This is a genomic window from Aromatoleum sp. (assembly GCF_036675785.1).
In the GTDB taxonomy this organism is placed as follows: domain Bacteria; phylum Pseudomonadota; class Gammaproteobacteria; order Burkholderiales; family Rhodocyclaceae; genus Aromatoleum.
Genome location: NZ_JAKFEF010000038.1, coordinates 1 through 55,640, shown reverse-complemented (window position 1 = coordinate 55,640; position 55,640 = coordinate 1). Strand labels below are relative to the sequence as shown.

At 68.4% G+C, this 55,640-nt stretch carries 55 protein-coding genes and 1 tRNA gene (1 of these 56 running past the window's edge); 22 read left to right on the top strand and 34 right to left on the bottom strand.

Going from position 1 to position 55,640, the window contains the following annotated elements:
- From panC to V6M37_RS09545, 9 genes are all read right to left on the bottom strand, one after another.
- Positions 1-431, bottom strand: partial view of a pantoate--beta-alanine ligase gene (gene panC / locus V6M37_RS09585; RefSeq protein WP_332672670.1) — the 5' portion only. 397 nt of this gene lie to the left of the window's left edge; only the first 431 of its 828 coding nucleotides appear in the window; its start codon is at positions 429-431; its stop codon lies off the left edge, out of view.
- Positions 432-460: 29 nt separating this feature from the next.
- Positions 461-1,276, bottom strand: a complete 816-nt coding sequence (gene panB / locus V6M37_RS09580; RefSeq protein WP_332672668.1) for a 3-methyl-2-oxobutanoate hydroxymethyltransferase — start codon at positions 1,274-1,276, stop codon at positions 461-463.
- A gap of 87 nt (positions 1,277-1,363) precedes the next feature.
- Positions 1,364-2,005 carry a deoxynucleoside kinase gene (locus V6M37_RS09575; RefSeq protein WP_332672666.1) on the bottom strand — a complete coding sequence of 214 codons (642 nt, stop codon included), beginning with the start codon at positions 2,003-2,005 and terminating at the stop codon, positions 1,364-1,366.
- An 11-nt stretch (positions 2,006-2,016) separates the two neighbouring features.
- Positions 2,017-2,334 carry a DMT family protein gene (locus V6M37_RS09570; RefSeq protein WP_332672770.1) on the bottom strand — a complete coding sequence of 106 codons (318 nt, stop codon included), beginning with the start codon at positions 2,332-2,334 and terminating at the stop codon, positions 2,017-2,019.
- 81 nt (positions 2,335-2,415) lie between these two features.
- A complete protein-coding gene (gene folK / locus V6M37_RS09565) occupies positions 2,416-2,943 on the bottom strand; it encodes a 2-amino-4-hydroxy-6-hydroxymethyldihydropteridine diphosphokinase (RefSeq protein WP_332672664.1) in 528 nt (175 codons plus the stop codon).
- On the bottom strand, positions 2,940-4,298 hold the full coding sequence (gene pcnB, locus V6M37_RS09560) for a polynucleotide adenylyltransferase PcnB (RefSeq protein WP_332672662.1): 1,359 nt from the start codon (positions 4,296-4,298) through the stop codon (positions 2,940-2,942). The genes folK and pcnB overlap by 4 nt, the downstream gene beginning before the upstream one ends.
- Before the next feature lie 230 nt (positions 4,299-4,528).
- Positions 4,529-5,194 carry an HAD family hydrolase gene (locus V6M37_RS09555; RefSeq protein WP_332672660.1) on the bottom strand — a complete coding sequence of 222 codons (666 nt, stop codon included), beginning with the start codon at positions 5,192-5,194 and terminating at the stop codon, positions 4,529-4,531.
- Positions 5,195-5,311: 117 nt separating this feature from the next.
- Positions 5,312-5,983 carry a DnaA regulatory inactivator Hda gene (gene hda, locus V6M37_RS09550; protein WP_332672658.1) on the bottom strand — a complete coding sequence of 224 codons (672 nt, stop codon included), beginning with the start codon at positions 5,981-5,983 and terminating at the stop codon, positions 5,312-5,314.
- On the bottom strand, positions 5,980-7,083 hold the full coding sequence (locus tag V6M37_RS09545) for an AI-2E family transporter (RefSeq protein WP_332672656.1): 1,104 nt from the start codon (positions 7,081-7,083) through the stop codon (positions 5,980-5,982). Before V6M37_RS09545 ends, hda begins: the two co-directional genes overlap by 4 nt.
- A 151-nt stretch (positions 7,084-7,234) precedes the next feature.
- Here V6M37_RS09545 and purM point away from each other — a divergent pair, with 151 nt between their 5' ends.
- The 4 genes from purM (at position 7,235) to V6M37_RS09525 (ending at position 14,091) form a co-directional block, all read left to right on the top strand.
- Positions 7,235-8,281, top strand: a complete 1,047-nt coding sequence (gene purM, locus V6M37_RS09540; protein ID WP_442881005.1) for a phosphoribosylformylglycinamidine cyclo-ligase — start codon at positions 7,235-7,237, stop codon at positions 8,279-8,281.
- A gap of 153 nt (positions 8,282-8,434) precedes the next feature.
- Positions 8,435-9,577: an efflux RND transporter periplasmic adaptor subunit gene (locus V6M37_RS09535; RefSeq protein WP_332672655.1), complete on the top strand. Its 1,143-nt coding sequence runs from the start codon at positions 8,435-8,437 to the stop codon at positions 9,575-9,577.
- 12 nt (positions 9,578-9,589) lie between these two features.
- Positions 9,590-12,664: an efflux RND transporter permease subunit gene (locus V6M37_RS09530; protein WP_332672654.1), complete on the top strand. Its 3,075-nt coding sequence runs from the start codon at positions 9,590-9,592 to the stop codon at positions 12,662-12,664.
- Positions 12,665-12,819: 155 nt separating this feature from the next.
- Positions 12,820-14,091 (top strand): hypothetical protein, encoded by a 1,272-nt coding sequence (locus V6M37_RS09525; RefSeq protein ID WP_332672652.1) that lies wholly within the window; start codon positions 12,820-12,822, stop codon positions 14,089-14,091.
- Here the strand turns inward: V6M37_RS09525 and miaA are convergent.
- A complete protein-coding gene (miaA, locus tag V6M37_RS09520; protein WP_332672650.1) occupies positions 14,086-15,033 on the bottom strand; it encodes a tRNA (adenosine(37)-N6)-dimethylallyltransferase MiaA in 948 nt (315 codons plus the stop codon). The two genes, V6M37_RS09525 and miaA, sit on opposite strands and share 6 nt — an antisense overlap.
- Before the next feature lie 107 nt (positions 15,034-15,140).
- Between miaA and V6M37_RS09515 the strand changes: the two genes are divergently transcribed.
- From V6M37_RS09515 to V6M37_RS09495, 5 genes are all read left to right on the top strand, one after another.
- Positions 15,141-16,022, top strand: a complete 882-nt coding sequence (locus tag V6M37_RS09515) for a DUF6279 family lipoprotein (protein ID WP_332672648.1) — start codon at positions 15,141-15,143, stop codon at positions 16,020-16,022.
- Positions 16,023-16,167: 145 nt separating this feature from the next.
- Positions 16,168-17,016, top strand: a complete 849-nt coding sequence (locus V6M37_RS09510) for a DNA ligase (RefSeq protein WP_442881008.1) — start codon at positions 16,168-16,170, stop codon at positions 17,014-17,016.
- A gap of 219 nt (positions 17,017-17,235) precedes the next feature.
- On the top strand, positions 17,236-18,153 hold the full coding sequence (locus V6M37_RS09505) for a MipA/OmpV family protein (RefSeq protein ID WP_332672646.1): 918 nt from the start codon (positions 17,236-17,238) through the stop codon (positions 18,151-18,153).
- Positions 18,143-18,955, top strand: coding sequence for a lysophospholipid acyltransferase family protein (locus V6M37_RS09500; RefSeq protein WP_332672644.1), 813 nt, complete (start codon positions 18,143-18,145; stop codon positions 18,953-18,955). Before V6M37_RS09505 ends, V6M37_RS09500 begins: the two co-directional genes overlap by 11 nt.
- Positions 18,956-18,971: 16 nt before the next feature.
- Positions 18,972-19,748, top strand: coding sequence for a glycosyltransferase family 2 protein (locus V6M37_RS09495; RefSeq protein ID WP_332672642.1), 777 nt, complete (start codon positions 18,972-18,974; stop codon positions 19,746-19,748).
- Here V6M37_RS09495 and fabG read toward each other — a convergent pair.
- From fabG to V6M37_RS09415, 16 genes are all read right to left on the bottom strand, one after another.
- Complete coding sequence (fabG, locus tag V6M37_RS09490; protein ID WP_332672640.1) at positions 19,729-20,448, bottom strand: 3-oxoacyl-ACP reductase FabG; 720 nt, start codon at positions 20,446-20,448, stop codon at positions 19,729-19,731. The two genes, V6M37_RS09495 and fabG, sit on opposite strands and share 20 nt — an antisense overlap.
- Positions 20,445-20,924 carry a hotdog family protein gene (locus V6M37_RS09485; protein WP_332672639.1) on the bottom strand — a complete coding sequence of 160 codons (480 nt, stop codon included), beginning with the start codon at positions 20,922-20,924 and terminating at the stop codon, positions 20,445-20,447. The genes fabG and V6M37_RS09485 overlap by 4 nt, the downstream gene beginning before the upstream one ends.
- Positions 20,921-21,730, bottom strand: a complete 810-nt coding sequence (locus V6M37_RS09480) for a beta-ketoacyl synthase chain length factor (protein ID WP_332672637.1) — start codon at positions 21,728-21,730, stop codon at positions 20,921-20,923. The genes V6M37_RS09485 and V6M37_RS09480 overlap by 4 nt, the downstream gene beginning before the upstream one ends.
- Positions 21,727-22,923 carry a beta-ketoacyl-[acyl-carrier-protein] synthase family protein gene (locus V6M37_RS09475; RefSeq protein ID WP_332672635.1) on the bottom strand — a complete coding sequence of 399 codons (1,197 nt, stop codon included), beginning with the start codon at positions 22,921-22,923 and terminating at the stop codon, positions 21,727-21,729. Before V6M37_RS09475 ends, V6M37_RS09480 begins: the two co-directional genes overlap by 4 nt.
- A gap of 175 nt (positions 22,924-23,098) precedes the next feature.
- On the bottom strand, positions 23,099-23,821 hold the full coding sequence (locus tag V6M37_RS09470; protein ID WP_332672633.1) for a class I SAM-dependent methyltransferase: 723 nt from the start codon (positions 23,819-23,821) through the stop codon (positions 23,099-23,101).
- Positions 23,818-24,618 (bottom strand): polysaccharide deacetylase family protein, encoded by an 801-nt coding sequence (locus tag V6M37_RS09465; protein WP_332672632.1) that lies wholly within the window; start codon positions 24,616-24,618, stop codon positions 23,818-23,820. The genes V6M37_RS09470 and V6M37_RS09465 overlap by 4 nt, the downstream gene beginning before the upstream one ends.
- A 5-nt stretch (positions 24,619-24,623) precedes the next feature.
- Positions 24,624-27,044 (bottom strand): MMPL family transporter, encoded by a 2,421-nt coding sequence (locus V6M37_RS09460; protein ID WP_332672630.1) that lies wholly within the window; start codon positions 27,042-27,044, stop codon positions 24,624-24,626.
- Positions 27,041-27,640, bottom strand: a complete 600-nt coding sequence (locus V6M37_RS09455) for a LolA-related protein (protein WP_332672628.1) — start codon at positions 27,638-27,640, stop codon at positions 27,041-27,043. The genes V6M37_RS09460 and V6M37_RS09455 overlap by 4 nt, the downstream gene beginning before the upstream one ends.
- A gap of 21 nt (positions 27,641-27,661) precedes the next feature.
- Positions 27,662-28,621 (bottom strand): LpxL/LpxP family acyltransferase, encoded by a 960-nt coding sequence (locus V6M37_RS09450; protein ID WP_332672626.1) that lies wholly within the window; start codon positions 28,619-28,621, stop codon positions 27,662-27,664.
- Entirely contained in the window at positions 28,618-28,920 is a 303-nt protein-coding gene (locus V6M37_RS09445; protein WP_332672624.1) for a 3-hydroxylacyl-ACP dehydratase, read from the bottom strand. The genes V6M37_RS09450 and V6M37_RS09445 overlap by 4 nt, the downstream gene beginning before the upstream one ends.
- The gene (locus tag V6M37_RS09440) at positions 28,917-30,260 is read right to left on the bottom strand and encodes an AMP-binding protein (protein ID WP_332672622.1); all 1,344 of its coding nucleotides are present in this window, start codon (positions 30,258-30,260) and stop codon (positions 28,917-28,919) included. The genes V6M37_RS09445 and V6M37_RS09440 overlap by 4 nt, the downstream gene beginning before the upstream one ends.
- Positions 30,257-30,955, bottom strand: a complete 699-nt coding sequence (locus V6M37_RS09435) for a hypothetical protein (RefSeq protein WP_332672620.1) — start codon at positions 30,953-30,955, stop codon at positions 30,257-30,259. The genes V6M37_RS09440 and V6M37_RS09435 overlap by 4 nt, the downstream gene beginning before the upstream one ends.
- Positions 30,952-31,245 carry a phosphopantetheine-binding protein gene (locus V6M37_RS09430; RefSeq protein WP_332672618.1) on the bottom strand — a complete coding sequence of 98 codons (294 nt, stop codon included), beginning with the start codon at positions 31,243-31,245 and terminating at the stop codon, positions 30,952-30,954. Before V6M37_RS09430 ends, V6M37_RS09435 begins: the two co-directional genes overlap by 4 nt.
- A 224-nt stretch (positions 31,246-31,469) precedes the next feature.
- The gene (locus V6M37_RS09425) at positions 31,470-32,330 is read right to left on the bottom strand and encodes an HDOD domain-containing protein (protein ID WP_332672616.1); all 861 of its coding nucleotides are present in this window, start codon (positions 32,328-32,330) and stop codon (positions 31,470-31,472) included.
- A 79-nt stretch (positions 32,331-32,409) separates the two neighbouring features.
- Positions 32,410-33,018 (bottom strand): xanthine phosphoribosyltransferase, encoded by a 609-nt coding sequence (locus tag V6M37_RS09420; RefSeq protein WP_332672614.1) that lies wholly within the window; start codon positions 33,016-33,018, stop codon positions 32,410-32,412.
- Between the two features lie 134 nt (positions 33,019-33,152).
- On the bottom strand, positions 33,153-34,433 hold the full coding sequence (locus tag V6M37_RS09415) for an HD-GYP domain-containing protein (RefSeq protein ID WP_332672611.1): 1,281 nt from the start codon (positions 34,431-34,433) through the stop codon (positions 33,153-33,155).
- 376 nt (positions 34,434-34,809) lie between these two features.
- Here V6M37_RS09415 and ppa point away from each other — a divergent pair, with 376 nt between their 5' ends.
- Complete coding sequence (gene ppa, locus V6M37_RS09410; protein ID WP_332672609.1) at positions 34,810-35,337, top strand: inorganic diphosphatase; 528 nt, start codon at positions 34,810-34,812, stop codon at positions 35,335-35,337.
- Positions 35,338-35,392: 55 nt separating this feature from the next.
- Here the strand turns inward: ppa and V6M37_RS09405 are convergent, their stop codons facing one another.
- On the bottom strand, positions 35,393-36,532 hold the full coding sequence (locus V6M37_RS09405) for a GNAT family N-acetyltransferase (protein WP_332672608.1): 1,140 nt from the start codon (positions 36,530-36,532) through the stop codon (positions 35,393-35,395).
- Between the two features lie 255 nt (positions 36,533-36,787).
- On the opposite strand from V6M37_RS09405, the gene V6M37_RS09400 reads away from it, so the two are divergent.
- Positions 36,788-38,404: an NAD+ synthase gene (locus tag V6M37_RS09400; RefSeq protein ID WP_332672607.1), complete on the top strand. Its 1,617-nt coding sequence runs from the start codon at positions 36,788-36,790 to the stop codon at positions 38,402-38,404.
- A 44-nt stretch (positions 38,405-38,448) separates the two neighbouring features.
- Positions 38,449-38,787 (top strand): P-II family nitrogen regulator, encoded by a 339-nt coding sequence (locus tag V6M37_RS09395; protein WP_332672605.1) that lies wholly within the window; start codon positions 38,449-38,451, stop codon positions 38,785-38,787.
- A 54-nt stretch (positions 38,788-38,841) separates the two neighbouring features.
- On the opposite strand, the gene V6M37_RS09390 is transcribed toward V6M37_RS09395, so the two are convergent.
- Together V6M37_RS09390 and trxB are read right to left on the bottom strand one after the other, a co-directional pair.
- Entirely contained in the window at positions 38,842-39,732 is an 891-nt protein-coding gene (locus tag V6M37_RS09390; protein WP_332672603.1) for a Smr/MutS family protein, read from the bottom strand.
- A gap of 229 nt (positions 39,733-39,961) precedes the next feature.
- Positions 39,962-40,915, bottom strand: a complete 954-nt coding sequence (gene trxB / locus V6M37_RS09385) for a thioredoxin-disulfide reductase (protein ID WP_332672601.1) — start codon at positions 40,913-40,915, stop codon at positions 39,962-39,964.
- 301 nt (positions 40,916-41,216) lie between these two features.
- Here trxB and V6M37_RS09380 point away from each other — a divergent pair, with 301 nt between their 5' ends.
- The 4 genes from V6M37_RS09380 to V6M37_RS09365 all read left to right on the top strand — a co-directional run bounded on the left by V6M37_RS09380 (position 41,217) and on the right by V6M37_RS09365 (position 46,290).
- A complete protein-coding gene (locus tag V6M37_RS09380) occupies positions 41,217-41,888 on the top strand; it encodes a Crp/Fnr family transcriptional regulator (RefSeq protein WP_332672599.1) in 672 nt (223 codons plus the stop codon).
- 127 nt (positions 41,889-42,015) lie between these two features.
- On the top strand, positions 42,016-44,304 hold the full coding sequence (locus V6M37_RS09375; RefSeq protein WP_332672597.1) for a DNA translocase FtsK: 2,289 nt from the start codon (positions 42,016-42,018) through the stop codon (positions 44,302-44,304).
- Positions 44,301-44,945, top strand: a complete 645-nt coding sequence (gene lolA / locus V6M37_RS09370; RefSeq protein ID WP_442881004.1) for an outer membrane lipoprotein chaperone LolA — start codon at positions 44,301-44,303, stop codon at positions 44,943-44,945. Before V6M37_RS09375 ends, lolA begins: the two co-directional genes overlap by 4 nt.
- A gap of 10 nt (positions 44,946-44,955) precedes the next feature.
- Entirely contained in the window at positions 44,956-46,290 is a 1,335-nt protein-coding gene (locus tag V6M37_RS09365; protein WP_332672595.1) for a replication-associated recombination protein A, read from the top strand.
- A gap of 12 nt (positions 46,291-46,302) precedes the next feature.
- Here V6M37_RS09365 and V6M37_RS09360 read toward each other — a convergent pair whose 3' ends face one another.
- On the bottom strand, positions 46,303-46,566 hold the full coding sequence (locus V6M37_RS09360) for a hypothetical protein (protein WP_332672593.1): 264 nt from the start codon (positions 46,564-46,566) through the stop codon (positions 46,303-46,305).
- Between the two features lie 257 nt (positions 46,567-46,823).
- On the opposite strand from V6M37_RS09360, the gene serS reads away from it, so the two are divergent.
- A complete protein-coding gene (gene serS, locus V6M37_RS09355; RefSeq protein WP_332672591.1) occupies positions 46,824-48,107 on the top strand; it encodes a serine--tRNA ligase in 1,284 nt (427 codons plus the stop codon).
- 58 nt (positions 48,108-48,165) lie between these two features.
- Here serS and mltF read toward each other — a convergent pair whose 3' ends face one another.
- Positions 48,166-49,593, bottom strand: coding sequence for a membrane-bound lytic murein transglycosylase MltF (gene mltF / locus V6M37_RS09350; RefSeq protein WP_332672590.1), 1,428 nt, complete (start codon positions 49,591-49,593; stop codon positions 48,166-48,168).
- Positions 49,594-49,754: 161 nt separating this feature from the next.
- Between mltF and V6M37_RS09345 the strand changes: the two genes are divergently transcribed.
- A tRNA-Ser gene (locus V6M37_RS09345) sits at positions 49,755-49,844 on the top strand.
- 187 nt (positions 49,845-50,031) lie between these two features.
- Here V6M37_RS09345 and V6M37_RS09340 read toward each other — a convergent pair.
- Positions 50,032-50,958 (bottom strand): IclR family transcriptional regulator, encoded by a 927-nt coding sequence (locus V6M37_RS09340; RefSeq protein WP_332672588.1) that lies wholly within the window; start codon positions 50,956-50,958, stop codon positions 50,032-50,034.
- 153 nt (positions 50,959-51,111) lie between these two features.
- On the opposite strand from V6M37_RS09340, the gene V6M37_RS09335 reads away from it, so the two are divergent.
- From V6M37_RS09335 to V6M37_RS09325, 3 genes are all read left to right on the top strand, one after another.
- A complete protein-coding gene (locus tag V6M37_RS09335) occupies positions 51,112-52,074 on the top strand; it encodes an MBL fold metallo-hydrolase (protein WP_332672586.1) in 963 nt (320 codons plus the stop codon).
- 110 nt (positions 52,075-52,184) lie between these two features.
- On the top strand, positions 52,185-53,864 hold the full coding sequence (locus tag V6M37_RS09330) for an FAD-dependent oxidoreductase (RefSeq protein ID WP_332672584.1): 1,680 nt from the start codon (positions 52,185-52,187) through the stop codon (positions 53,862-53,864).
- A gap of 11 nt (positions 53,865-53,875) precedes the next feature.
- Positions 53,876-54,103 (top strand): DUF2783 domain-containing protein, encoded by a 228-nt coding sequence (locus V6M37_RS09325; protein ID WP_332672582.1) that lies wholly within the window; start codon positions 53,876-53,878, stop codon positions 54,101-54,103.
- Between the two features lie 65 nt (positions 54,104-54,168).
- Here the strand turns inward: V6M37_RS09325 and V6M37_RS09320 are convergent, their stop codons facing one another.
- The gene (locus V6M37_RS09320) at positions 54,169-54,417 is read right to left on the bottom strand and encodes a TraR/DksA family transcriptional regulator (RefSeq protein WP_332672580.1); all 249 of its coding nucleotides are present in this window, start codon (positions 54,415-54,417) and stop codon (positions 54,169-54,171) included.
- A 293-nt stretch (positions 54,418-54,710) separates the two neighbouring features.
- Here V6M37_RS09320 and V6M37_RS09315 point away from each other — a divergent pair, with 293 nt between their 5' ends.
- The gene (locus V6M37_RS09315; protein WP_332672579.1) at positions 54,711-54,983 is read left to right on the top strand and encodes a hypothetical protein; all 273 of its coding nucleotides are present in this window, start codon (positions 54,711-54,713) and stop codon (positions 54,981-54,983) included.
- 88 nt (positions 54,984-55,071) lie between these two features.
- Here V6M37_RS09315 and V6M37_RS09310 read toward each other — a convergent pair.
- Positions 55,072-55,640: LysR substrate-binding domain-containing protein (locus V6M37_RS09310; protein WP_332672578.1), on the bottom strand; the 569-nt coding region annotated here is incomplete at its 5' end.

Below are 55,640 nucleotides of genomic sequence, written 5' to 3'. Positions count from 1 at the left end.
CCGAACAGCGCGACGTCCGGACGCACGATGTTCAGGAGCTTCAGCACGACCGTCGCGACGCCGCGGAAATGCCCCGGGCGGAACTCGCCTTCGAGGATGCTGACCTGGGCCGGCGCCGGATCGACGAAATAATGCTGCGGCTGCGGGTACATCACCGTCTCGTCGGGCGCGAACAGGTGAACGACGCCGGCGGCTTCGAGCCGTTCGCAATCGGCCTGCAGGGTGCGCGGGTAACGGTCGAAGTCGTCGCGCGGCCCGAACTGGAGCCGGTTGACGAAAATGCTCGCGACGATCGAATCGGCGTGCGCGGCCGCCTGGCGCATCAGCGTGATGTGGCCTTCATGCAGGTTGCCCATGGTGGGCACGAGCGCCACCCGGCCGGCCGAAGCGCGCGCGCTGCGCAGGGATTCGATGGTGGTGTGGATCTGCATGGCATGTCCTGACTGAAAGGCCGGCCGACTCAGTAACAGTGTTCGGGGCCGGGGAAACTGCCGTCGCCGACGGCCTGTACATAACGGGAGATCGCCTCGTCGATGCTCGCCGCACCGACCATGAAATTCTTGACGAACCGCGCCTTCTTGCCGGGGTAGACGCCGATCATGTCGTGGAGGACGAGGACCTGCCCGTCGCAGTCCGGTCCGGCGCCGATGCCGATCGTCGCCATCGACGAAAGACTCGCCGTGACGTCCTTCGCGACCGCCGCTGGGACCATTTCCATGACCATCAGCGCGGCGCCGGCTTGCTCGAGCGCGAGCGCGTCGGCCCTCAGCTGCGCGGCGCCCGCTTCGCTGCGTCCCTGCACGCGATAGCCCCCCAGCTGGTGCACCGATTGCGGCGTGAGCCCGATATGCGCGCACACCGGGACGCCGCGCTCGACGAGAAAGCGAACGGTTTCGGCCATGAAGGCGCCGCCTTCGAGCTTGACCATCTGGGCCCCGGCCGCGAGCACGCGGGCGGCGCTGCGCATCGCCTGCGCCGGGCTCTCGTGGTAGCTGCCGAACGGCAGGTCGGTGACGATGAAGGGGCGGGTGCAGCCGCGCGCGACGCATTCGGTGTGGTAGACCATATGCTCGAGCGTGACCGGCAGCGTCGATTTCTGCCCCTGCACGGTATTGCCGAGCGAGTCGCCGACCAGCACGACGTCGACCCCCGCTCGCTCGAGCGCCGACGCGAAGCTCGCGTCATAGCAGGTGAGCATGCTGATCTTGCGTCCGTCGGCGCGCATCTTGCCGAGTTCGAACAGGGTGACGGGTTTATCGTCCTGAAGGTAGCTCATCGGGGACTCCTGAGGAGAGCGGGAGTTTTCCGCAAATTGCGGCGATGCACAAGCCCGACCGCGAAAAGTCCCGGAGGCCGCGCCGGCTCAGGCTGCGTAGCCGAAGAACTCGCGGTAGCCGCGCATGTTGCGCAGACGGTCAAGCAGGAGTTCGAAGTCGTCGTCCTGTTCGATGGGGTTGAGGACTTCGGCGTCGACGATGAAGAGCGGCGCCGCGTCGTACTGGTAGAAGAACCGCGCATAGCGCTCGGCGACCTGTTCGAGGTAGTGCTCGGTGATGCGCCGCTCCGCTTCCATGCCTCGGCGGCGGACGCGTTCGCTGAGCGTTTCGGGCTTCGCCTGCAGGTAGATCACGAGATCCGGCTGCGGGGGTGCGTCCGGTTTCGTGCTGTCGAAGATTCGCTGGTACAGCGCGAGTTCGTCGTCCGCGAGGTTCAGAGCCGCGAACAACGGATCCTTGTCGAGGATGAAATCCGACACCACCCGCTGCTGAGCGCCGATGGCGGCGGAGAGGCTCCCCAGTTGTTCGACGCGCTGGAAGAGGAAGGACAGCTGCGTCGGCAGGGCCCAGCGTTCCGGCGCCTGATAGAAGCGCCCGAGAAACGGGTTAAGTTCGGGCTGTTCGAACAGGATCTGCGCGTCGAGACGCTGGGCGAGACGGCGTGACAGCGACGTCTTGCCGGCGCCGATCGGCCCTTCGACGACGATGTAGCGCGCCTTGTCGAGCATTCCGGGTGCCTCTAGTTGCGGAAGATGAAATAGACCGCGCCAAGCATACACATCGCGGCCCAAAGGTAGTCAAGCTTGAGCGGCTGCTTCATGTAGAGCACGACGAAAGGGATGAACACGAGCAGCGTGATCACCTCCTGCATGATCTTGAGCTGCGCGAGATTCAATTCGGTCGCGCCGATCCGGTTTGCGGGCACCTGCAGCAGATATTCGAACAGCGCGATGCCCCAGCTCACGATCGCCGCGACGAACCAGGCCTTCGCTTGCATGTTCTTCAGGTGGCCGTACCACGCGAAGGTCATGAATACGTTCGCGACGGTCAGCATCATCGCCGTCTGGGCCCAGACGGGAAGGGTCGGGAGTGAGGCGATCAACGGAAATCCTGGGGAAACGAGCGGTGCTTCGGCGGATCAGTCGCGCGGCAGACGTTCAACCGGCTGCCCCGATACGTCGGGCAGCAGATCGGCGACGGCGCCGCGGCCGGGAAGGGACAGGGCGGGCGCGATCTCCGCGAGCGGCATCAGCACGAAAGCGCGAAGATGCATCCGCGGGTGCGGAACCTGAAGTGCGGGCAGATCGATCACCCGATCGCCGTAGAGCAGCAGGTCGAGGTCCAGCGTGCGCGCGGCGAGCGGAAATTCACGCGTTCGCCCGTGGCGGGCTTCCAGCGCGAGCAGCGCATCGAGCAATGCCTGCGGCGACAGCGCGGTGTCGAGCGCGGCGACCGCGTTGATGTAGTCGGGCTGACCGGAGATGCCGACCGGAGCTGTCCGATATAGGGAGGAACGCGCGACGAGCTGGGTGTCGGGCAGCTCGCCGAGCGCCCGGAGCGCCGCTTCGAGCGTCTCGCGCGCGTCGCCCAGATTCGCGCCGAGGGCGACATACGCCCGCTCGACGAGCCCATTGCCGGCGCGCGGCGCGGAAGCGGGGCCGCTCATGACGCGTCGGCGACCGCACCCGCACCCGCCTCGGAGGGCTTGCGGCGACGCCGCCGACGCTTGCGCTCCGGCGCCTCGCCGGTGCCCGGCGCCTCGGCGAGCAGGGCTTCGCGCGCGTCGGAACCGGCATGCGAAAAGCGCTCCCACCACTCGGGCAGCGCCATCGGAATTTCGCCCGACTGCGCGCGCAGGCGCAGGAAGTCCCACCCGGCGCGAAAGCGCGGCTGCTCGATAAGCCGGTACGGCGCCTTTCCGGTGCACTTCTCGAAGCGCGGCTGCAGCGCCCAGATTTCCTTGATGTCGCCGACGATGCGGCGGGTGATCGCGAGCTTGCCGGCCTGTGCCTCGAGCACTTCGTCCATCGCCGCGAATAGCGCCGGCTGGGTGTGTTCGTCCCCGCGCTTGCGCGCGTCCCAGTTCGCGAGCACTTCGTGCCACAGCAGCGTCGCGAAGAGGAAGCCTGGAGAGACGGACTTGTCCTGGCGCACGCGGTCGTCGGTGTTCTCGAGCGACAGCCAGACGAAGCGCTCGCCCATCGGCTGCTCGAGGATCACGTCGAGCAGCGGCAGCAGACCGTGATGCAGGCCTTCCTCGCGCAACTGCTGCAGGCACTTCACCGAGTAGCCCGAGAACAGCAGCTTCAGCATCTCGTCGAAGAGCCGCGCGGCCGGCACGTTTTCGAGCAGCGAGGCCATTTCGCGGATCGGGTGGCGCGCGGCCGGGTCGAGCGTCAGGCCGAGTTTCGCCCCGAGGCGCACGCCGCGCAGCATCCGCACCGGGTCTTCGCGGTAACGCGTGCGGGGATCGCCGATGATGCGCAGCGTCTTCTGTTTCAGGTCGGCGACGCCGTGATGGTAGTCGAGAATGTGCTCGGTCGTCGGGTCGTAGTACAACGCATTGACGGTGAAATCGCGCCGCGTCGCATCCTCGGCCTGGGAGCCGTAGACGTTGTCGCGCAGCACGCGGCCGTGTTCGTCGGTTTCCGTCGCCTCGGCGTCCTGGCTCGCGCGGAAGGTTGAAACCTCGATCGTCTCGGACCCGCTCATCACGTGCACGATCTTGAACCGGCGCCCGATGATGCGCGAGCGGCGAAACAGCGCGCGCACTTCCTCGGGCGTCGCGCTCGTCGCGACGTCGTAGTCCTTCGGCGGATGGCCGACCAGCAGGTCGCGCACGGCGCCGCCGACGACGAAGGCCTTGTGGCCGTTTTCCTGGAGGACGGTGCAGACCTTGCGCGCGACCGGCGAGAGTTGCTCGCGGCGGATGCCATGCTGCGCGACGGGGATCAGCGCGGGTTCGGGATTCACGGCGGTCGCGGCGCGGCGGAAAACCTTGCGCAGCAGCTTGCGGATCATTGGAAAAGGAGAGAGCGGTGACCGTAAGCGCGCAATGATAACCGATGCGCCGGTGGCGTGCCGTGACGAGCTGCGCGGGAAGACAGCGTGGCCGCTGCGCGCGCGTCCGGCGCTGCCGGTCGAACCGGGAATCGAGGGTAGGCGCTCGCCCCTTCGAAGGGCGGCGGCAGGGCTGCGACAAGCGTTCGGGAAGCCGAAGGGCCCGGTCTGGCCGCGATTCGACGGTCGCGTCAGGGACGCAGCGAGATCACCGGCCAGTCGTGAGCGCGGGCGTGCGTGCCGAGAGTGGCGTCGGGGTCGACGGCAACGGGATCGGTGACGCGCGACAACAGCGGCAGGTCGTTGTGCGAGTCGCTGTAGAACCACGTGCGTTCGAAACTTCCGAGGTACAGGCCGAGCGACTCGAGCCAGTTGTCGACGCGCTCGATCTTGCCGCCCTTGAACGCGGGCATCCCGCGCGGCTTGCCGGTGAAGGTGCCGTTTTCCTGCGCGGGGACCGTCGCGATCAGGTGCGGGATGCCGAATTCGCGGACGATCGGCCCGGTGACGAAGCTATTCGTCGCGGTGACGACGGCGACGAGCGCGCCGCGCTCGAGGTGCTCGCGGACGAGCGCACGCGACTTGTCGGTGATCATCGGCGCGACCGACGTCGCGAGGAATTCGCGGTGCCAGGTGTCGAGCTGCGCGCGCGGGTGCCGTGCGAGCGGCGCGAGCTGGAAGTCGAGGAACTCGAAGATGTCGAGCGTACCGTCCTTATATTGCTGGTAGAACGCGAGGTTCCGCGCTTCCTGCACCTCGCGGTCGAGGACGCCTTTCGCGATCAGGAACTGCGCCCACGCGAAGTCCGAGTCGCCGTTGAGCAGGGTGTTGTCGAGGTCGAAGAGTACGAGGTCCAAAACGGGATTCCTTGTTGGGTTCGGGTCAGGCGCGGCGGGCTTCGGATCGGGTGGGCGCGCGAGGGGCCCGGGGCGCGTCCTTGCCGCCGCCGTGCCCGGGGCCCGCTGCTGCGCCGTTCATATCTCGAGTCCGGTCTGCATCATCTCGCGCAGCAGCGGCAGCGTGACCGCCCGCTTGCGTTCGAGCGACGCGGCGTCGAGCGCGTCGAGCACTGCGAGCAGGCTCGGCACGTCGCGCCGTCCGTGGCGCAGCAGGAAGTCGGTGACGTCGTCGGCGAGCCGCAGCCCGCGGCGCTCGGCGAGGGTCCGCAGGATCGCCGCGCGCGCTTCGTCGTCGAGCGGGCGGACTTCGTAGACGAGGCACTGGCCGACCCGCGTGCGCAGATCCTCGCGCAGCGCGAGCTGCAGCGGCGGCGCATCGCCCGCGAGCAGCAGCGTCTGACCGTTGCGGCGCGCCCGGTTGAACGCGTTGAAAAGGGCGATCTGGGCGTCGGCGCCGAGCGCGTGGAGGTCGTCGACGGCGAGCAGCGCGTCCGCGGTCTGCGGCAGCTCGCCGCCCGCATCCGCAGCCCGGAGGTAGAGCGCGGCGCGGCCCGCGGTCGCCGCGGCGCTCACGGCGGCGCGCAGCAAGTGCGTGCGCCCGCTGCCGGGCGGGCCCCACAGATATACGTGTGCCGGAAGGGTCGCGATCGTGTCGAGCGCGGCGAGAAGCTCGTCGTTGCCGCCGGCGACGAAATTGCCGAGCGTCGGGGGCGCGTCGGGGCGGATGTCGAGTACGAGCTGCTTCATTTGCGCGCCTCTTCGATGTGGATCGCGTCGGTTTCGTCGCCCCGGTAAAGGTGGCTCGACAGCCACGCGGTGCGCACCTCGCGCAGGCCGACGAGGATCGCCGCGCTCACCGGCAGCGCGACGAGCACGCCGACGAAGCCGAACAGTTGGCCGAAGGCCATCAGCGCGAAGATCACGACGACCGGATGGAGTCCGATGCGCTCGCCGACGAGATAGGGCGTCAGCACGAAGCTTTCGAGCGCCTGACCGAGGCTGTAGACGATTGCGACGCCGACGAGCGGCGACCAGCCGTCGGCCTGCAGCAGCGCGGTCAGGATCGCGAGGACCAGGCCGCCGCCGAAGCCGACGTAGGGGATAAACACCAGCAGCCCGGTGATCACGCCGACCGGCAGCGCGAACTTCAGGCCCGCGATCCACAGCCCCGCGGCGTAGAAGACCGCGAGCAGCAGCATCACCGACAGCTGTCCGCGCAGGAATTGGGACAGCACCGAGTCGATGTCATTGACGATGCGCATCGCCCGCGGCAGCAGCGGCCGGGGAATGATGCTGCGGGTGTTGTCGAGCAGCTGCGGCCAGTCCTGCAGCAGGTAGAACATCACGACCGGGACGAGGAACGCCATCGCCAGCAGGCCGATCAGCGCGCTGCCGCCTTGCCGCAGGTGGCCGAGGATGACCGGCACGAGATCCTGCGCGGTGCTCCAGTTCTCGGTGATCCACGTTCGCGCGAAGGCCGCGTCGAGCTGGAAATCCACGCCGAAGCGCTCCTGCAGCATCGGCGAAATCCGGGCGTTGAGCAGTTCGATCAAGTCCGGCAGCCGTCCGACGAGCGTGAACGCCTCGCGGTAGATCATCGGGGCGAGGATCAGCAGCAACAGCAGCAGCACCGCGCCGAGGCCGAGGATTACGAGCAGGACCGCGAGCGGCCGGGGAATGCGCCGTGCGACCATCCAGTTTACGGCCGGGTCGCAGATATATGCGAACACCCCGGCGATCACGAACGGCGCGAGGATCGGGCCGAGCGCGTAGAACAGCGCGACGAGCGCGATCGCGACGCCGGCCCAGACGGCGGTTTGCATTCGGTCGGCGCGGGAAGGGGTCATTTCGAGTAAAATCGCGGACTTGGCGCGGCGCTCGAAGGCTCTTCGAGCACCCGCGAAACCCGTAAATGTAGCCACTTGATGTTGCGGCCTCAAGTTTCCCCGCGTCGCGGGACCGGCCGAAACACGCATTCCGTTCGCCAGAGGACCGACCTTGAGCTCCCCGAAACCTTCGCTTTCCTACCGTGATGCCGGTGTCGATATCGACGCCGGCGACGCCCTCGTCGACCGCATCAAGCCGCTCGCGAAACGCACGATGCGCCCCGAAGTGCTCGGCGGCATCGGCGGTTTCGGCGCGCTGTTCGAACTGTCGAATAAGTACCGCGAGCCGGTCCTCGTGTCGGGCACCGACGGTGTCGGCACGAAGCTGAAGCTCGCGTTCCAGTTGAACAAGCACGACACCGTTGGCCAGGACCTCGTCGCGATGAGCGTCAACGACATCCTCGTGCAGGGCGCCGAACCGCTGTTCTTCCTCGACTATTTCGCGTGCGGCAAGCTCGACGTCGACACGGCCGCCGCGGTCGTCGGCGGCATTGCGCGCGGCTGCGAACTGTCGGGTTGCGCGCTGATCGGCGGCGAGACGGCCGAGATGCCGGGCATGTACCCCGACGGCGAGTACGACCTCGCCGGCTTCGCGGTCGGCGCGGTCGAGAAGTCCGAGATCATCGACGGCTCGAAGATCGTTCCGGGCGACGTCGTGCTCGGCCTCGCGTCGAGCGGCGCGCATTCGAACGGCTACTCGCTGATCCGCAAGATCATCGACGTTGCGAAGCCCGACCTCGACGCCGATTTTCACGGCCGTCCGCTGCGTGACGTGATCCTCGAGCCGACGCGGCTGTACGTAAAGCCGATGCTCGGCCTGATGGCCGCGATGCCCGGCGTCGTCAAGGGCATGGCCCACATCACCGGCGGCGGTCTCCTCGAGAACGTGCCGCGCATCCTCGGCGACACGCTCGCCGCGCGCCTCGACGCGTCGTCGTGGACGCTGCCGCCGCTGTTCCAGTGGCTCAAGGACGCCGGCAACGTCGACGCGCAGGAAATGTACCGCGTGTTCAATTGCGGCGTCGGCATGGTCGTCATCGTTGCGGCCGAGGACGCCGACGCGGCGACGGCGAAGCTCGAAGCGGTGGGCGAAACCGTCTATCGCCTCGGGCGCATCGAGTCGCGCACCGCCGGCGAAGCGCAGACGACCGTCGCCTGAGCCCGAGTTGCCGCGTGGGGCGGAGCAGGCTGAAGGCCTTGGCCCGCGAGCGGTCGATGGAAGAGCAACGGGTGCGCCGCCGCGGCGCGCCTGATTTTTGAATCGTTCCCAGCTCCGTTGCGGGCTGCCACGTCACCAGCGCATCCGTCCTTCATGCCCGCCCGCCGTCACCTGATCGCCGTTCTGAGTCTTGCCGGAGTTGCCGCGCTCGCGGGCTACGCGTACTACGCGAACCGCAGCCCTGCGACGCCCCAGCCCGCCGCGGCGACGACTGCGCCGGGAAAGGGCGCGCCGGCTCCTGCCGCCCCGGTCGGCGTCGAGACGGTTGCGGTCGTCGCGGAGACGGTCGCCGACGACGTCACCGCGGTCGGCACGCTGCGTTCGAACGAATCGGTCGTGTTGCGGCCCGAGGTCGCCGGCCGGATCGCGGCGATCCGCTTTCGCGAAGGGACGCCGGTCAAGCGCGGCGAGATCCTCGTCGAACTGGACGCGGCCGTGCAGCAGGCGGAAGTGCAGCAGGCGAAGGCGAACCTCGCGCTGGCGCACGCGAATTTCGGCCGTACCGCGGACCTCTTCAACCGCAAGTTCCTCAGCCAGAGCGCGCGCGACGAAGCGGCCTCGCAACTCGAAGTCGCGCGCGCGAACATGGCGCTCGCCGAAGCGCGCTTCGAGCGCACGCGCATCCGCGCACCGTTCGACGGTGTCGTCGGGATCCGCAACGTCAGCGTCGGCGACTACGTCAAGGAAGGAGACGACCTCGTCAATCTGGAAGACCTCGCGACGCTGAAAGTCGATTTCCGGCTGCCCGAGCTCTATCTCGCGAAGGTCCGCCGCGGTCAGGCGCTCGAAGTGACGTCGGATGCGATTTCCGGTGAACGCTTCGACGCGACGGTCGCTGCGATCGACCCGCTGATCAACGAAGAGGGGCGCTCGGTCGTGATGCGGGCGACGCTGCCGAACAAGGGCGGCCAGCTGCGCCCGGGGATGTTCGCGCGGGTGCGGCTGATCCTGCGCGAGCGCGCGGATGTCGCGATGGTGCCGGAGGAGGCGCTGGTGCCGGCGCCGGGGAACGTGCAGTTCGTCTACCGTGTCGTCGACGACAAGGCGCAACGCGTCGAAGTCACGACCGGCGCGCGGCACGGCACGCGCGTCGAAGTTCTCGGCGGCCTGCGGCCAGGCGACGTCGTCGTGACCGCCGGGCAGCTCAAGTTGCGTGACGGCGCCCCGGTGCAGGTCGTGCGCTCGGGCGCCGAGAGCGCGTTGCCGGCGGCGAGTGCGGCCGACCGCGCCGGCTGACGGAGGAGACCGATGGTCCTGTCGGAAATCTGCATCAAGCGCCCGGTCTTCGCGACCGTGTTGTCGCTGCTGGTGCTGCTGATCGGGCTGATGTCGTACTCGCGGCTGACGGTGCGCGAGTATCCGAACATCGACGAACCGGTCGTCACCGTCGACACGACCTACCAGGGCGCCAGCGCCGAGATCGTCGAATCGCAGGTCACGAAACCGCTCGAGGACTCGCTCGCCGGGATCGAGGGCGTCGACGTGATCTCGTCGATCAGCCGCCAGGAGCGCGGCCAGATCACGATCCGCTTCCGCATCGAGCGTGACGCCGACAGCGCCGCGGCCGACGTCCGCGACCGCGTCTCGCGCGCACGCCGCCAGTTGCCCGACGATATCGACGAACCGGTGATCGCGAAAGTCGAGGCCGACGCGAGCCCGATCATCTGGATCGCGTTTTCGTCGGATCGCCATTCCTCGCTCGAACTCAGCGACTTCGCGAGCCGCGTCGTGAAGCCGCGGCTGCAGACGTTGTCGGGCGCCGCCGACGCGCGGGTCTACGGCGAGCGGCGCTATTCGATGCGCATCTGGCTCGACCGCGACCGGCTCGCGGCGTTCGCGCTGACGCCGCAGGACGTCGAGGATGCGATCCGGCGCCAGAACGTCGAGTTACCGGCCGGGCGCATCGAGAGCCGCGAGCGCGAGTTCTCGGTCGTCGCGCAGACCGATCTCGACGAGCCGCAGGAGTTCGAGTCCGTCGTCGTGCGCGAGCCGCAGACGCCCGATGGCCGTCCGGTGACGATCCGCGACGTCGGCCGCGTGGAAATCGCCGCCGAGAACGAGCGCACGCTCGTGCGCTTCATGGGCCGGCCGTCGATCTCGCTCGGCCTGATCAAGCAGTCCGTCGCGAATCCGCTCGATCTCAAGCGCGGGCTCGACGAGATGATGCCGGTGCTCGAGGCCGAGTTGCCCGAAGGCATGAAGATGGACATCGCGAACGACACGACGGTGTTCATCGACCGCTCGATCGAGTCGGTGTTCTCGACGATCTGGGAAGCGGTGGTGCTGGTCGCGGTGATCTGCTTCTTCTTCCTGCGCAACTGGCGCGCGATGCTGGTGCCGCTGGTGACGATCCCGGTGTCGCTCGTCGGCGCGTTCACGCTGATGCTGATGTTCGGCTTCTCGATCAACACGTTGACGCTGCTCGCGCTCGTGCTCGCGATCGGCCTCGTCGTCGACGACGCGATCGTCGTGCTCGAGAACATCTACCGGCACATCGAGAACGGCATGGACCCGGTGCAGGCGGCGTTCCGCGGCGCGCGCGAGATCGGCTTCGCGGTCGTCGCGATGACGATCACGCTCGCCGCGGTGTATGCGCCGGTTGCGTTCATGACCGGACGCACCGGAAAGCTCTTCACCGAATTCGCGCTGACGCTCGCCGGCGCGGTGATCGTGTCCGGCTTCGTCGCGCTGACGCTGTCGCCGATGATGTGCTCGAAGCTGCTGCGCCACGAGAAGAAGCACGGCCGCGTCTACAACGCGATCGAGCGCTTTCTCGGCTGGCTGACGAACGGCTATCGGCGCGCGCTGACGACCGCGCTCGGCCTGCGCTGGGTGGTGATGCTCGCGTTCGTCGTCGTCGCCGGCACGTCGCTGGTGCTGCTGAAGGCGCTGAAGAGCGAACTCGCGCCGGTCGAGGACCGCGGCCGCGTCGTCAGCATCTTCTCGGGACCCGAGGGCGCGACGATCGACTTCATGGCGCGTTATGCGGGGCAGGTGGAAACGATCTTCGCGGGCGTGCCCGAAGTTGACCGCTACCTCGTGATCTCCGGCAACCCGACGGTGTCGCAGGGCATCTCGTTCGCCGGCTTCCGCGACTGGGCCGAGCGCGAGCGCAGCGCCGCCGATATCTCCGCCGAGCTGCGGCCGAAGCTCGCGGCGATCCCCGGTCTGCAGGCGTTCCCGGTCCTGCCCGCGGCGTTCGGCCAGAGCTCGCGCAGCCGTCCAATCAGCTTCGTGATCACGACGTCCGAGTCGTACGACGAGCTCGCGCGCCACACCGAGTCGATGCTCGACGAGATCGCGAAGCACCCCGGCTTCGTGTCGCCCGACACCGACCTCAAGCTGACGAAACCCGAACTCGCCGTCGACGTCGACCGCGACCGCGCGGCCGACCTCGGCGTGCCGGTCGACGTCATCGGGCGCACGCTCGAGACGATGCTCGGCGGCCGGCAGGTGACGCGCTACAAGAAGGACGCGGAGCAGTACGACGTGATCGTGCAGGTCGAGGCGACGAGCCGCACGGTCGCGCGCGACATCCGCGAGATCTTCGTGCGCAGCGCGGACGGCGCGATGGTGCCGCTCGCGAGCCTCGTGAAGGTCCGCGAAACCGTCAGCCCGCGCGAACTGAACCACTTCGGCCAGCGCCGCTCGGTGACGATTTCGGCGAACCTCGCGCCCGGGTTCGCGATGGGCGAGGCGCTCGCCTACCTCGAAGAGACCGCCGGGCGCGTGCTGCCGGCCGGCTACGTGATCGACTACGACGGCCAATCGCGCGAGTTCAAGACCAGTTCGGCGAGCCTCGCGCTGACCTTCGTGCTCGCGCTCGCGTTCATCTATCTCGTGCTGTCGGCGCAGTTCGAGAGCTTCCGCGACCCATTCATCATCATGCTGACGGTGCCGCTGTCGATGACTGGCGCGCTCGCCGCGCTGTACTTCACCGGCGGCACGCTGAACGTCTACAGCCAGATCGGTCTCGTCACGCTCGTCGGCCTGATCACCAAGCACGGCATCCTGATCGTCGAGTTCGCGAACCAGTTGCGCGACGACGGTGCGGCGCTGCGCGATGCGGTCATCGACGCGTCGGTGCTGCGGCTGCGGCCGATCCTGATGACGACCGGCGCGATGGTGCTCGGCTCGATTCCGCTCGCGCTCGCGACGGGAGCCGGCGCCGAGAGCCGCCAGCAGATCGGCTGGGTAATCGTCGGCGGGCTGCTGCTCGGAACCTTTTTCACCTTGTTCGTCGTGCCGACGGTCTATACGCTGCTCGCGAGCCGCGAACGGACGCGCATCGAGGAGGAAGCGCCGGCGCCGGAGGTCGCGTGAGCGCTTGCCGCCCGATGCGCTCGACGGATTTTCGGACGCGTCGCGCTCCGGTCTCGTGAGCCGACGCCGCGATCCGAATCCGCCTTCGCGCCCCGAGGTCCGATATCCGTCGCCAAAATCTTTCCCGCCCGCGTTCGGCGGTCGCCGCGTGGCTGATGGTCGCGCTCGTGCTGCTGTCGCTCGCGCACGGCGCGGGGAGCGGCGTTCCGGCGTGGCCGGCCGGGCTTGCGGCCTGGGGCGCGGGCGTCGCGCTGTGGCCGCGCCTCGACCGCAACCAGCAGCGCTTCGCGATCGTGCTTTGCGCGCTCGGCGGCGTCGCGCTGGTCGCGGCGCTCGCCCGCGGGATTCCGCCGGCGTGGGCCGGGTTGTTGACGCAGAACACCCCGCTCCTCGGCATGCTCGCCGCGGTCAGCTTCCTGCAGCTCGTCGGCATCGCCGGGGATGAGGAAGCGCGCCCGCTGCCGCGCGGGCGGCGGGCGCTGTGGCAGACCGTCGCCGGCGTTCATGTCGTCGGCGCGGTGATCAACATCTCGTCGGTGTTCATCGTCGTCGAGCGGCTCGCGCGGTCCGGGCGTTTGACCCAACGGCAGGCCATCGCGGTCGCGCGTGGTTTTCTGGCGGCGGCGCTGTGGTCGCCGTTCTTCGCCGCGATGGCGGTTGCGCTCACCTACGCGCCCGGCGCCCGCCTCGCCGACGTCGCGTTTGCCGGCGTGCCGCTCGCCGCCGCGGTGTTGTGGCTCGCGGTGCGCACGCTGCCGCAGCCGGCCGCGGGCGAACCCGCCGAGTTCACCGGCTTCCCGATGCATCCGTCCGCGCTGTGGCTACCGCTGCTGCTGACCGTCGTTGTCGGCGCCGGGCATTTCCTGCTGCCGGGCTGGTCGTCGCTCGCGATCATCAGCGGCGCCGCGCTCGCGATCGGGGCGCTGGCGGTGCTCGTCGCGAGCGGCCCGGCGGACGGCGTCGAGCGGATCGGCAACCACGTCACGCACCGCCTGCCCGCGATGGCGGGCGAGCTGATGCTGTTCCTCGCCGCCGGGGTGTTCGCGACGGGGTTGCAGGCGGTGCTGCAGCTCGATCCGTTGGCCTTGCCCTTCACCCGTTTCGGCCCACTGCAGGCGGCGGTCGTGCTCGCCGTGATGATCGCGTTCGCGGGCATCGGCGTGCATTCGGTGGTCACGATCGTCCTCGCGTCGGCGTGGCTGTCGCCGCTTTTGCCGGACCCGACGCTGCTCGCGATGATGTTCCTCGCGAGCTGGGGCATCGGGCTCGCGATCAACCCGATGGCGGGCGTGCATCTCGCGCTGCAGGGACGCTTCGGGCTCTCCGCGCATGGCCTCGCGCGCGCGAACCTGCGCTACTGCGTCGCCAGCTACCTCGCCGCCGTCGCGTGGTTCTTCGTCGTCGCGTGGTGGCGCGGCGTGCTATGAGGGGGCGAGCAGTTTCTGCGCCGCCGCGGTGACGGCTTCGGCCAGGTCGGCGCGCAGGCAGTCGAGTTCGACGAGTTCGGGCCACGTCTCGCGGAACTGTCGCTGCCACGTGAGCTGCCGCTTCGCGAGCTGACGCGTCGCGGCGATGCCTTTGAAACGCATCGCGTCGTAATCGTCGAGGCCGTCGAGACAGTCCCAGATCTGACGGTAGCCGACGCAGCGCATCGACGGCATCGTCGGGTCGAGCCGGTAGCGCGCGCGCAGCCCGCGCACCTCTTCGATCAGGCCGTCGGCGAGCATCTGGTCGAAGCGCTGCGCGATGCGCGCGTGCAACACGCCGCGGTCCGACGGCGCGAGCGCGATCGGCAGCAGCCGGGCCGGCAGCGGTTCGGCGTCGCGGCGCGCGTAGCTCTCGGCGAGGGGGCGGCCGGTCAGCCGCACGATCTCGAGCGCGCGCTGGATGCGCTGCGCGTCCGTTGCTTCGAGCCCGGCCGCGGCGGCCGGATCGAGCCGCGCGAGCTCGGCGTGCAGCGCCGGCCAGCCGAGGCGCTCCGCCGCCGCGTCGATCTCGGCGCGCAATGCCGGGTCCGCCGGCGGCAAGTCCGACAGGCCGTCGCGCAGCGCCTTGAAGTACAGCATCGTCCCGCCGGCGAGCAGCGGGATGCGGCCGCGCGCGCCGATCTCCGCGATCAGCCGCAGCGCGTCGGCGCGAAAGCGCGCGGCGGAATAGCTTTCCTCGGGCGACACGACGTCGATCAGGTGGTGCGGGCAGACGCTGCGTTCTTCCGCGGTCGGCTTGGCGGTGCCGATGTCCATCTCGCGGTAGACGAGCGCGGAATCGACGCTGACGATCTCGACCGGCAGCGCGCGGGCGAGCGCGAGCGCGGAGGCGGTTTTGCCGCTCGCGGTGGGGCCGAGCAGGAGGAGGGCGGGGGGCAGCATGCGGATGTCGGGCGCGGGAACGGCAGGGGGTGGATTGTAGCCGGGGGCGGCAGCCGCGGCGCGCGGCGCTGCTGGAACCGGACGGGCGACGCCCGCTCTGAACTCTCATGCGTTCGCATCGCCCGACCGTCCTGCTACTGATTTCGGCGCTGTGCTGCGTCGTGCTCGTCGCGACGGGCTGCAGCATGCCGACGCTCGCGTATCGCAACGCGCCGACGCTGATCAGCTGGCGCGCGGGCAGCTATTTCGACCTCGATCCGGCGCAGCGGGCCGAGTTCGAGCAGCGGCTCGAGCGGGTGCATGCGTGGCACCGGCGCGAGGAGTTGCCGCGCGTCATCGCGACGCTCCGGGAGGCGAGGCGGAGGACCGACGGCGAAGTCTCGCTCGCGGACGCGAAGTGGCTGGTCGGCGCGGTGGAGGACCACTACCGTAAGGCGGCCGCGCGCACCGTCGACGAATCGGCGGACCTGATCCCGACGCTGCGGCCGGAGCAGTTCGCGACGCTCGAGCGCAAGCTCGCGGACGTCGACGAAGAGTTCGTCGAGGAATGGATCGACGCGTCGCCCGAGGAGATTCGCGACGCGCGTATCGAACGTGCCACGAAGCGTGCGGAGGAGTGGCTGGGCCGCCTCGATCCGGCCCAACGCACATGGCTGCGGTCGCGGCTCGACGAAATCCCGATCGACTACCGCGCGGCGCGCGCCGACCGGCTGCGGCGCCAGGCGGAATTCCTCGCGCTGTTACGCGGTGACGCGACGGCGACGCGCACGCGGATGGACAGCACCGCGGTGGTCGCACCGCTGAAGCGCTGGGTGGTCGATTGGGACCACGGCCGAAGTCCCGGCGAGCTCGCGCGGGTCGCCCGGCTGATCCGCGATTACAGCGCGCTCTATGTCGAACTCATCAACGGCGCGACGCAGGAACAGCGGGACCATTTGCGGGGGCAGGTGGACGCGTACATCGACGCGCTGTCGAAACAAATGCCCTAGCCGGCGCACATGGCGATAAAATTCTAACGTCATGTTTTGCGCCGCGCCGTCACCGATGATCCCGCTCGTTTTGCATGTCTTCGTGCTTCTCCGGGGTGGGCGGACCTTCGTGCCCGCTGCGGCCCGCGCAGCGTATGGTTCGGCGTTGGCGCGACGCCTGCCGGCCGTCCTCTTCGCCGCGTTCGTGCTCGGGTCGGCGCCGGTGGCGCGGGGCGAGCCGCCGTCCGTGCCCGCCCCGACCCTCGCCGCGGTGTATCGCGACGAAATCGATCCGGCGGCGTACTGGGTCAGCGAGAAGCTCGACGGCGTGCGGGCGTTGTGGGACGGACGGGTGCTGCGCTTTCGCAGCGGGCTCGCGATCGCGGCCCCGCCATGGTTCGTCGCAGGCTTGCCGCGACAGGCGCTCGACGGCGAGCTGTGGATCGCGCGCGGCGCGTTCGAGCGGCTGTCGGGCGTCGTGCGCAAGCGCGAGCCGGTCGACGCGGAATGGCGGCAGGTGCGTTATATGGTGTTCGAGCTGCCGCAGGCGCCGGGGAGCTTCACCGAACGGCGCGCGGCCATCGCGTCGATCGCCGCGCGCGGGCCGGCGTGGCTGCAGGCGGTCGAACAGTTCCGCGTCGCCGACCGGGAGGCGCTGCGCCGCCGGCTCGATGACGTCGTCGCAGCCGGCGGCGAAGGGCTGATGCTCCATCGCGCGGACGCGAAGTGGGTCGCGGGCCGCAGCGACGTCCTCCTGAAACTGACGCCGTGGCTCGACGCGGAAGCGCGGGTCGTCGCGCATCGGCCCGGGAAGGGGCGGCTGAAGGGGATGCTGGGCGCGCTCGAAGTCGAGTCGCCCGACGGGAAGCGTTTCCGCATCGGCACCGGTTTCACCGACCGGCAGCGCCGCGATCCGCCGGCGATCGGCGCGACGGTGACGTACCGCTACCGCGAGCTCACCGCAAAGGGAATGCCGCGCTTTCCGCGCTTCCTCCGGGTGCGCGACCTGCCTTGATCGGTCCCGCTGCGGTCACGCCCGCGGCGCCGCGGCGGACCTTGGCGCAGTTGCTCCGGCATCCCGGGGTTCTGCGCCGTCGCTTTTCGGCGGCTTCCGCGACCTGCCGGCCGCGGGGGCGTGAACTACTTCCTCCGTGGCGGCCGGCGTCGTTCCGGCCGCTGCCTCAGCCGGTATAATTCCCAGGTTTCGCGTCATTCGGATCGATCCGGAGCAGCTATGGTTTCAGAAGCAGGTTCGAGCCGGATCACGGCCGGGGCGGGCGGGCCGGCGCGGACGGGGGCCGGTATACAGCGCCGCCCGGCGCTCGGGATACTCGGCGCCGTCGCGCTCGCAGCGGGCCTGTCCGGCCCCGCGGGGGCGGCCGAAAAGCCGTTGTGGGAACTCGGCGCCGGCGTCGGCGTGCTGCATTTCCCCGCGTACCGCGGCTCGGACGAGAGCCGCCAGTGGGTGCTGCCGGTGCCGTACGTGATCTATCGCGGCGACTTCCTGAAGGCGGACCGGAAAGGCATCCGCGGGACCTTCTTCGACAGCGAACGCGCCGAACTCAGCCTCAGCCTTGCGGCCTCCCCGCCCGCCAGCAGCGACGACGTCGAGGCGCGCGACGGGATGCCGGACCTGAAGCCGACCGTCGAGATCGGACCGTCGCTGGACGTCGAGCTGTGGGAGTCGAGCGACGAGCGGCACCGGCTCGGCGTGCGTCTGCCGCTGCGGGTCGGCGTCACGCTCGAGAGCAGTCCGCGCTCGACCGGCTGGCAATTCACGCCCCAGCTCAACTTCGACTGGCGCAATCCGGCCGATCTTGCCGGCTGGACGCTCGGGCTCGTCGCCGGCCCGATCTTCGGCGACCGGCGCCAGCACCGTTACTTTTACGAAGTCGCCCCGCGATTCGCCAGACCGGGGCGACCGGAGTACGAGGCGCACGGCGGCTACGCGGGCACACAGTTTCTCGCGGCGCTGTGGAAGCGTTATCCATCCTGGTGGATCGGCGGCTTCGTGCGTTACGACAACCTCGCGGGAGCCACCTTCGTCGACAGTCCGCTCGTGAAGACCCGGCACTACTTCGCCGCCGGTTTCGCCGTGACCTGGCTGATCGGAGAATCCTCGCGGCGCGTCGAGACCGACGATGTCGAATAAGCGCCCGGCGCTCGCGGGACGCCTGCGCACCCTGTACGAATACGTGCTGCTGTATGCCGGTCTCGGCTACCTCGGCGCGATGTGCCTCGCCTGGACGCCGTTCGCGATCGTGCTGCATCCGCTGCTACCGGCCGCGCGCGCGCGCCGCCTCGGCCGCCTCGTGATCACGATGGCGTTTCGCAGTTACACCCGCTTCCTCACCCGCATCGGCGCGTGCCGCTTCGATCTCGAAGCGCTCGATGCGCTTCGCGCGGAAGGGCCGCTGATCCTCGCGCCGAACCATCCCTGCCTGCTCGACGCGGTGATGGTGATTTCGCGGCTGCCGAACGTCGCGTGCATCCTGAAAGCCGGTCTGATGGACAACGTCTTTCTCGGCGCCGGCGCGCGTCTCGCCCGTTACATCCGCAACGATTCGCCGCTGCGGATGGTGATGAGCGCGAACGCCGACCTCGCCGCCGGCAGCCATCTGCTGATCTTTCCGGAAGGCACGCGCACGGTGCGGCGGCCGGTCAATCCGATGATGAGCAGCGTCGGCCTGATCGCGCGCCGCGCGAAGGTGCCGGTGCAGACGATCTTCATCGAGACGCGCTCGCCTTACCTGTGCAAGGGCTGGCCGCTGTTCCGCAAGCCGGAAATGCCCGTCACCTACCGCGTGCGGCTCGGCAAGCGCTTCGACCCGCCGCGCGACGTGCAGGGCTTCATGCGCGAGCTGGAAAGCTATTTCGCGCGCGAGCTCATCGACGCGGACCTGCCCGACCTGCCGGTGCAGGCCCGTGTGACGCCGTCGTCCGTGACCGCGTAAGCGAAGCGCCGATCCGATGAACACGGCCTATCCGGCGACGACGCACCTGCTGCTGATCCCGAGCTACAATCCGGGGCCGAAGGTGTACCAGACGGTGCACGAGGCGCGCCAGCAGTGGATGCCCGTGTGGGTCGTCGTCGACGGCAGTACCGACGGCACGGCGGAAGGCTTGCAAGCGCTCGCCGAGAGCGACCCCGGCCTGCGCGTGATCGTGCTGCCCCAGAACGTCGGCAAGGGCGCCGCGGTGCTCCACGGCATCGAACTCGCCGCCGCCGAAGGCTTCACTCACGTGCTGACGATGGATTCGGACGGACAGCATCCGGCCGACCTGATCCCGCAATTCATGGCCGCTTCGGTCGCGCGCCCCGACGCGATGGTGCTCGGGTTGCCCGTTTTCGACGCGAGCGCGCCGGCATTGCGGGTTCGCGGGCGCAAGGTGTCGAACTGGTGGGCGAACCTCGAGACGCTGTGGATGGGCATCGGCGACTCGCTGTTCGGCTTCCGCGTCTATCCGATCCTGCCGCTGATCCGCGTGATGCGCGGCCAGCGCTGGATGCGGCGCTTCGACTTCGACCCGGAGGCGGTGGTCCGCATGGGCTGGCAGGGCGTGCCGCCGGTGAATCTTCCCGCGCCGGTGCGGTATTTCCGCGCCGACGAAGGCGGGGTGTCGCACTTCAACTACGCGCGCGACAACCTGCTGCTGACGTGGATGCACACGCGGCTTTTCTTCGGCTTTCTCGCGCGGTTGCCGCTGCTCGCGGCGCGCCGCCTCGTCAGATCATCCCGCCGTTGATCGAAATGACCTGGCCGCTGATGTAGGCCGCGCGGTCCGACGCGAGAAAGCCAACGAGGTCGGCGACTTCGTCGGGGCGCCCGGCGCGCTTCATCGGCACGAGGCGCGCGACCGCGGCGGCATCGAACGCGCCGGCGCTCATCGTCGTGTCGATGATCCCCGGCGCGACGACGTTCACGGTGATCCCGCGGCTCGCGAGCTCCTGCGACAGCGATTTGCTCGCCGAATGCAGCGCGCCCTTCGCGGCGGCATAGTTCGCCTGGCCGCGGTTGCCGGTGATCGCCGCGACCGAGGAAATCGTGATGATGCGGCCCCAGCGCGTGCGGATCATCGGCATCGTCAGCGGCTGCGTGACGTTGAAGAAGCCGTTCAGCGACACGTCGATGACGTGTTGCCACTGCTCCGGCCGCATCCCCGGGAACACCGCGTCGTCGTGGATGCCGGCGTTGTTCACGAGGATCTGGATCGGCGCGCCGGCGAGCAGCGTCGCCAGCGCGGCGGACGTCGCCGCGGCGTCGGTGACGTCGAACGCGAGCGCGGTGGCGCTGCCGCCGGCCGCGGTGATCTCGGCCGCGAGCGCGGCGGCGTGATCGAGATTGCGGTTCGCGTGGATGACCACGTGGCAGCCGTCGGCGGCGAGACGGCGGCAGATCGCGGCGCCGATGCCGCCGCTGCCGCCGGTGACGAGGGCGTGTTTCAAGGCCGGCTCCCGGGCATCGCGTTCGGGCGCGCGTCGGCTTTGAGGACTACCGCGGCGCGTCCGGAGACGAGCGGTTTGCCCGCGGCCTCGACCGCGAAGGTGTAGAGAATGCTGTGATCGTCGCCGGTGACGCGCTCGGCGCGGATGTCGAGGTCGTCGGTGACCGTGTCGAGGCGCCCGACGTGAAGCGTCACGCTGCGCACGCTCGCGAGGTAGCCGACGCGCGGCGCGCCCGTGGCGGACGCGAGCAGCGCGCCGTGCAGGGCCATCGCCTGTGCGGCGTACTCGATTCCGCTCGTCGCCGGCAGGCCCGACGGAGCGCGCAGCGGATTGTCGGCGTCGCGGTGGCTCGACGCTCGGCACCGGATCGTGCCTTCGTCCCACTCCAGTACGCGATCGAGCAGGCACATCCGCCCCTGGTGCGGAATCCGCGCGGCGATCGCGTCGCGCGTGAGTGTTTGCGGCGGGAAGCTCATGCGCTGAAATCGACCGCGAGCCGGGCGTGGTCGAGATAGTCGAGCACGACGCGGCGGGTTTCGCGACGCGCGATCGCGCCGAGCAGCGGCAGGCTGCGCGCGGCCGGAATCGAGCGGCGCAGCGCATCGAGCGCGGGATCGGCCAGTGCGTCGGCGCCGTCGTCGGTAAGTGTTGCCGAGATGCGGCCCAAAGACGCCGGCCCCGGTTCCGGCGTCAGCAGCAGCGCCGCGCCGAACGCGTCCGGCACCGGGCGGGTCGCGAACAGCGGCTCGGGGTAATCGGCGTCGTACGCGATCAGCAAACAGGGGATGCGGTCGACCGCGACCTGGGCGAGTGCTTCGAGGAGGCCCGCGCCGAAGCTGCCGTCGTACGCACAGAGCACCGCCGACGGCGCGGTCGCGCCGGTCGCGATGCTCCAGTACCCGGCCGCGGCGTTGTGCACCGAGTTGTGGAAGCGGGTCGGCGAGATCTGGCGGTCGTCGGACGCGAGCGTCTCGCACAGGTGATGGCAGTTGTAGCCGTCCCCGCCGGAGGATGCGAACACGGTCGCGAGCTCCGCGGCGTTCGCGTGCGCCGACGCGACGGCTTCGAGGCCGATGCTCAACGCGAGCTTGACGACGCGAACCGAACGGCGGCGCTCGGCTGCGGGGAGCAGCTCGGGTGCGACCAACACCGTCTTTTCGCGGGACCACGACGCGCGGCCGGCGAGGATCGCCGCGGCGGCCGGCCAGTCCGGCAGGCCGGGGCCGAGGACGCCGATGCCGGTGACGAACGCGGAGGGAGAGGGACGGACCGAACGGGTCATTTCGCGCTGCCGAGAATCAGGCTGCAGTTCGTGCCGCCGAAGCCGAACGAGTTGCTCAACACGCGCCGCACGGGGGCCGACCGCGTCGCGAGGAGGTAATCGAGCCCCGGTTCGGGAACGTGCGTGTTCACGCCGGCGGGGAGAAAGCCGCCGCGCAGCGCGAGTGCCGCGATGACCGCTTCGACCCCGCCCGCCGCGCCGAGCGTGTGGCCGGTGGCGCCTTTCGTCGAGCTGCATGGCGTCGCCGCGCCGAACAGCGCGGTGACCGCTTTCGTCTCGGCCGCGTCGTTGCTCGGTGTCGCGGTGCCGTGAAGGTTGATGTAGTCGATGTCGCCCGCCGCGAGGCTCGCCGCCGCGAGGGCCGCCTCCATCGCCCGCCGCGCGCCGAGGCCTTCCGGGTGCGGGGACGACATATGGTAGGCGTCGCTCGATTCGCCGACGCCGAGCAGCAGGGTCGCGTCGTCGCCGAGGGCGCGCGCGGTGTCCGGCATCCGTTCGAGCAGCGCGAACGCCGCGGCTTCGCCGATCGAGATGCCGTCGCGCTCGCGGTCGAACGGGCGGCAGGCCCGCGCGGAAGTGAGCTCGAGCGAGTTGAAGCCGTACAGCGTCGTCAGGCACAGCGAATCGACGCCGCCGACGACCGCCGCGTCGATCAGGCCGGCGGCGATCATCCGGCCGGCGGACGCGAACACTTTCGCGCTCGATGAGCAGGCCGACGACACCGCGACCGCGGGGCCGCCGAGTTCGAAAAACGCGCGGACGAAGTCGGCGACCGAATACGGGTTGTGCGTTTCCGCGTAGCGGAAATCCGCGGGGAGCGCGCCGGTCACCGGGTCGCGGCGCCGATAGGCGAGTTCGGTCTGGAGAATGCCGGCCGTGCTCGTGCCGAGGAAGATGCCGACCCGTTCCCGGCCGAAGCGTTCGACCGCGTCACGCACCGCGGCGGCGAAGCCGTCCTGCTCCAGGCCGAGCAGCGCGAGGCGGTTGTTGCGGCAGTCGAAGGCCCCCAAGGCCGGCGGCAACACGACATCGTCGACGCCCTCGACTTCGCCGATCCAGGTGTCGAGTTCGACGGTCTCGAAGTCGCATGGTTTCAGGCCGGAACGTCCGGCGAGCAACGCGTCGCACAGCGGCTCCAGCCCCCGGCCGAGACAGGTCGTGGCGGTGTAGCGGGAGATCAGCAGCGGGGTCACGGCGCCTCGGAAATGCATGAAAAGGCGGCATTTTAGCAAACGGTGCGCGCCGCCCGGCGTCGGAGATGCAACCGTTGGGGGGAGTCCGTCACGGCGCCAGGGCGCCCGCGTCGGCAGGCCGCCCGACGGGAGGGGCCCGATTCGCGGCCCGCGCGGGACTCGCGCGGCGAATCTCCTATGCGGGCAACTGCGCGACCAGCATCACATTTGCAAACGGTTTCCCGTGGCTCATCGGCACCGCGCGCACCGAGAACCCGAGCCGTTCGAGAAGCGCGGTCCAGTCTCGCAGCGGCCGGCAATACATCGTCGGCAGGCGGTGTCCGCGCACGAACGTGACGCACAGGTCGACCGCGTTGCCGACCCGGAAGCGCCAGCCGCCGTCCGCGTCGCCGACCCGCGTGATGAGGCGCCCGCCGCGGGGCAGCGCGTCGCGCACGCGGCGCAGTACGTCCTCCTGCTCGTCGTACCCGAGGTAATGCAGCACGTCGAGGATCGTGACGGCATCGACCTGTCCGAAATCGACTTCACGGATGTCGCCGCGGACGATCTCGACCTGGGGATGATCGTCGCCGAGCGCGCGGTGCGCGCGCGCGACGTCGAGCGGCATCAGCTCGACACCGCGCAAGTGCGCGATGCGCGGCGGCACCGCCCAGTCGTGCGGCCAGTGCCCGGCGTCATACAGCTTGCGTGCGGCGAGCAGCCACGACGCGAACACCGCCTGACCGCAGCCGAGGTCGAGAACGCGCGCGTCGGACGGCAGCAGCCCGTGCTGCAGCAGGTGGCGAAAGATCGGATCGCCGCCGAGCTTGCCGCGCGCGAAGTGGTAGGCGAAGCGCCCCGCGCGGCGGTAGGCGTGAGTCGCGCGGTCGAGGAGGGTGGGGACGAAGGAATCGGTCATGTTCGGGCGGCGTCGAGAGTGACCGGCGTCAGGCCGGCCTGTTTGATCGAGGCGAGCAGCAGCGGCAGTGCGTCGAGGATGACCGGCCGGCCCTGCGGCGAGCGCGCGGCGTTGCCGTCGTGCAGCAGCAGGATGTCGCCGGCCGCGAGATTCTTCTGCAGGATGCCGGCGACCGCCGCGGCGTCGCCGTTGCGCGTGTCGTAGCCGCGCCGCGTCCACGCGGCGAGCTGCAGGTCGAGGCGCGCGAGCACCGGTTCGAGGAAGGGATTGCGCAGCCCGGCGGGGGCGCGGAAGAAGCGCGGCGTGACCCCGCACGCGTCCGCGATCGTCGCTTGGGCAGCGCGGATCTCGCGTTCGAGCCAGCGCGGCCCGTGCAGCGAGAACGTCTCGAAGTGCCGCTCGCTGTGGTTCTCGATGCCGTGGCCGCGCGTGATGATCGCGCGGGCGAGCGCCGGGTGGCGGCGGACACGGTCACCGATCACGAAGAAGGTCGCGCGGACGCAATGTGTGTCGAGGAGGTCGAGCACCTTCGGCGTGACGTCCGGGTCCGGCCCGTCGTCGATCGTCAGCGCGATTTCGCCGCGTGCGGCGGCAGTGGGCGGAAGCCGCATCCAGTTCGGGCCGAGGAGCCGGCTTCGCGGCCAGAGACCCGCTGCCGTGAGCGCGCCGTGATTCACGGCGAGCGCGCCGACAACCCACGGCCACGCTTCGGGCCGCAGCAGCAGGCCCGCCGCCGCCGCAGCGTGCAGCGCGGCGGAGACGCGGATCAGCGGGGTCGGCTTCCACGGACGCGGCATCGGGCTCACCGTCCGGATGCCGACAACGGCGTCGCGCTCCGCGGCTCGGCGCTGCGGCGATCCGCCCGCCCGCCGGCGAGGATCGCCGAGAACAGCAGCGCGAGCACCGCGCCCGGGCCGACCGTGCCGCCGATCGCCTGCAGCACCGGCACCGACGAAAACGCGAGCACGCCGAAGCCGACGACGGTCGTCAGGTTCGCGAACAGCATCGACGCGAGGGTGCGCGGCGACGGCCGCGCGAACGCGTCGGCGCTGTCGAAGAACAGCGCGTAATTCGAGCCGACCGCGACGATCAGCAGCAGGCCGACGAGATGCAGGATCGTCAGCGCGACGCCGGCGAGCACGAGTCCGGCGACGACGACGAGGACCGCCGCGACGAGCGGCGCGAGGACGCGCAGCACGCGGCGCACCGAGCGCAGCGCGACGCCGAGCAGCACGACGACGGCCGCGACGCCGGCGAGTGCGAGCAGGACCGCTTCGCGCAGATAGTCCGCGTACAGCCGGTCCGATTCGCCCTTCATGTCGATGAGGAGCGCCGGTGCGGACGCGAGCGACCCGAGCGCGGCGCGCACCTTTGCGACGTCGAGCTCGTGGGCGTGAGGTCCGGCCGCCGGTGCGCGCAGCGGCAGCAGCGCGGTCCAGCGGTCGCGCTGGGCGACGAGCAGCGAGTCGACTGCGAGCGCGAAGCTCGTGCCATCGAGGTCGGCGCGGGTCAGCAGCGGGGCCGCGCGCGCGGCCGCGACGTCGGAGACGAAAGGCGCGAGCCGCCCCGGCTGCAGCGGCAGGCCGGCGGTCGCCGCGTCGAGACGGTCGGCGAGCTCGCCAGGTTCGGGCAGGCTCGCGCGCCGCGCCTGCTGGACCGCTTGCGCCGGAAGAAAGCGCGCGGGACTCTCGAAGCCGCCGATCGCGCCGTCGGCGACGAGCGGCTGCAGCCCTTGCCCGACCGCGTCGGCCGCGTTCAGTGCGGCCTCCCGGTCGCCGCCGGTGACGACGACCAGGTAGCGGACGTCGGGCGCGCCGAGGTCGGCGCGCAGCGCGGCGTCGAGCGCCTGCTCCCCGGCCGGCACCGGACTCAGCGCCGCAAGTTCGTGATTCCAGACGCCGTCGCGGTGCAGCGGGATCACGACCGCGGCGGCGAGCGCGAGCGCGAGCACCGCCCCACGCAGCCGGCCGGCGGCGTCGATGAGCGACTGGAGACGCTCGCCGAGCGGGCTCACGTCGCGGATGCGGAACCCCGGCGGCACGAGATGGGGTAGCACGAAGCGCGTCGTGGCGGCGGCGGCGACTAGGCCGGCGACCGAGTACAGCCCGAGCTGCGCGAGGCCGGGAAATCCCGAGAACATCAACGCGGCGAAACCGCCGATCGACGTCAGCACGCCGAGCCGGATCGTGCGCCACAGCGCCGCGCCCCCGTTGTTCCGCCGGTCCCCGGCCTCGTCGGCGTGCCCGGACTGCACGAACAGGTAGATCGCGTAGTCGACCGCTTCGCCGATCAGCGTCGTGCCGAAGCCGAGCGTGACCCCGTGCACGACGTCATGACCGAGGCTGACCGCGACGAGGCCGGCCAAGGCGCCGGACACGACCGGCAGCAGTCCGAGCGCGAGCGCAGTCGCCGAGCGATAGACGAAGAGCAGCAGCGCGACGATCAGCGCCGTCGACACGAGCGCGAGGCGCAGGACCTCGCCTTCGATCGCCGCGCGCGAGGCGACCGCGAACTTGCCCGGGCCCGACAGCAGGAGGTGCATGTCGGCGGCGGAAGCCGGCGCGTCGGCGACCGCGTGCGCGAACGCGCGCTCAATCGTCGCGATCGCGTCCTGCTGGCGATCGAGGTCCGAGCCGGCCGCCGCGGTCTGCGCGAGCAGCAGTGCGCGCTGCCCGTCGGGCGACGCCCAGGTGCCGTCGAAGCTCGCCGGCCGCCGGCCGGCGTCGAGCGCTTCGAGAAGCACCACGGTTTCGCCGGTCGGGTCGCGCGGCAGCAGCGATTTCGTCAGCAAGCCGAGCGGGGATGCGAGCAGATCGATCGATTCGCCGATCGCCTCGTGCAGGCCCTCGACGGTGAAGCGCTGCGGCGACACCGCGGGGCTCAGCAGGTAGCGGTTTTCGAACAGCAGCTGGCGATCGCGCTCGCGATGGACCGGCTCGCCGTTCTCGACGACGCCGAACGCGGGGTCCGACCGCAGGCTGCGGGCCAGCGCGCGCGAGACGTCGGCCCGCGCTTTCGCGTCGCCGCCTTCGATGCCGATCAGCAACAGCCGCGACACCATTCCATCCTTCAACTGATCGACGAGGACCTGCTGCTCGGCGGTCGGCGTGCGCGGCAGGAAGGCCGAGAGGTCGCTCGTGAAGCGGGTCTCGCCGATCACCGCGACGCACGCGGCGACGAACGCGAGCCACGCGATCAGCGCGACCGAAAAGCGCCGCGTCATCGGAGCGCCGCCGCGGCGATCCGCATCACCGAACGGTCGCCGTCGGCCTGCAGGATCTCGATCTCGCCGAGCTGCGCACGGCTGCCGGTGATCGAGATGCGCGAGACGACTTCGGCCATCGCCGGGTCGCGCGGCAGGAGCGTCAGCTTCCACCGCTCGGCCGTCCCGCCGAGCGTCAGCGCATAGGTGCGTTCGAGCGTCCCGCGATCGCCAGCGAGCGTCGCGCGGATGCTGTCGACGAAGGCCGCGGCTTCGCGGTAATCGGAGAGCTTGACGACATGCCGGCGCTCGCCGCGCGTGACCGTCAGCGTGTCGCCTTCGAGCACGAGCGACTCCGGGCGGGGCTTCAGCGTGATCTTCTCGAGGCGGTCGGGCGCGCGAAAACGCAGTTCCCCCGACGACTCGACCGGCGCGTCCAGCACCGCGAGATACTTGCGCTCGGTGAAGGTCGCGCGCCCCTCGGCCTGTCTGCCGAGCATCGACATCAGACGTTCGACGTTCCACGCGTCGGCGGCAAGCGTCGGGATGGCGTGAAGCAGTCCGGGTGTCACGAGCACGGACAGAAGCAGCAGTCGGAAAAATCCGGCTCGGGTCACGGGAAGCTCCGCAGGGGACGATCAGGCGTCGCCGCTTTTTGCGGACTGCCAGAAGTCGAAGAAATTGAACCAGTTGTACGGCGCGCTGCGGCCGTAATGGGCGAGCCGCGCGGCGTAGCGTTCGATCGCGTCGCGTTGCGCGGCCGCCCGCGTCTCGCGCGTGACCGCCGTGAAATCGGCGAGCCGCTCGAAGTGGATGTCGTAGCGGTTGCCGCCGCGGTACAGGCCGACCATCAGGATCACCGGGCGTTTGAGCATCGCCGCGATGCGCCACGGGCCCGCCGGAAAGTCGGCCGGCTCGCCGAGAAAATCCACCCGCTGCAGGCCATCCTGCGCGAGGCTGCGGTCGCCGAGCATGCCGACGAGCGCGCCGTCGTCGAGGCGCTCCTTCACTTGCAGCATCGAATCGATACGGCCGAGCGGGATGATGTCATGGCGCGCCGCCGGATTGATCGCGGCGAGCGTGTCGTTGATCTTGCGCGCGTTCTCCTCGTACATGACCATCGCGACGCGCAGGCCCGGCTGCTGCCGTCCGACCGCGCGAACGACCTCGAAGCTGCCCATATGCGCGCCCATCAGGAACACGCCTTCGCCGCGCGCGACGATGTCGGTGACGAGTTCTGCACCGTGGACGCGGATGTCGAAGAGATCGAAACGGTCGTTGATCAGATAGACGCGGTCGTGGATCGTCGACGCGAAGCTGTGGAAATGCCCGAAGACCTCCCGCACGGCCGGCTCGCGGCCGAGCGCGCGCCCGAGCCACGCACGCGACGCGCGCCGTGCGGACGGGGTGAAAAGCAGGAAGTACGCGGCGATCAACCACAGCACGATGCGCCCGACACGCCGTCCCAACCGCAGCGAAATCCATGTCATCAGCCGCAGCGTCGCGTAGTTGCTGCGCTCGGGGCGCCGCGCCCATTCCGCATCGACCGCGACCCCGTCATCGTCGCGGCGCCCGGACGACGAAGATAGATGCGTCATGCCTGCGACGCCCGCAGCGAGCCGGTCGCGACCGGCCAGTCGCCGTCGAGGATGTCGAAACGCCAGGGCCCGCCCGGTTGGCCGGCGAGCCGGATCGACAGCTTCGTTCCGGGGCCGACCGGGCGCAGGAACTTCGCCGACGCGATCTCGCAAGCGGGCAACGGATCGCCGAGGACTTCGCCGAGCGTCTGCACGGCCCAGCCGAGCAGCACGACGCCGGGCAGGATCGGCCGGCCCGGGAAATGTCCGGCGAACGCCGGGTGATCGGCGGCGACGCTGACTTCGCGTTCGTGGATCATTCGCCTGTTCCGCCCCGGCGCTGCAGGTCTTCGAGCGCGCTGCGCGTGAGCTTTCCGGTCGCGTTGCGCGGCAGCGCGTCGACGAACACGAGCGGACGCGGCAGGAACAGCGGGTCGATGCGTTCGCGCAGGGCCTGCAGCAAGTCCGCGCGGTCGAGTCCGGGCGCGACGACGACCGCCGACAGGCGCGCGACGCCGTCCGCCGGTTCGTCGTCCGGCGTGAAGAAACTGCCGTCCTGCACGCCGGGAATCGCGTTGAGTTGGTGGTTCAGATAGCCGAGCGAGCTGCGCTTTCCGGCGATATTCACGAGGTCGGCCGAGCGGCCGTGCAGCAGGAAGCGTTCGTCGGCCGTCGGCTCGATGACGTCGCTGAGCGCGATCCGTTGCTCGACATGGCCGCCGTGCGCCCAGACCCGCCCGTCCTCGAGCGTCAGGCAGACGTCGCGGAAGAGCCGCCACTCCGCGGTATGCGCGGTGCGGCGCGTCGCCGTCTGGCCGGTTTCGGTGCAGCCGTAAATTTCGACGAGCGGGCACTGCAGCCGCGATTCGATTTCGACCGCGAGGTTGCCCGACAGCGGCGCCGTCGCCGACACGACGAGGTCGGCGCGCGGCAGCGGCAGGTCGGCCGCGAGCAGCGTGCGCAGGTGGAACGGCGTCGACACGAGTACGCGCGGGTGCGGCACGACGTCGAGCGCCGCCGCGATGTCGGCTGGGTAGAAGGGGCGCCCGGCCCAGAACGCGCCGCCGCTCAGCAGCGCGAGCAGCACCGTCGACTCGAAGCCGTACATGTGCTGCGGCGGGACCGTCCCGACCAGGGTATGCGGGCAATCGCTCGAGAGCCCGAGGCGGTCGGCCTCGGCGGCGATATTGCGCACTAGCGCGCCCCAGGTCTTGCCGTGCGGCAACGGAACGCCGGTCGATCCCGACGTGAAGACCCACGCGACGAGACGGTCCGGGGCGACCCGCGGGATTTCGCCGGTGTGGACCGCCGCCGCAAGCGCCGGGTAACGGAACTGCGGCAGATCGATGTCGCACGGCAGGGTATCGGTCAGGCAGAACGCGTCGGGTGCGAACGCGACGAGTTGGCGGACCGCTTCGGGCGTATGCGTCGACGGCAGCAGATTCACCTTGCCGGCGAGGAGGCCGGCGACGAGTCCGACGGTGAAGCGGTAGCGGTCGGTACAGACGTTCAGCAGGTGTCCGCCCGGCGGCATCATCGCCGCGACGCGGTGTACGTCTGCGAGAAAGTGCCCGACCGTGATGCGCTCGCCGTCGCGCCACGCGAGCGCGGCGTCGAGCGAGGCGTGGGCGAGCAGCGGTGCGGAAGTCGGCGTCGTCATCGTTCGGCGGCCCCCGTCGGCGTCGAGATCGAGAACGATGCGGGCACGCGGGCGGCGGTGTCTGACGATTTCCGGTACGCGCGCAGCGCGTCGAGGATCGAGCCGCGGTCTTCGCGCGACAGCACGCGGCAGCGCACGGCGTATTCGGTGACGAACATGAGTGTGACGAGCGGAATCGTCAGCAGGTTCGCGAACGTCGACCACGCGGCGAGCGGGCCGAACGCGAACAGCGCGACCGACGCGACGGTGGTCAAACCGAAGAACGAAGTCCAGGCGATCGTGACCTGCCGCGTGTAGCGGGCGAGCGCATCGCTGGGCCGGCCATGGGTCATCTCGGCGATGCGGGTGCACATCGGAAGGTGGCCGTCGCCGAGCGTGCGGCCGAACGCGATGCACAGCAGGCCGTTGGTGCCGGCGTGCTGGACGAAGTACATCCAGCCGACGTTCTGCGCGAGCACCGGCCAGACCAGCGCGAGCGCGACGGCGGCGACCCCGAGCAGCGCGAGGAGAGCCGTTCGGCGGGGCGAGCGCCACGCGAAGCCCGCGGCGATGAGCGCGAAAGGCGCGAGGCCGAGCAGCGCGCCCCACGAAGACGCGTCGACGAGTGCGGTGGTGTAATGCGCGGCGGCGGCCCACGCGACGACGAGCACGACGACCGCCACGCGGCGTGCTGCGCGCGCGAAATACGGCTTCATTGTGTGCGGTTGGCGGCGATGTACTCGGTGAGGCTGCGCAGCGAGCTGAAGATGCGGACGTTGTCCTCGTTGTCCGCGCGCAGCTGGAAGCCGTAGCGTTTCGATACGACGAGCGCCACCTCGAGGATGTCGATCGAATCGAGGCCGAGGCCCTCGCCGAACAGCGAATCGTCGGGCGGAATCGAAGCCGGTTCCAGGTCGAGGTTCAGCGCCTCGACGATCAGGGCAGCGACTTCCAGCTGCAGGGCATCGGTATTGCCCGGGGCCGGGGAGGCAGCAGTGTCTTTCATGAATGGCGTGGTGAATGAGGTTTGTGATCGGGCCGCGGAGCGCTTCGCCGGCGCGCCTCGGACGGGCGCTTCACGTCGCCCTCGGACCGCTGCACGATTTGCGTCGGGAAGCCGACTCGCCGCAGCGGCGAGCCCGGCATTTTAGCGAAAAGACGCCTTCACGGGCAGAAGGCGCAAATCACGGAAGGCGCGAAAAACCCGCGACGCTGCGGCCGCCCGGCGGGTCAGCCGCACACCGCGGCGAGCACGAGCTGTCGCTCGATCTTCGCGCGCTCGAGCACCGCGACCATCTCGGACCGGTCGACGCCGGCCGTCGACGTGTCGAGCAGCGCGGGCCGGCGCTGGATACCGAGGAGCGTTTCGAACGGGTTCGGTGTCTCGGCCGCCAGCGAAGCCACGAAGACGAGGTCGGCGAGGGTCGCCGGCGGCCAGGTGCCGCCGTACGGGTTGTCGTAGTCGAACGCGTCGAGAATGATGTCGGGGAGTTCGAAAACTTCCAGAATCGCGCGGGCGACCGGATCGCTCCAGGTCGACACGAATTCGGCGAAGCGGTCGAGGTTATTCTGCAGCGCCGGGTAATCGGCGGCGCGTGCGACGAGGAAAAACTGGCCGATGTCGATCATCATGCCGCTGAACATCGCGGTGTCCGGATTAACGATTTTCAGCTGCCGCGCGAGCGCGTAGGCCCATGCGGCGACATCGACCGAATGCATCCACAGGCCCGACGCGACGAGGCGCAGGTTACGCGACCGATGGTCGGCGGCGAGCTGCTCGGCGGCGACCGCGAACGCGAGGCAGCGCAGCGCCGACAGCCCGATGCGCCCGACCGCGTCCTGGACGTTCGTCGTCGGCGAGCCGTAGGGATTCAGCGCGACCGCGTTCGCCATGCGGACAACTTTCGCCGCGAGGACGGGCTCGGCCTTAACGACGTTCGCGATCTCGTCGAGCGTCGAGGCCGCACTGTCGGCGAGGCGCTTGATCCGCAACGATACGTCGAGCGACGTGGGGAAGCTCAGCTGTCCCCTGTCGAGTTCCTGCTCGATGCGCTCGCCGAACGCGAGCGCCTGGGCTTCGAAGTCGTGCATGTCTGTCCCCGATGGATCCGTCTGAAAGGAGTTTAGCGCGCCGCGCGAAGCGCCGGAGAACGCGTGGCTTTCGCGCGGATCAGTCGTTGTGCGCCAGGATGGCCTTGCCGTTCTCGAGCTTCTCGATCTGCGCGAGCGTGGCGACCGGAACGCCGAGCTGCTCCATCAGTTCGTGGCCTTTCTTGAACCGCTTCTCGACGATGAAGCCCGCTCCGAGGACTTCCGCGCCGGCTTCGCGCGCCATTTCAATCAGCGCGTGCGCCGTGCGGCCGTTCGACAGGAAGTCGTCGATGACGACGACGCGGCTGCCTTGCGGGATGTAGCGCTGCGACAGGACGAGCTTCGTGTCGCCGCCCTTCGTCGGCGACGGAATGACGCGCGACAGCGCGGGCGATTCGACCTGCGGCGCGTATTTCTTCGCGAACACCAGCGGAACGTTGAGCGCCTGGGCGACCGCGAGTCCGGGCGCGATGCCGCTCGCCTCGGCGGTCAGGATCAACGTCGGTTGGTACGCGGACAGGCGGCGCGCCAGTTCGCGGCCGAGTTCGGCGATGAAGACCGGTTCGATGCGGTGATTGAGGAAGTGATCGATCTTCAGGATCTGGTTGCCGATGATCGTCGCTTCGGTTTCGATGCGGCGGACGAGCGGAGGAAACGCGGCGTTGAGTTCGGAAGGGGTGTTGTACATGAGGGTCCGTCGACGAATCGGCCCCCTCGACGGGGTCCGTGGCGCGCATTCTAGCCCAGCCGAAACCGGCGATGTGACGGCGTTGCGGCGTGTGTCCGTGCCTCGGGCGGTGGCTGGCGGTATCCGGCTGGAGCCTAGCCGGCGTTGGCCGGGACAACGGGATCCGGGTGGCCGTCGAGCGCCTCGATAAGCGGCGCGAGAAGCGTCAGCGGATCGTTCTCCGCCTTCGCTTCGGCGCGCAGGTGCAGGTTGCGGGCGAGGTTGCGCATGCGCCAGTCGACTTCCTTGACGATGAGGCAGACTTCCGCGACCAGTTCCGGCTCGAACGCGTCCTTTCCGAGCGCGCCCGCTTCGATCGCGCCCGTCGCCCGCAGCGATTTGATGAGGTTCTGCAACTGCGCCAGCGCGAAGGCGGAGGTCTGCCGGACGACCGGATCGGGCGCTGCCTGCAGTGACCGTGCGCGCTCGATCGCGACCTCGAGCTGGCCGCAGGTCGCCGCGATGCGGTCGAAACAGCTGCAATCCTCCTGTCCGTCGAATCGGTCGTCGTTCTTGCGCAGCCCCTGCGTCACCGCGGCGACGGCGTCCCGGTCGAATTCTTCCGGCACGATGCGCAGCGCGAGCGCCGCTCGCAACGGCGCGCCGCAATCGCCGCGCGACAGAATCGCGCCGACCGAGTCCGCGACCGCGAGCCAGCCGCCGAGCTTATGGTGCTTGCTCCGTTCGAGCTGGTTCGGATAGCCGCTGCCGTCGCAGCGCTCATGGTGGTGGGCTACGCATAGTCCGACCGCGGCCGGAAGGGTCGTCAGTTCCTGGATCAGCAGCTGGCCGACGCGCGGATGGCTCGCGACGTGCTTCCATTCATGCGGCTGCAGGCGCCGGCTGCCCTGCAGGTAGTCGGGATTGATGTACATCTCCCCGAGATCGTGCAGCAGCGCCGCCATCAGCAGGTGCTGGGCGTCGAGTTCCCCGGCTCCGAGCCGCGATGCGATTCCCGCGCAGACCAGCATCGTCGACAGCGAGTGGTGATAGCTGCGGCTGCCGCTCGCGTGTGCGGACGTCAGCAGCAGGCGCAGCGGCTGCGGCAGGGGAATGGTGCGGAGCCCGTTCAGCAGGCCGAGCGCGTTGCGGTCGACGAGGCGGCCGAACAGCGGGTTTTGTTCGAGATGGGTCCGGCACGCGTCGATGACATCCGGGAATCCGACCGCGCCTTCGACGGCGAGCGTCGCTTCGAGCGGCTTCGCGAGCTTGCGGCGCAGCAGCTTCTCCTGCAAGTCGGCAGGGACGGGCTTGCCCTTCGCCCACAGCTTCATGCCGCGCTCGTCGAAAATGTCCTCGGCCGCTTCGATGGTATGGGTTTCGGCGAGACGGACGATACTCTTCAGGCAATGCTGGTTAACCGAATTGAATAGCATGATGAGCGGCTCGAGGATTCTCTCTTGTGGACCGTCGTGTGCATCGCACTCGCCGACCCGTCCCGATCTGCCGGCGTCCGGCAAATGGACGAATCGCGCACCGCGTGGGCAAGTCCGCGGTGATGCTATCACCATTGGACGCGGCAGGCCGTGTTCCCCGTCACGGCGGACGCCTCTCGCGATCATGTCAAGCGGGTGGCAGTGCGGGCGCGCTCTTCCCGCTGTCATCGTCCCGCCGCGAGAGGGCGATCCCGATGTCGTCGCCTGCAGGGCCCCCGGCGCGGACTCGGACAGATGTTGCGACATTTCATCGCGGCCACTGGCGAACGTGTTTCCACTTATAATTCGCGCCACTTTTTCCAAGGGAGAGGGAATCATGGGTTTCGACCTCGTGAAGGCCGGCAAGGACGTGCCGAACGACATCAACGTCATCATCGAGATTCCGGCGCAGGCCGATCCGATCAAGTTCGAGGTGGACAAGGACAGCGGGGCGGTTTTCGTCGATCGCTTCATGGGCACGTCGATGCGCTACCCGATCAACTACGGCTATGTGCCGCATACGGTCGCCGGCGACGGTGACCCGGTAGACGTGCTGGTCGTGACCCCGTTCCCGCTGCTGCCGGGCGTCGTGATCCGCTGCCGTCCGGTCGGCGTGCTGAAGATGGAAGACGAGTCGGGCATCGACGCGAAAGTCGTCGCGGTGCCGGTCTCGAAGCTCACCCCGATGTACGACAAGGTCCAGACGATCGACGACCTGCCGGAACTGCTGATGAGGCAGACCGTGCATTTCTTCGAACACTACAAGGACCTCGAGCCGGGCAAGTGGGTCAAGGTGACCGGTTGGGGAACCGTCGACGAGGCGAAGCAGGAAATCCTCGACGGCCTGAAGGCCGCCGCGAAGTAAGTTTCGCGTCCCGGCAATGACGACAACGGCCCGCAGCACGCGGGCCGTTGTCGTTTCAGCCGTCGCGCGAAGCGGTGCGAAACGGCGAGCGGTCGGCGAGCTCGTCGAGGTAGAAGTCCATTCCGGCCCGCTCGTGCGCGAGAAAATGGTCTACCGCGTCGCGGAAGCGCGGATCGCGGATCCAGTGCGCCGAGTGCGTGACGACCGGCTGCAGCCCGCGGGCGAGCTTGTGCTCGCCTTGCGCACCGCCCTCGAAGCGGTCGAACCCGCCCTGGATGCAGTAGTCGATCGCCTGGTAGTAGCAGAGTTCGAAATGCAGAAACGGTAGATGCTCGACCGCGCCCCAGTAGCGGCCGTATAGCGCGTCGCGATCGCAGAGGAAGAACGCGCTCGCGACCGGAGTATCGTCCCGTAGCGCGAGCAGGAGGCGGACGCCATGCGGTGCCCGCCGCGCGAGCTCGACGAAGAATTCCAGGTTGAGGTACGGCGTCGAGCGATGCAGCGCGTAGGTCAGGGCATAGCAGCGGTGGAAGAAGGCCCAATCGGCCCGTCCTGCCGTCGTGCCGTCGAGCCAGCGGTATGTCAGGCCATGGTCCGCGGCGCGGCGCCGCTCCTGGCGGATCTTCTTGCGCTTGTCGTGAGTCAGGCTCGCGAGAAATCCGTCGAAGTCGCGATACCCCGCGTTCAGCCAGTGAAACTGCACGCCCTGGCGGATCAGGAGCCCCGCGTCCCGCATCCATCCGGTTTCGGTGTCGTCCGGAAACAGCACGTGCAGCGATGACAGTCCGCTCTCGTCGGCCATCGCGAGGACGGCGGGCAGCAAGGCCTGCCGGGCGGCAGCCTCGCGCCCGAGCAGGCGCACTCCGGGAACCGGCGTGAAGGGAGCGGCCGCGAGCCATTTCGGATAGTAGGCGAGGCCGTGGCGGGCATAGGCTTCGGCCCAGGCCCAGTCGAAGACATATTCGCCATACGAGTGGTTTTTCTCGTACAGCGGCATCGCGGCGACGAGCGCGTTGCCGTCCGAGAGCGTCGCATGGCGCGGCCGCCAGCCGGTGCCCGGGCCGACGCAGCCGGTCGCTTCGAGGGTGGCGAGAAACGCGTGCGACAGCGGCGCCTGGCCGTTGCCGAGCGCGTCCCATTCGACGGTGTCGATCGCGGACAGGTCGTCGACCAGGCGAAGGCAGAAAGAAGTCATCGGCAATCCGGACGGTGTGCGACGAATGCGCATTTTCCGCCGTTCGATGTCGAAGGTCAGCCCGACGCGGACGTCCGCTGCTCCGGCGACCACCATCTGCCCAAATTTTGGGCACGGTGGCATTTTCCTTGCGAGGGGGACACTTGGGTGCCTTGCCCACGTCTTATCCACAGCTTTTCCCACGTCCGATGTGGGTGAATCGCGCGTACGGGCCGGGCAAGCTGCAGTCGCGCGCCAAGCGGTATAGTTGCGCCCATGGACAAAACGCTCGCTATCGCCGTCGCCCAGCTGAATTTCACCGTCGGCGACCTTACCGCCAATGCGGACCGGATCATCCGCGCCCTCGACGAGGCACGCGCGGCCGGCGCCGACCTGCTGCTGACGCCCGAGCTCGCGCTTTCGGGTTATCCGCCCGAAGACCTGCTGCTGCGGCCCGACTTCTACCGCGCCTGCGCGCGCGAAGTCTCGCGCATCGCCGGCCACACCCAGGGCATCACGCTCGTGCTCGGTCACCCCGAGGAGCGGCGCGACTGGCGTTACAACGCCGCGTCGGTGATCCGCGACGGCGAGGTCGTCGCGACTTACCACAAGCATCTACTGCCGAACTACGAGGTGTTCGACGAGGAGCGGTATTTCGACCACGGACTCGCGGCCTGCGTGTTCGACCTGAACGGCATAAAGCTCGGCGTGAATATCTGCGCGGACCTGTGGGAGTCCGGTCCCGCCGAACTCGCGCGCGCGGATGGCGCGCAGCTGCTGCTGGGCCTGAACGCGTCGCCGTATCACATGAACAAGCTCGAGCGCCGCTACGAAGTGCTGCGCGGCCGCGTCGCCGATACCCGGCTCCCGGTCGTCTATTGCAACATGGTCGGCGGGCAGGACGAGCTGGTTTTCGACGGCGCGTCGTTCGCGTTGAATGCCGACGGCACGGTTGCCTATCAGTCGGCCGCCTTCGAGGAGCGCGTGGACATCGTGCGCTTCCGCGGCGAGCGCTGGGAGCCCGCCGAAATCGTCGAAGCACGCCCGATCGAGGAGGAGGTCTACGAAGCGCTGAAGACGGGGGTGCGCGACTACGTCGGCAAGAACGGTTTTCCCGGCGCGATCATCGGACTTTCCGGCGGCATCGATTCGGCGCTGACGCTGTGCGTCGCCGTCGACGCGCTGGGCGCGGAGCGGGTGCGGGCGGTGATGATGCCTTCTCCGTATACCGCGCAGATGAGCCTCGACGATTCGCGTGCCCTCGTCGAGAACCTCGGCGTCCGCTACGACGAGATTCCGATCGAGCCGGCGATGACGACCTTCGCGGAACTGCTCGCGTCGCAGTTCGCCGGTCTGCCGGCCGACACGACCGAGGAGAACCTGCAAAGCCGCATCCGCGGCATGATCCTGATGGCGCTGTCGAACAAGACCGGCGCGATCGTGCTGACGACCGGCAATAAGAGCGAGATGGCGACCGGTTACGCGACGCTGTACGGGGACATGGCCGGCGGTTTCGCGGTGCTGAAGGACCTCTACAAGACCTTCGTGTTCCGGCTGTCGCGCTGGCGCAATACCGTGAGCCCGGTGATGCCGGAAAACATCATCACGCGCCCGCCTTCCGCGGAGTTGAAGCCCGACCAGACGGACCAGGATTCGCTGCCGCCGTACGACGTGCTCGACGCGATCATAGAAGCCTACATGGAGCGCGACGAGTCGCCGCGGCAGATCATCGCGCGCGGCTTTCCCGAGGCCGAAGTGCGGCGCACGGTCGCGATGCTGAAGCGCAACGAATACAAGCGCCGCCAGTCGCCGGTCGGCATCCGCGTTACGAAGCGCGGATTCGGCCGCGACTGGCGTTATCCGATAACATCCCGCTATCAGAATGAATACTGAACGGCGCGATCCGTTGCCGCCTTCCACGCCACGAGGAGAATTCAATGAAGAAGATCGAAGCCGTCATCAAGCCGTTCAAGCTCGACGAGGTCCGCGAAGCGCTGTCTGAGGTCGGGATCGCCGGTCTGACGGTGTCCGAGGTCAAGGGCTTCGGCCGCCAGAAGGGGCACACGGAGTTGTACCGCGGCGCCGAATACGTCGTCGATTTCCTGCCCAAGATCAAGGTCGAGATCGTCATCGGCGACGACCTCGTCGATCAGGCCGTCGAGGCGATCATCAAGGCGGCGCGTACCGGCAAGATCGGCGATGGCAAGATCTTCGTCAGCGCGGTCGAGCAGGTCGTGCGCATCCGCACCGGCGAGACCGACGAAGCGGCGATCTGATTTTTTCGCGCTTTGCTCGGAGGGGGCGCTGTCCGTCGCCGGCGCCCTGCATCTTCACTCGCGCCCCGGATTTCCGGCGCGCAGCAGCACGAGCAGCGCGCCCGAGCCGCCTTCGTACGGGCCGGCCTGACAGAACGCGAGGATTTCCTCCCGCTGCGCGAGCCACCCGCGCGACAACTGCTTCAGGATCGACAACTTTCCCGGCGAACCCAGTCCCTTGCCGTGAATCACCCTGACGCAGCGCCTGCCCTGCTGCAGGCTCGCGGCAAGGAACTGCCCGAGCGCCTCGCGCGCCTCCTCGCGGTTGTAGCCGTGCAGGTCGACTTCGCCCTGCAGGACCCATCGCCCGCGCCGCAGGTCGGTCAGCACCCGGCGCGGCAGTCCCGCGCGTAGGAAGACCGCCTCGTCCCCCATCTCGAGCCGGTCTTCGAGGCTCATTGGCGCTTCGAGCGATTCGCGCAACGCGGCCTGCTCGTCTTCGCGGTGCTGCACGGGCTCCGGCCGCGGCGCGGGACGATCCAGTTCGGCGCGGTTGCGCGTGTCGACCGGCTGGGCGCCGCGCGCGGCGTGCCTAAAAAGCTCGGCGGGGTCCGCGAGATCCGCGTCGGGCAGTAACAGCACTTTCCCGGGTTCGTCGATGCCGATTTCCGGCCGGTCGCGGGAGTGCAGCGGATACGCGGATCGGCGAGCGAGCGGAACTTCGGCGCGATCGTTCTTCTTCAGCGGCGTGACGTCGCCGATCGCGAATCGGAAGAGGGCGCGTTCGTCCTGCGGGTCGCGCTTCGCCGGGCGCACGTCCGGCGGCTCGCCTTCGGGTACGGGCGCGCGCGGCCGGGGGACGGGTTCCGGCTTCGGTGCGGCGAGCTCGGCGCGGCGCGTTGCTTCCGGCAGCGGTGTCACGTCGCGGACTTCGTCGCGGAACAGCGTCGGATCGTCAGCGGGCAATGCGGACGGGCCGGAGGTTTTCGGCGCGCCGTCGTCGGCGTGGCGCTTCCGTGGCAAACGACCGGAAGGCGATTGCGTGGGTTGGGCCGCCGGCTTCGTGCCGGCGCCCGGTGGGGATTGCTTCAGCTCGCGGCGCAGTGCGGCAAGCTGGTCGAAGGCGTTCGACCGACGTCCCGGCCGGCCCGCCGTTTTCTCCGTTGCAGGGCGGGGCGGCCGGGCCATTTCGTCCTCAGCTGCCCAGCGCGTCCAGGTAGCGTTCGGCGTCCAGCGCGGCCATGCAGCCGGTGCCGGCCGAGGTGACCGCCTGGCGGTAGATGTGGTCCTGAACGTCGCCGGCCGCGAAGACGCCCGGAACGCTCGTCGCGGTCGCGTCGCCTTCGCGTCCGCCCTTCGTGATGATGTAGCCGCCTTCCATCTCGAGCTGGCCTTCGAAAATGTCGGTGTTGGGCTTGTGGCCGATCGCGATGAACACTCCCTGCAGCGCGACGTCGCGCGTCGCGCCGGTGTTCGCGTCCTTGACCCGCATCCCGGTCACGCCGCTGTTGTCTCCGAGCACCTCGTCGAGCGTCGAGTTCAGCGCGAGTTCGATCTTTCCGGCCGCAACCTTTTCCATCATCTTGTCGATGAGGATCTTCTCGGCGCGGAATTTCTCGCGGCGGTGCACGACGGTGACCTTCTTAGCGATGTTCGCGAGGTACAGCGCTTCCTCGACGGCCGTGTTGCCGCCGCCGACCACGGCGACGTCCTGGTTCTTGTAGAAGAAACCGTCGCAGGTCGCGCAGGCCGACACGCCGCGACCGGAGAATTTTTCTTCGGACGGGATGCCGAGGTACTTCGCCGTCGCGCCGGTCGCGATGATCAGCGCGTCGCACGTGTATTCGCCGGCGTCCCCGACCAGGCGCAATGGCTTTTCGCCGAGCTTCACCGTGTGGATGTGATCGAAGATCATCTCGGTGTTGAAGCGCTCGGCGTGCTTCTGGAAGCGGACCATCAGATCGGGACCCATTACGCCTTCGGCGTCCGCGGGCCAGTTGTCGACATCGGTCGTGGTCATCAACTGACCACCTTGCGCCAGACCGGTGATCAGGACCGGGCTCAGATTCGCGCGCGCGGCATACACCGCAGCGGTGTAACCGGCGGGACCGGAACCGAGAATGAGCAGGCGGGCGTGCTTCGTCGTCATGGCTTGGTCTTCTATCTGGTTGGCAATTGGCGAATTATAGCCGAGCGGCATCCTGCCCCGGCCCAATGGGCGCGATAGCGTGAAGCAATCAGAATCGCTTTTCTGTAACGTTCGTTTCGAACTGGCGCGACCTTTGTTTGCACTTCTGCAGCCACCGGGGCGACTGGCCGCTGCGGCCTCGCGCGATCACCGCGCCCCGGCGGGGGGGCCGCGGGAGATATTCGTCTATACTTCGTGCGGTTCTACGTCGACAAAATTTCCGACCTCTGAATCGACGTCGGCCTGCCGCCCCGGAGATGACATGACGCAGTCCAATGCCGTTTCGACAACTGCCTTGAGGACCTTTCCGCTTTTCCACGGCCTGTCCGACGACACCCTCGCGGTCGTCGCCCGCTCGGCGATGATGCGCCGCGTCCCGCGCGGCCAGAGCGTGATGCACGCCGGCGAGCGGACCGACTACGTGTATTTCGTGCTGACCGGCAGCCTCAAGGTCGTCGTCAGCGACGAGGACGGGCGCGAAGTCATCCTGAGCATCCTCGGTCAGGGCGAACTCTTCGGCGAGATGGGCATGTTCGGAGAGCAGCCGAGGTCGGCGTCGGTCATCGCGGTGATGCCTTCGGACCTCGTGATGATCGCGAAACAGGATTTCCGCGCGATCATGCACGACAACTTCGAAGTCGCGTGGCGGATCATGTGCAATCTCGCGGACCGGCTGCGCAATGCCGACCGCAAGATCGAGAGCCTCGCGCTGATGGACGTGTACGGGCGCGTCGCGCGGCTGCTGCTCGAAATGTCGGAGGACGTGCACGGCGAGACCGTCGTCGTCCGCAAGATCACGAAGCAGGACATCGCGAAGATGATCGGCGCGTCGCGCGAGATGGTCAGCCGGGTGATGAAGGATCTCGGCGCGCAGGGCCTGATCGAGGAGACCGCGCGCGGCATCGTGCTGCGCGAGCGCCTGCAGGAACTCTGAGCGTCGGCCGCGTCTGCCGCCGCGTTCGCCCGAGGGACCGACGATCTGGCAATAGTCGCCGCGGCCAGACCGGCCGTCACTTATAATTCCGCACGCTATTTTTCCTCCCGGATTTTCGCCGCTCCCGATGTCGTCCCGTCTGTCGCACCGTTCCCAGCCTCTTCCGGAAAAGATCTCGCTCTTGCTGCAGGAAGCCCGCTGGCTGATTCTCGGGGTGATGTCGCTGTACGTCGGCCTCGTCCTGCTCGGCTACAGCAAGGCCGACCCGGGATGGTCGCACGCTGCCGAAGTCGCGCGGATCTCGAACCCCGGCGGTCGCTTCGGCGCGTGGCTCGCCGACCTGCTGTTCTATCTGTTCGGCGTGTCGGCATGGTGGTGGGTCGTCTTCCTCGGCTACGGGCTGGTCTGGGGCTTCCGCCGGCTGCGCAACCAGGTGCAGCTCGACAAGCGCTCGTTCTTCATCGTGCTGACGGGTTTCTTCGTCGTGCTGCTCGCGAGCAGCGCGCTCGAATCGCTGCGCTTCCATTCACACGGCGCGAGCATTCCGCTCGCGCCGGGTGGTCTCGTCGGGCTCGAACTCGGGCTGATCGTGCAGCGCTACCTCGGATTCACCGGCGGGACGCTGCTGCTGCTCGCGCTCTTTGCGTCGGGGCTGAGCCTGTTCTCGGGGATCTCGTGGCTGTCGGTGATCGAGGAGATCGGGCTGTCGGTCGAGCGGGCGTGGGTCGCGACGCAGTACGCATTCGGCGGCTGGCGTGACCGCAAGGCCGGCCAGCAGGTCGCCCAGAAGCGTGAAGCGGTCGTCGAGACGAAGCGACGCAAGACCGAGGTCGCCCCGACCGCGCCGCTTCGCATCGAGCCGATTGCCGCCGATGTGCCCAGGTCGCCGCGCGTTGAAAAGGAGCGCCAGCAGCCGCTGTTCGTCGACCTTCCTGCGGGGGCGATTCCGCCGCTGTCGCTGCTCGATCAGCCGTCGGGCGACGTCGAACCGCCGTCCGCCGAGTCGCTGGAGTTCACGTCGCGGCTGATCGAAACGAAACTCGGCGACTTCGGCGTCGAGGTCAAGGTGCTCGCGGCCTATCCCGGTCCGGTTGTCACGCGTTACGAGATCGAGCCGGCCGTCGGCGTCAAGGGCAGCCAGGTCGTGAACCTCGGGAAGGATCTTGCGCGCGCGCTGTCGCTCGTGTCGGTCCGCGTCGTCGAGACGGTGCCGGGCAAGTCATGCATGGCGCTCGAACTGCCGAACCCGAAGCGCCAGACCGTGCGGCTGTCCGAGATCCTCGGCTCGAAGGCCTATTACGACATGCACTCCGCGCTGACGGTCGCGCTCGGCAAGGACATCGGCGGGCTCCCGGTCGTCGCCGACCTCGCGAAGATGCCGCACCTGCTCGTTGCCGGCACGACCGGCTCGGGCAAATCGGTCGGCATCAACGCGATGATCCTGTCGTTGCTCTACAAGTCCGAACCGGAGAAGGTGCGGCTGATCATGGTCGACCCGAAGATGCTGGAGCTCTCGATCTACGAGGGCATCCCGCACCTGCTCGCGCCGGTCGTGACCGACATGAAGCACGCGGCAAACGCGCTGAACTGGTGCGTCGTCGAGATGGACAAGCGGTACAAGCTGATGGCGGCGGTCGGCGTGAGGAATCTGGCCGGCTTCAACAAGGCCGTCGCCGACGCAGCGAAAGCCGAGAAGCCGATGACGAATCCGTTCGCGATCAATCCCGACAACCCCGAGCCGCTCGAAACCCTGCCGCACATCGTCGTCGTCGTCGATGAACTCGCCGACATGATGATGGTCGTCGGCAAGAAGGTCGAGGAGCTGATCGCGCGGCTCGCGCAGAAGGCGCGCGCGGCCGGCATCCACCTGATCCTCGCGACCCAGCGGCCGTCGGTCGACGTCATCACCGGCCTGATCAAGGCGAACGTGCCGACGCGGATCGCGTTCCAGGTGTCGAGCAAGATCGACTCGCGCACGATCCTCGACCAGATGGGAGCCGAGGCGCTGCTCGGCATGGGCGACATGCTGTATCTCGCGCCGGGCACCGGGTTGCCGGTACGGGTGCATGGCGCGTTCGTCGCCGACGAGGAAGTGCACAAGGTCGTCGACCACCTCAAGCGCAGCGGACCGCCGGACTACGTCGAAGGGATTCTGTCGGCGTCGGAAGAGGAGGTCGAGGCCGCGCTCGGGAGCGGCGACGGCGGCGACGGCGAGGCCGATCCGCTGTACGACCAGGCCGTCGAAATCGTCGTCAAGACGCGCCGGCCGTCGATTTCGCTGGTGCAGCGGCACCTGCGCATCGGTTACAACCGCGCCGCGAGGCTGATCGAACAGATGGAGCGCGCCGGGCTCGTCTCGGCGATGGGCAGCAACGGCAACCGTGAAGTGATCGTGCCGGCGAAGGAGGGCGATTGAGCAAGTTCACACCATGCGCGGCGATCGCGTCGCGGCTGTTGGTCGTCGCGCTGATCGCGGCGACTTCGGGTCTCGCTGCCGCGGCGAGCGGTGTCGCGCAACTGCGGCAGTTCGTCGACCATGCGAAGAGCGCGCAGGGCGAGTTCGAGCAGACGGTGACGTCGGCGTCCGGCCGCAAGCCGCAGCACGCGAGCGGAACGTTCGTCTTCTCGCGGCCGGGCAAATTCCGCTGGAGCTACGACAAGCCGTACGCGCAGCTCCTCGTCAGCGACGGCGACAGGCTGTGGTCGTGGGACCGAGACCTCAACCAGGTGACCGTGAAGCGGCTCGGTGACGCGCTCGGCAGCACGCCGGCGGCGATTCTCGCGGGCTCGGGCGATCTCGACCGGGATTTCGACTTGAAGGAAGCCGGTTCGAGCGGGGGGCTCGACTGGGCGCTCGCGACGCCGAAGCAGGCCGAAACGAGCTTCGCGTCGATCCGGCTCGGCCTGTCGAGTGGTCAATTGAAGCGCATGGAGCTGCAGGACAACTTCGGCCAGACGACGCTGATCGTGTTCACGTCCCTGATCGCGAACGCGCGTCCGGATCCGTCGTTGTTCCGCTTCCTGCCACCGCCCGGCGCCGACGTGATCGGCGAGTGACGCGACGCGGATGTCCGATCTCTTCGATTCCGTCGATCCGCCGCGCGTGCCGCTCGCCGAGCGGATGCGTCCGCGCACCCTCGACGAGGTCGCCGGACAGCGACATTTGCTCGGTCCGGGCAAGCCGCTGAGGCTCGCGTTCGCGTCGGGCAAGCTGCACTCGATGATCCTGTGGGGGCCGCCCGGCGTCGGCAAGACGACGCTCGCGCGGCTGATGGCGCAGGCGTTCGACGCGGAGTTCATCGCGCTGTCGGCGGTGTTCTCGGGCGTCAAGGACATTCGCGAGGCCGTTGCACAGGCGCAGGCCGAGAAAGCGCGCGGACGGCACACGATCCTGTTCGTCGACGAGGTGCATCGTTTCAACAAGGCGCAGCAGGACGCGTTTCTGCCCTACGTCGAGCAGGGCCTCGTCACGCTGATCGGTGCCACGACCGAAAACCCGTCGTTCGAAGTCAATTCGGCGCTGCTGTCGCGAGCCGCGGTCTACGTGCTCGAACCGCTCGACGACGAGGCGCTCGGCGGACTTTTCGAACGGGCGTGCCGTGTGGGCTGCCCCGATCTCGCCTTCGCGGAAACGGCCCGGGAACGGATGATCGGATCCGCCGACGGCGACGCGCGACGGCTGATGAACCTGATCGAGCAGATCCAGGTCGCGGCCGAAACCGCCGGCGTTGGCACGGTGACGCCGGAGTTCGTCGACGAGGCGCTGGCGAGCACGCTCCGGCGTTTCGACAAGGGCGGCGAGGCGTTCTACGACCAGATCTCGGCGCTGCACAAGTCGATCCGCGGATCGAACCCGGACGCGGCGCTGTACTGGTTGTGCCGGATGCTCGACGGCGGCGCGGATGCGCTGTATCTCGGACGCCGCCTCGTCCGCATGGCGATCGAGGACGTCGGCCTCGCCGACCCGCGCGCACTCGAAATCACGCTGAACGCCTGCGCGACGTACGAGCGGCTCGGCTCGCCGGAAGGCGAACTCGCGCTCGCCGAGGCGGCGATATTCCTCGCCTGCGCCGCGAAGTCGAACGCCGTGTACAACGCCTACAACGCGGCACGCAAACACGTCGCCGGCGACGTCTCGCGGCCCGTCCCGATCCACCTGCGCAACGCCCCGACCCGGCTCATGAAAGATCTCGGCTATGGCAACGCGTACCGTTACGCGCACGACGAACCCGAAGCGTACTCGGCCGGGGAAACCTACCTGCCCGATGGCATGGCGCTCCCCGGGTGGTATCGACCGACGCCGTACGGCCTGGAGGCGAAGATCGCCGCCAAGCTGGAACATCTGCGTGAGCTGGACGCGCGCGAGCTTGCCCGTCGCGCGAACGACGCGGGCAAGCCCTGAGGCGGCGGGGGTTCAGTGCGGCAGCGGGTGATCCGCCATGAATCGGGCACATGCGCTCTTCGCGCGCTCGGTCCGGTCCGTCTCGCCGCGCCGGGTGGCGCGGGCGACCAGGTCCTGCATGTAGTTGGTCAACATCAACACCCCCTCGGGTGTCTGGACCATGCCGCAGACAACCTGGGCCGCGGCCGCGTCGGGAATGCCCTCGTGTTCGGCAAACAGCGCTATTTCGTCGTCAGTCAGATCGCAGTAATCGAGGCAATCTCTGATAGACAGCATCGGTATCTCCTCCAGTGTTGCAGCCACCGTCTTCCGCGGTGTGGGGTATGGCCTATTAAGCTTAAGATACGACGTGCCGAAAGCAAGGAAAGTTTGTCCATCGGACACCCGTAAACAATTGATAACGTTAATAGAGTTGTGCGGCGCGGGAGCTCGTTGGGCAGTCGCGAAGACCTTTTCCCCGAAGGGCTTGGCGCCGAAAGCTGAGCCGTCACGTTACCTTCTTCCGCTTTCTCTTTGAATCTTCAGGAATAGTCATGCTTGATATCCAACTGCTGCGCAACCAGCTCGACGCGGTGGTCGCGTCCCTTGCCGGCCGCGGCGCGAATTTCGATCCGCAAGCCTTCCAGAGCCTGGAAAACGAACGCAAGAGCCTGCAATCGCGCACGCAGGAACTGCAGGCCCGGCGCAACGCATTGTCGAAGCAGATCGGGATGCTCAAGGGGAAGGGCGAGGATGCGTCGGCCGTCATGGCCGAGGTCGGCGGAATCGGTGACGAGCTGAAGACCAACGAACAGGCGCTCGCGACGCTGCTCGAGCGCATCAACGCGCTCGTCGCGAGCCTGCCGAACCTGCCGCACGAGAGCGTGCCGATCGGTTGCGACGAGACGGCGAACGTCGAAATCTCGCGCTGGGGCACTCCGCGCGAGTTCGACTTCGCGGTGAGCGACCACGTCGATCTCGGTGCGGGGCTCGGCGGGCTTGATTTCGAAACGGCGGCCAAGCTCTCCGGCGCGCGCTTCGCGCTGATGCGCGGCGGGGTCGCCCGGCTGCATCGTGCGCTCGCGCAGTTCATGCTCGACGTGCACACACGCGAACACGGCTACACCGAGGTCCAGGTGCCGTACCTCGTCAATCCGGACAGCATGTTCGGGACGGGTCAGCTGCCTAAGTTCGAGGCGGATCTGTTCTCGGTCGCGAAGGACGAAGGCCGGCTCTACCTGATCCCGACCGCCGAAGTTCCCATCACGAACATCGTCCGCGACGAGCTGCTGGCGCAGGACGTGCTCCCGCTGAAGTTCGTCAGCCACTCACCGTGCTTCCGCTCCGAAGCGGGCAGCTACGGCCGCGATACGCGCGGCATGATCCGCCAGCATCAGTTCGACAAGGTCGAGCTGGTCCGCATCGAACATCCCGACCATTCGTGGGACGCGCTAGAGGAGCTGACCGGCCACGCGGAGGCGATCCTGCGCAAGCTCGAACTGCCGTATCGCAAGATCGTCCTGTGCACCGGCGATATGGGCTTTTCGGCGGCGAAGACCTACGACCTCGAAGTCTGGCTGCCCGCGCAGAAGACCTATCGCGAGATTTCCTCGTGCTCCTGCACCGGCGCCTTCCAGGCGCGTCGGATGCAGGCGCGGTTCAAGAGCGCGCAGGGCAAGAACGAGCTCGTGCACACGCTGAACGGCTCCGGCCTCGCGGTGGGCCGCACGCTCGTCGCGGTGCTCGAGAACTACCAGCAGCCGGACGGCTCGGTGGTCGTGCCGAAGGCGCTCGCGCCGTGGATGGGCGGCATCGAGGTTCTCGAACCGGTGCGCTGAACCGCGAGCCGACGGGGAACGTCCTGCGTCATCGACGCTCGTTCCCGTCGTGAGCGGTTCAATTCACTGCCCCGCTCGCGATTTTCCGGTTCGACCCGCCGTCTCCGTCGTTCGCGAGTTTCATCCGGAAAGGTTGCAGCGGGGGCGAGTAGGGCGCTTCCAGGCGCACCAGGATGCCGTAGTAGTTCCGGATGTTCTCGGTCATGATCACCGCTTCGCCGCCGCGCGCCGCGCCCGCCTTGAGCCGTGCCGCGTATTCCGGCTTCGACAGCAGCGGCAGCACCGCCTTCATGTCCCACCAGTCCGTGTCGTCCTTGCCGAGTCGGCGGGCGATCGCGCGCGCGCCGTTCATGTGTCCCATCCCGAGGTTGTACGCGGCAGCGGCCATCCAGCCGCGGTCCGGTTCCGGGATTTCGTCGGGCAACTGGTCCCTGAGCATCAAGAAATAGCGCGCGCCGCCGAGAATGCTCGCCCGGGCATCGAGGCGGTCGGCAACGCCGAGGCGATCCGCGGTCTCCGACGTCAGCATCATCATGCCGCGCACGCCGGTCGGTGAGGTCGCGAGCGGATCCCAGTGGGATTCCTGGTACGCCAGCGCCGCGAGCAGGCGCCAGTCGATGCCGGTCTGCGCCTGGGCGTCATGAAAGTGCGCGCGGTAATGCGGCAGGCGACCCTGTACGCGCGCGAGAAAGGTGGTTACATCAGCGTCGTTGAGCCGGCGGATGTGGCCGAAATATCGGTCGCTGAGCCGCGCCAGCAGGTCGTTCCGCTTCGCCTCGTCGAGAAACGCATCGACCTCGCTGCCGAGTTCCCGCGCATCGAGGGCGACGGCCCATGCGATCGACGATTTCAGCGGCAGATCGTATGCGATGCCGAGCGACGGTTCGGTCTGGGCCGCCAACGCGTAATGGATCCGGTCCGTGGCGACGAGGTCGAGCTTGCCCTGCGCGAGCTCCGCGAGCAGCGCCTCGTCTCCGGCTCCGCTCGGGAGATGAAGACTCAGCGCGGGCAGACGCTTGCGGATCCGGTTGAGCTCGTCGACGGCGGGCGAGCCCCGGCGGGCGCTGACCGTGCGTCTCGCCAGGTCGGCTTCCCTGCCGATTTCCGCGCCGTCGGCTCGCCCGGCGAGGACGTAATCCACCACGCGCAACGGGTTCGACCACTTCAGGGGAAGTCGGTCGTTCCGCGCGAGGGCAGCGGCGGCCACATGCACCTCGCCCCGCAGGACGGCGTCGAGCGCTCGCGGGCTGTCCGGGTACACGATGAAGCGCACCGGCACGCCGAGCCGCTCGCCGAGCTTCCTCAGCAGATCGTATTCGAACCCGGACACCTGCCCGTCGCCGTCCTCGCGATACGAGATCGCATCGGGTCGGGTGGCGACTCGCAGCTCGCCGAGTGAGCGGAAGTCGCGGATGCGACCGGGCGTCTCGTCGGGCAGACAACCCGAGAGGAAGAGCAACAAAAGGATCAGCAGGAGGGACCGCAAGAAGGGTCTCCGCAAGGCAAACCCGCGGATTTTGCGCGAAGCCGCAGGGGCGGAGCAATCGCCAGCGGTCGAAGCGGGCACCGAAAGAGAAGCTTATTGTTGTTTTTCGGAAAACCGCTGATATAATGCGCCCTCTCGCAAGTCGGAAGACCTGCGGGCGCGGAGAGGTGGCAGAGTGGTCGAATGTACCTGACTCGAAATCAGGCGTAGGTGCGAGCCTACCGTGGGTTCGAATCCCACCCTCTCCGCCATTTTTTTTGGGCGGTTTTTCAGTTTTCGCCCCCATACCGTCCCGGTACAGAGTCACATGAAGCGACTCGATTCAGGCTGGGGACGGCTTCCTCTTTTCATACCTAACGTTCCTGTCACGGCATTCGGGCAGTCTCCGGAACAACTGACGCAGCCTCATTCCAACGACCCGACCTGGCGATGGGCGGGTCACGGTGCTGCTGTTCGGCTCGATCGCGGGCTCGTCGCCGGGTTAATAGGCGGCGCGCCGTCGGCGACGCCGAGACGCCGCGCGATCGACTCGGCGCAGACGCGCAGCCGCGACGCGGTCGTTCCCTGCCATTCGACATCGAACGTTCCGGTAGGCCCCATCGCCGTCAGCGCGAGCGCAATGCTGCCGCTGTGATTGAAGACCGGGACGGAAAACGCGTTGATGCCGGGAATCGGGTTGCCGATCGCCCGTGCGAGCCGGTGCTCGCGCACTTCGTCGAGGAGTTCGTCCACGGCCTGTCGGCTGACCGGCAACGTGGAGACGGGCGCGGCAGCGAAGCGGGCGATCTCCTCGTCGAGGAGCGGCCGCACGACGCGCTGCGGCAGGAACGCCGCGAAACACCGGCCGGTCGCAGACAGTAGCAGCGGCATCATCACGGTGCCGGGGCGCATGTTGATGTGGATCTGGGTGCTGCATTCCTCGATATGCACGACCGTCGGACCGAGATTGCCCCAGACCGCGACGGCGACGTTCAGTTGAATGTCGTCGGCGAGTTTCGGCACTTCGGCGAGCGTTGCCTTCAGTGGGTCGAGTCCGTGCAGCGCCGCGAGGCCCATGTGCAGCGAGAACGGACCCAGGGCGTAGCGACCGGTCGCGGGGTCCTGTTCGATCAGTCCGAGCTTGCCGAAGCTGACGAGATAGGGGTGCGCCTTCGCTGGCGGCATGCCCGCCTCGCGTGCAAGGTCCCTCAGCATCATCGGCGTCCCGTGGCGTACCAGCGCCTGCAGCAGCGCGCCGCCGACCTCGATCGACTGGATCCCGCGCCGCTCGCCACGTTCGGCGCCGCGGCCCTCGCCCGCGTGCTCGCGTTCGGGGAGCGCGGCTTCACGTTCTCCGACGATCGTCCCGGGGACTATCTGCGTCATCTTCCTCTCCTGAATGGCGCGAAATGGTAGCAGCTTCGACCGAAATCTTTGCCGTCGAAGGTGGATAAAATTTAACATCAACAAAGCGATTGACCATAGACAAACTTGTGACTAGGATTCGAAACACCCCCTCGCAACAGGAGACAGGCTTCCATGACTACAAAGAAATTCGCCTCGCAAGCCGACCTCGAAGAAAAGCAGGTCAGCTGGGACAAGTTGTCGGACAACGCCTACGCCTATACGGCCGAGGGCGATCCGAACACGGGCGTCGTCATCGGTGACGATGCGGTGATGATCATCGACGCGACCGCGACGCCGGTCGCCGCGCAAGGCGTGATCGCGAAGGTGCGCGAGATCACCGACAAGCCCATCAAGTACGTCGTGCTGACGCACTACCATGCGGTGCGCGTGCTCGGCGCGTCGGGCTACAAGGACGAAGGGCTCGAGCAGATCATCGCGAGCCAGGACACCTACGACCTGATTGTCGAGCGCGGCCAGCAGGACATGGATTCGGAGATCGGCCGCTTCCCGCGCCTCTTCCAGGCGGTCGAGAGCGTGCCGGGGCTGACGTGGCCGACGACGGCCTTCAGCGGCGAGATGACGCTGTGGCTCGGCAAACTCGAAGTGAAGATCAAGCAGCTCGGCCGCGGCCACACGAAGGGCGACACGATCGTCTATCTGCCGTCGCAGAAGATCTGCTTCTCCGGCGACCTCGTCGAGGCGGACGCCGCGTGCTACACCGGCGATGCCTACCTCGCCGACTGGCCGGCGACGCTCGACCGGCTCGCCGCGATGCAATTCGACAAACTCGTCCCCGGGCGCGGCCCGGCGCTGATGACGCCGGAAAAGGTCCAGGCCGGACTCGCCTACACGCGCGACTTCGTCTCGACCTTGTACCGCAGCGCGCAGGAAGCCGTCGCGAAAGGCCTCGACCTGAAGGCGGCGATGGCGCACACGCGCGGCAACATGGACCCGAAGTTCGGGCAGGTCTTCATCTACGAGCACTGCCTGCCGTTTGACGTCACCCGCGCGCACGACGAAGCCAGCGGCATCCGCGACCCGCGCATCTGGACCGCGGAGCGCGACCAGCAGATGTGGCACGCGCTGCAGCAGTGATGCGGCGAATCGTGTGCGGCCGGCACTGACCGGCCGGCGAGATAAAGCCGGCGCGGAAGTCTTCCTGAAGAGAGATGCGCCAGAACCCTGACACAGAGGAGGAGACAGTTGTGCTGAGCACATATCAATACCCGAAGTTCGAGTACGTCCGGCCCCCGGAGCTCGTCGATCAGCGCGACGGGCATTACCCTGTGATCATCGTCGGCGCGGGTCCGGTCGGCCTGACGACCGCGATCGACCTCGCGCAGGAGGGGCAGCAGGTGCTGCTGCTCGACAACGACGACACGGTGTCGATCGGTTCGCGCGGCGTCTGCTACGCGAAACGCGCGCTCGAAGTGCTCGACCGCGTCGGCTGCGGCGACGAGATGGTGCAGAAGGGCGTGTCGTGGAACGTGGGCCGCACCTTTTTCCACGAGGAGGAAGTGTTCAACTTCAATCTCTGCCCGCAGCCGGATCACCTGCGCCCGGGCATGATCAACCTGCAGCAGTACTACCTCGAGGACTACCTCGTGAAGCGGGCGCGCGAGCTGCCGAACCTCGAGATCCGCTTCAAGAACAACGTGATCGCAGTGACGCGGGGCGACGACCGTGCGACGCTGCGGGTCGAGACCCCCGACGGCGCGTACACGCTGACGACCGACTGGCTCGTCGTCGCCGACGGCGCGCGGAGCCCGATCCGTCACATGCTCGGGCTCGACGTCGAAGGCAAGATCTTCATGGATCGCTTCCTGATCGCCGACGTCGTCATGAAGGTCGAATATCCCGCCGAGCGCTGGTTCTGGTTCGATCCGCCGTTCCACCCCAACCAGTCGGTGCTGCTGCATCGTCAGGCGGACAACGTATGGCGCATCGACTTCCAGCTCGGCTGGGACGCCGATCCCGAAGAAGAGAAAAAGCCCGAGAACGTCATCCCGCGCATCGAGGCGATGCTCGCGGCACGCGGCAAGGATAACCTGCCGTTCGAGCTCGAATGGGTCAGCGTCTACACCTTCCAGTGCCGGCGGATGAACCGCTTCAACCACGGGCGGGTGCTGTTCGTCGGCGACGCGGCGCACCAGGTGTCGCCGTTCGGCGCGCGCGGCGCGAACTCGGGCATCCAGGATGCCGACAACCTCGTCTGGAAGCTCAAGCTCGTCATCGACGGCAAGGCGCCGGCGACGCTGCTCGACACCTACACCGAGGAGCGCGGTTTCGCGGCGGACGAGAACATCCTGAACTCGACGCGCTCGACGGACTTCATCACGCCGAAGAGCGCGGTCAGCAAGACCTTCCGCAACGCGGTGCTGAGCCTCGCCGGGCACTATCCGTTCGCGCGCGCGTTGGTCAATTCGGGTCGTCTGTCGGTGCCGAGTTTCCTGACCGATTCGCGGCTGAACACCCCCGATGCGGACGAGTTCGCCGGGGACATGGTGCCCGGCGCGCCGATGGACGACGCGCCCGTCGCGACGGCCCGTGGGCAGAAGTGGCTGCTCCATGCGGTCGGCAACCGCTTCCAGGTGCTGTACGCGATCGAGGATGCCGCGGCGCTCGACGCCCCCACGGTCGCAGCGCTGCGCACGCTCCAAGACAGCCCGCTTGCGATCGAGCCGATCGTCGTCGCCGCGCGCGGCAGCGCTCCCGCGGGCCTGAAAACGCTGATCGACACGAAGAGCCGGATCGGCGAACGCTACGATTTGCGGCCGGGCACCGTCTACCTCGTGCGCCCGGATCAGCACGTCGCCGCGCGCTGGCGCGAACTCGACCCCGTCAAGGTGCGCGCCGCCGTCGCCCGCGCCACCTGCAACGCCTGAAGGAGACCGACATGCCGCTCAACACCCAAGTCAATCTGCACGAACCCGGCAAGCGCTACTTCCGCGCGTTCACTCCCGGCGATGACTTCTACGAAGCGCTGATCGAGACCCACCGCGACCTGTCCGACGAGCAGAGCGCGATGGTGAACGCGAAGCTCGTGCTGCTGCTCGCGAACCACATCGGCGACATTTCGGTGCTGCGCCAAGCGATGAAGATCGCTCGCGACGGCGTCGCCTGACGGTCGTCCGATCTGCGGCGCGAGTCGGCCGGCGGCTGACTCGCGCCGTATTCGGGCGACAGGCGTCAGAGGCTCGGCGTCGCGCCGCCCACGTAAGTCTTTTCGCGACGTTCCGCACACTGGATGCAGCGGGTCGCCGTCGGAAACGCGACGAGCCGCTCGAACCGGATGTCGACCTCGCAGTCGATGCACGTGCCGTAGCTCGCGCTGTCCATGCGTTGCAGCGCCGTGTCGATGTCGCCGAGCAGCGTTACGCGCCGCTGCTCCATCGCGTCGCGCAATTGCCGGGTCTGTTCTTCCGTCAGCGTTGCCATGATCGTCGTCTCTCCGTTTATGGCCGACCGCGGCCCGGTCGGCGTGCTTCTGTTCAAGAAGCCTGTAGGCCGGCAATCGAATCCAACCGTTCGCCCTGAGCCTGTCGACGGGCGCTGGCAGGAACGGTATTCCGTTGCCTCATCGATAAGTCACTGACCGTGCCGGTGCGGGCGAGTGCCCGCGACGGATGTTCGCGAATGTGGTTCCGTGCGCCGGGACGTTACCGTCCGGTGGAACGCCGCTGCGCGCGGATGGTCCCTTCGGAACCGGATAGAACGGACGGGAGCCGGTCATGCCGCTGTCCCCGCTGGACCTCGCCGAAGCGACGCAGACGGTCGAAACACTGCTCGCCCGGCTGGAACTCGACGCCTTCCTGTTCGCGATCGAACACAACGAGCGCGGCTGGGAGCTGCGCGTCGAATGCGCGGCCGACGACGGCTGGGTCGCCGAAACGATCGCGCTCGGGGATGAGTTTCCCGACGCCTCCGAGGCCGACACACCGTTGCGCGACCAGCTGTTCGCGCTGCTGATCGAGCGGCTCGGGCACTGCAAGAAGCGCAGCTGATGAAATGGGTGACGCCGGAGGCGGAGCGGGCGCGGGTCGGACTGAGCTTCGAAGTCCGACGCGTCGCTCGTCGTCCGAGCTGCATCGGCTACACGCTGTAGTCCTCGTGCTCCGCGACGTGTCGCCGCAGGAAAACGCGGAACCGCTCGGCTGCCGGCGACAAGGAGCGGCCGCTGCGCGTGAACGCGTAGAAGTTGCGAGTGACGGTCGGCTCGACGACCGGGCGCATCGCGAAGCCGTAACGGCGCACGAGCGACCCGGCGTACGGAATGCAGACGGTGATGCCGAGCCCGGCCGCGACCATGCTGAGCGCGGTCGACATGAACGTGACGGTCGTAGCCGGGGTGAGGTCGAGGTCCCGGAACGCATCGCGCAGGTCGCCCGACAGACGCTGGACGAACTCCCCCTTCAACGTGATCAGCGGATGGTCGACGAGTTCGGCCCAGCGCACCTCCTGCTGCGCCGCGAGCGCGTGGTCCGGCGGGAACACCGCGTAGAACGGCAGCGTGAAGAGCGTCTCGGCGTCGATGTCGGAGTTCGGGTCCCGTTCGGGCCCGACGCCGAGGTCGACTTCGCCGGAGAACACGCGCGACACGACACTCTCGACGGCGCAATCCACGAGATGGATCTCGACGTCGGGGTGCTCGCCGCGGTAGC

Bases quoted from the DNA above. Each gene is read 5' to 3' on its own strand.
- panB (WP_332672668.1), bottom strand. From the start codon at position 1,276: ATGAGCTACCTTCAGGACGATAAACCCGTCACCCTGTTCGAACTCGGC.
- V6M37_RS09575 (WP_332672666.1), bottom strand. From the start codon at position 2,005: ATGCTCGACAAGGCGCGCTACATCGTCGTCGAAGGGCCGATCGGCGCC.
- V6M37_RS09570 (WP_332672770.1), bottom strand. From the start codon at position 2,334: ATGATGCTGACCGTCGCGAACGTATTCATGACCTTCGCGTGGTACGGC.
- folK (WP_332672664.1), bottom strand. From the start codon at position 2,943: ATGAGCGGCCCCGCTTCCGCGCCGCGCGCCGGCAATGGGCTCGTCGAG.
- pcnB (WP_332672662.1), bottom strand. From the start codon at position 4,298: ATGATCCGCAAGCTGCTGCGCAAGGTTTTCCGCCGCGCCGCGACCGCC.
- hda (WP_332672658.1), bottom strand. From the start codon at position 5,983: ATGAAGCAGCTCGTACTCGACATCCGCCCCGACGCGCCCCCGACGCTC.
- V6M37_RS09545 (WP_332672656.1), bottom strand. From the start codon at position 7,083: ATGACCCCTTCCCGCGCCGACCGAATGCAAACCGCCGTCTGGGCCGGC.
- V6M37_RS09535 (WP_332672655.1), top strand. From the start codon at position 8,435: ATGCCCGCCCGCCGTCACCTGATCGCCGTTCTGAGTCTTGCCGGAGTT.
- V6M37_RS09530 (WP_332672654.1), top strand. From the start codon at position 9,590: ATGGTCCTGTCGGAAATCTGCATCAAGCGCCCGGTCTTCGCGACCGTG.
- V6M37_RS09525 (WP_332672652.1), top strand. From the start codon at position 12,820: ATGGTCGCGCTCGTGCTGCTGTCGCTCGCGCACGGCGCGGGGAGCGGC.
- miaA (WP_332672650.1), bottom strand. From the start codon at position 15,033: ATGCTGCCCCCCGCCCTCCTCCTGCTCGGCCCCACCGCGAGCGGCAAA.
- V6M37_RS09515 (WP_332672648.1), top strand. From the start codon at position 15,141: ATGCGTTCGCATCGCCCGACCGTCCTGCTACTGATTTCGGCGCTGTGC.
- V6M37_RS09505 (WP_332672646.1), top strand. From the start codon at position 17,236: ATGGTTTCAGAAGCAGGTTCGAGCCGGATCACGGCCGGGGCGGGCGGG.
- V6M37_RS09500 (WP_332672644.1), top strand. From the start codon at position 18,143: ATGTCGAATAAGCGCCCGGCGCTCGCGGGACGCCTGCGCACCCTGTAC.
- V6M37_RS09495 (WP_332672642.1), top strand. From the start codon at position 18,972: ATGAACACGGCCTATCCGGCGACGACGCACCTGCTGCTGATCCCGAGC.
- V6M37_RS09485 (WP_332672639.1), bottom strand. From the start codon at position 20,924: ATGAGCTTCCCGCCGCAAACACTCACGCGCGACGCGATCGCCGCGCGG.
- V6M37_RS09480 (WP_332672637.1), bottom strand. From the start codon at position 21,730: ATGACCCGTTCGGTCCGTCCCTCTCCCTCCGCGTTCGTCACCGGCATC.
- V6M37_RS09470 (WP_332672633.1), bottom strand. From the start codon at position 23,821: ATGACCGATTCCTTCGTCCCCACCCTCCTCGACCGCGCGACTCACGCC.
- V6M37_RS09465 (WP_332672632.1), bottom strand. From the start codon at position 24,618: ATGCCGCGTCCGTGGAAGCCGACCCCGCTGATCCGCGTCTCCGCCGCG.
- V6M37_RS09460 (WP_332672630.1), bottom strand. From the start codon at position 27,044: ATGACGCGGCGCTTTTCGGTCGCGCTGATCGCGTGGCTCGCGTTCGTC.
- V6M37_RS09450 (WP_332672626.1), bottom strand. From the start codon at position 28,621: ATGACGCATCTATCTTCGTCGTCCGGGCGCCGCGACGATGACGGGGTC.
- V6M37_RS09445 (WP_332672624.1), bottom strand. From the start codon at position 28,920: ATGATCCACGAACGCGAAGTCAGCGTCGCCGCCGATCACCCGGCGTTC.
- V6M37_RS09440 (WP_332672622.1), bottom strand. From the start codon at position 30,260: ATGACGACGCCGACTTCCGCACCGCTGCTCGCCCACGCCTCGCTCGAC.
- V6M37_RS09435 (WP_332672620.1), bottom strand. From the start codon at position 30,955: ATGAAGCCGTATTTCGCGCGCGCAGCACGCCGCGTGGCGGTCGTCGTG.
- V6M37_RS09430 (WP_332672618.1), bottom strand. From the start codon at position 31,245: ATGAAAGACACTGCTGCCTCCCCGGCCCCGGGCAATACCGATGCCCTG.
- V6M37_RS09425 (WP_332672616.1), bottom strand. From the start codon at position 32,330: ATGCACGACTTCGAAGCCCAGGCGCTCGCGTTCGGCGAGCGCATCGAG.
- V6M37_RS09420 (WP_332672614.1), bottom strand. From the start codon at position 33,018: ATGTACAACACCCCTTCCGAACTCAACGCCGCGTTTCCTCCGCTCGTC.
- V6M37_RS09415 (WP_332672611.1), bottom strand. From the start codon at position 34,433: ATGCTATTCAATTCGGTTAACCAGCATTGCCTGAAGAGTATCGTCCGT.
- ppa (WP_332672609.1), top strand. From the start codon at position 34,810: ATGGGTTTCGACCTCGTGAAGGCCGGCAAGGACGTGCCGAACGACATC.
- V6M37_RS09405 (WP_332672608.1), bottom strand. From the start codon at position 36,532: ATGACTTCTTTCTGCCTTCGCCTGGTCGACGACCTGTCCGCGATCGAC.
- V6M37_RS09400 (WP_332672607.1), top strand. From the start codon at position 36,788: ATGGACAAAACGCTCGCTATCGCCGTCGCCCAGCTGAATTTCACCGTC.
- V6M37_RS09395 (WP_332672605.1), top strand. From the start codon at position 38,449: ATGAAGAAGATCGAAGCCGTCATCAAGCCGTTCAAGCTCGACGAGGTC.
- trxB (WP_332672601.1), bottom strand. From the start codon at position 40,915: ATGACGACGAAGCACGCCCGCCTGCTCATTCTCGGTTCCGGTCCCGCC.
- V6M37_RS09380 (WP_332672599.1), top strand. From the start codon at position 41,217: ATGACGCAGTCCAATGCCGTTTCGACAACTGCCTTGAGGACCTTTCCG.
- V6M37_RS09375 (WP_332672597.1), top strand. From the start codon at position 42,016: ATGTCGTCCCGTCTGTCGCACCGTTCCCAGCCTCTTCCGGAAAAGATC.
- V6M37_RS09365 (WP_332672595.1), top strand. From the start codon at position 44,956: ATGTCCGATCTCTTCGATTCCGTCGATCCGCCGCGCGTGCCGCTCGCC.
- V6M37_RS09360 (WP_332672593.1), bottom strand. From the start codon at position 46,566: ATGCTGTCTATCAGAGATTGCCTCGATTACTGCGATCTGACTGACGAC.
- serS (WP_332672591.1), top strand. From the start codon at position 46,824: ATGCTTGATATCCAACTGCTGCGCAACCAGCTCGACGCGGTGGTCGCG.
- V6M37_RS09340 (WP_332672588.1), bottom strand. From the start codon at position 50,958: ATGACGCAGATAGTCCCCGGGACGATCGTCGGAGAACGTGAAGCCGCG.
- V6M37_RS09335 (WP_332672586.1), top strand. From the start codon at position 51,112: ATGACTACAAAGAAATTCGCCTCGCAAGCCGACCTCGAAGAAAAGCAG.
- V6M37_RS09325 (WP_332672582.1), top strand. From the start codon at position 53,876: ATGCCGCTCAACACCCAAGTCAATCTGCACGAACCCGGCAAGCGCTAC.
- V6M37_RS09320 (WP_332672580.1), bottom strand. From the start codon at position 54,417: ATGGCAACGCTGACGGAAGAACAGACCCGGCAATTGCGCGACGCGATG.
- V6M37_RS09315 (WP_332672579.1), top strand. From the start codon at position 54,711: ATGCCGCTGTCCCCGCTGGACCTCGCCGAAGCGACGCAGACGGTCGAA.